We start from the raw sequence: 42261 nt of genomic DNA on the forward strand, positions 1-42261 counted from the left end.
TCGCTCGACGGGGCGATCCGTCCGATCGAGAAGTACAGCCCGGCCACGGTCGGCACCGCTCCCGGCGGTCCGGCAAGCCTCTCCGGCCACCTCCCGAGTGACGGAGCGGGTGGCACCCAGCCGCCGACCGGTGGCACCGGCTCGGGGCCAGGCGCCCAGCCCACCGCCGTGCCTACTCGCGCCGCCGGCACCCGGCCCGAGCGGCCGACGGCTCCGTTGACGACGATCCCGTCCGTGGACGTCGGACCCGTGGCCCCGAACGCGCCGGACGAGGGCCAGACAGCGCCCACCGCCCCGACCACTACCGGCCCGCCGGCCGCCGGCGGGGCGCCGACCGTGCGGATCGCGGTCTCCGCGCCGCAGGCTCGGGTCGGCACGGCACTGACCATGCAGGCGGTGCTTGTCGCCGCCGACGGGACGGTCACGGCCGGCAAGCTCGCGCAGGTGTCGTGGTCGTTCGGCGACGGCGGCTCGGCGACGGGCACCCAGGTCGCGCACGCCTGGTCGGCGAGCGGCGTCTACACGGTGTCGGCCGCCGTCCGACTCGCCGACGGCACCTCGGCCGCGCCGGTCACCAGCGTCACGGTGGTCGCGCCCGACGCGCCGCCCGCGACGACGCCGCCCGTGACAACTCCGCCGGTGACACTTCCGCCCGTCACGACGCCCCCGACTACGACGAAGCCCGAGTCCCCGTTGAGGGCCGTACTGTCGGCCGACAAGGGCAGCTGTACCCAGGAGAGCGCGAACGTCACGGTCGACGCCTCCGGATCGACGGGCGGCTCCGGGCCCCTCACCTATGCGTTCGACTTCGGTGACGGGACGACAACCGGCGCGGCCTCGGCGGCGACCGTGGAGCACGGGTACTCGGACACTGGACCGTTCACGGTGACCGTGACGATCGCCGACGCGACCGGTGCCTCAGCGAAGGCGACCGCCACGGCTACGTTGCTGCACCTCGCCGCGAGCGCGACGTCGGTGACCGTCGGGCAGTCCGTGACGCTCACGGGCACCGGCGTCTGTGCCGGCGCAGGCCTCGACCTGAATTTCGGTGCCCAGTACGCCGGACCCTCCACCAGCGGGAACATCGGGCACAACATCCATGAGCCCAACCCCTACACGTCCACCTGGGGCACGGGGACGACCTCGATCTCCGCGCACTGGTCGGAGATCGATCCCTATGCGGGCTCGAACCTCGTCACGATCACCGTCACTGACCCGTCGCCCCCGCCACCGCTACAGGTCACCGCAAGCTCGACATCGATCACTCTGGGCCAGTCCGTGACCCTTACGGCGACCGGTGGCGTCCACGGCAGCGACGGCATGTACTCGTGGTACATGGCCAATCCCAGCGGCGCCGGCACCAGTCTGTGCGGCGCGACGGCAACCTGCACCGCCACGCCCGACGCCGCCGGCACCTGGAAATACTCGGTCCAGGTTTACGACAACGCGGGCAACCGCGCGGACTCCGACCCGCTCGCGGTAACCGTCAGCCCATAGCGGGGCCCTGGCTATGGGCTGGCCTGGTCAGGTCCTCGCGAGGAGGGTCAGGACCTCGCGAGGACCTCGCCGTGCGGGATCGTGATCGCCGCCGCCGGGGTGGCCGCCCAGTCCCGCCACGCCCGGGAGATCCGCTCCAGGTCCTCCTGGCTGGCCAGGCCGCGTGCCAGCGCCTGGCCGGCCATGTCGGAGCGCAGGATTCGTTCGGCCCACATCTCGCCCCACCAGCGCCGGTCGGCGTCGGACTCGTAGAGCCAGTGACCTGTGGTCGCCGTGACGTCGGTGAAGCCCGCCTCCCGCGCCCAGCCGGCGAGGTGCCGTCCCGCGTCGGGTTCCCCGCCGTTGGCCCGGGCCGCGCGCAGGTACAGGTCCAGCCACTCGTCCAGCTCGGGCGGACGCGGCGTCCAGTCGAAATCGCTGTAGCTGCTGTCCCGGACGGCGACCACGCCGCCCGGCCGGCAGACCCGGCGCATCTCACGCAGCGCCAGCACCGGGTCGGCCACGTGCTGGAGGACCTGGTGGGCGTGCACGACGTCGAACGAGTCGTCCGGGAACCGCAGAGCGTGCACGTCCGCGACCGCGAAGGTGATGTTGCGCGCGCCGCGTCGGGCCGCCTCCGCCCTGGGGAGGTCGAGCACGGACTCGCTGACCTCGACCGCCGTCACCTGGCCCGGTGCCACGCGTTCGGCCAGGTCGGCGGTGATCGTGCCAGGCCCGGCGCCCACGTCGAGCACGGTCATCCCGGGCCGCAACGCCGGCAGCAGGTACGCGGCCGAGTTCTCGGCCGTCCGCCAGCGGTGCGAGCGCAGCACCGACTCGTGGTGGCCGTGCGTGTAGGTGTTGGACGGAGTCGTCATCTGGTCCGCCTTCCGGTGCCGATCGAGCTGTCCAGTGACGACTGTATCCCATATGTCAATACTGTCGTCTCAATATATGAGACGGAGTCGATTGTCGGGGCACTGCCGCGTCGCCGGTCCCGAGCTTGGGTCGTCGCCGCTTTAGGTCAGGATCCGGCCGGAATCGGCCCTACGGTTCTGGGCATGACGACGTTGCCCGACCTGCGGCCGTTTCGCATCGACGTCCCGCGGCGCGACCTTGACGATCTCCGCGTGCGCCTCTCCGCCGCCCGCTGGCCGTCCGAGGTGACCGGTGCCGGAACCGACTACGGCATGCCGCTCGGGGTGGTACAGAGGCTGGCCAACCGCTGGAGTTCCGGTTACGACTGGCGGGCGCATGAGGCCCGGCTCAACGAGATTCCACAGTTCACGACGACCATCGACGGGCAGAACATCCACTTCCTGCACGTGCGGTCCGGTGAACCGGCAGCGTTGCCCCTCCTGCTCCTGCACGGCTGGCCAAGCTCTGTGGCGGAGTTCCTCGGGATGATCGGGCCACTGACCGACCCGCGCGGCCACGGCGGCGGCTCCGCGCCGGCCTTCGACGTCGTGGTGCCCTCGCTGCCCGGCTACGGTTTTTCCGGCCCTGTCACCGAGCCGGGGTGGGACAGCGCCCGGATGGCCCGTGCGTTCGCCACGCTGATGGAACGGCTGGGCTATCGACGGTGGGGCGCGGTCGGCGGCGACGCGGGCGCGCTGGTCGGGCGGGAGCTCGGCATTCTCGGGCCGGAGGGCCTGGTCGGGGTGCACCTTCTACAGATCTTCGCGTTTCCGTCCGGTGATCCGGCGGAGCTGGCCGCGTTGTCGGAGGCGGACCGGGCGAGTCTGTCCGGCAGTACAGCGGACTTCCAGAGCAAGGCCGGCTACCAGAAGATCCAGCAGACCCGGCCGCAGACCCTGGGGTACGGACTCACCGACTCGCCGATCGGCCAGCTGGCGTGGAACGCCGAACTGTGGACCGGCTGGGGTGACTACGCCGACTACCTGGACGTCGACACCTACCTCACTCACGTGAGCATTTACTGGTTCACCCGGACCGGTGTGTCGAGCGCGCGGCACTACTACGAGGACGCGCACTCCGGAGCCGGCTACCGCGAGCTGCCGAACAAGGTGCCGACCGCGGTCGCGGTGTTCCCCGAGGACTACCGGACCGTGCGGGCCTTCGCGGAGCGGGCGAACAACGTCGTCCGCTACCGGGAGTTCGATCGAGGCGGCCACTTCGCCTACACCACCGACCCGGACCTGGTCGTAGACGACCTTCGCCAGTTCTTCGCCGACCTCGGCTGAACATCGAGCCGCTCATGTCGGTCCGACCAGGCGGCTCCGCCGATCGGTGCTGCCGCGCTACGTGACGCCGACCTTGATCGCCGATTTGGCCCTTCCGTGGTCGCGATCGAAGCCGGATCACAACCACCAGAGGGCCAAACTGGCGATCACCACCGTCGAGACAGCGGCCGACCCGGCAGCCGCGCGCCCGACCGGCGCCTGGGCGGGACGGCTGGGCGCCAGGTCGGGATTGTGAGCTAGCCAACGCCGTGCGGGAAATTCCGTCCGGCGACGCGGGAATGCCCGATGTCGACCTTTGGACGCGCGTCGGCGAAATCCCTGGAAATCGGGCAGATGCGAATCGCCGACATTTTCGTCCGCGCGCGAACAGTTAGATTGGGTCAATGTTCGGCCCATCCTGTCTTCAGATCATTCCTACGGTTGGATTAGCGCTGCCTGGTTTCTTCCCATCCGCCCCCTTTGGTCGCAGGACGCCCGATGTGGAGTGCGTGCGATGAGCGGGCCGCGCGGAGGGCGGTGGGTGAGCGACCTGGCACCGAAGGAGGCTCGGGAGCGGGACGCGGGCAGGTCACGGCGTCGGCTGACGGCCTGGGCGCTGGTGGGGGCCGTCGGGCTGGCCTCGGCCGGCGTGGCCGAGGTCGCGGGGCCGGCACTGGCGGCCAAGCCACCGCCGGCCGTAGCGGCTCCGGCCGCCGCTCCGGTTGCGGTTCCTGCCCGGCCGGCTGCTGCTCCGGCCCCGGCCGCTGCTCCGGCTCCGGCCGCCGCTCCCGCTAAGGCTCCGACTCCCGCTAAGGCTCCGACTCCGACTAAGGCTCCGGCTCCGGCTCCGGCTAAGGCTCCGGGGGGTGCTTCCGTGGCCGTCCGGCAGCGGCCCGCCTACACCGTGCATCAGGTTCTTCCGAACGCGCCGGCCAACGCGATCGCGCTGACCTTCGACGATGGGCCGGACCCGACCTGGACGCCGCAGGTGCTCGCGCTGCTGCGGCAGTACGGCGTGCGGGCGACCTTCTGCATCGTGGGGCGACAGGCACGCGCCCACCCGGACCTCGTTCGGCGGATCGTCGCCGAGGGGCACGCGATCTGCAACCACAGCATGACCCACCCCCTGCCGTTCTCGCACCGGTCCGCGGCCGCGATCGACGGGGAGATCGGTGGCGCCCAGGCCGCGATCACCGCGGCCGCCGGCACCGCACCGACGCTGTTCCGCGCGCCGGGTGGCGACTGGTCGCCGCCCGTGTTCAGTGCCGAGGCCAGCCGGGGCCTGAAGCCGATCGCGTGGGACATCGACCCCAGGGACTGGTCCCGCCCCGGAACGCAGAAGATCGTCGCCAGCCTGCTGGCGGCGAAGCCCGGGGACATCCTGCTCTGCCATGACGGCGACGGGGAACACCCGGCCGGCGTGGACCGATCGGAGACGGTCCAGGCGTTGCAGACAGTCCTGCCGCAGCTGAAGAGCAGGGGCCTGACCTTCGTGACCCTCTGACGCCAGCGACGTCTGCCCGTCGTCTTGATCGCCGTTTTGGCCCTCGGGTGGCTACGAAACAGGCTGGGTCACGACCATCAGAGGGCCGAAACGGCGATCACGGGGATGCCGGAGCCGGGCGAACCTCGTCGCAGGCCACTCCTACGTCAGCAAGGTCTCGGACTGGGGGTCGTAGCAGATCAGACCCATCGATCTCGCGAGTTCGGCCGCGTAGGCGGCCACCTCGCCGGCCATACTCCACACGACGCAGAGGTAGAGGAAAGGCCCGGCCGGCTCGGGTGTGACCGACCACGGGCCGGTGTCCTCATCCGGCCACCGGCGGGACAGCGCCTCGACGTAGGCGATGATGCGTTCAGTCGGGGGTGCCTCGGCTTCCTCCTCGTCGTAGCGCTGGATCATCTCGTCGAAGGCGAGCCCGGCGGCCGGATCGCCTGCCGGCCGCTCGCCTTCCCAGATCGCGAGGTCGAAGCTCATGGCCGCAGTCTGCCGGCTGGGTGCGACATTTCGGGCGCCTGTGGAGCGCCAGGACTGAGCCGCTCGCAATGACCTGGGGTTTCACGCTCACCTCGGTGGTTCGAGTACGAGCAGCGGGATCTCGCGAGTGGTGTTCGCGCGATACTCGGGAAAATGCGGCCACGCCGCGTCGGCGGTCTCCCACAGCCTGGCCTTCTCGGCTCCGGCTGCCTCCCGGGCGACCATCGACCTGATCGTGTCGCCGTCGCGGATCAGGACCAATGGGTTCGCGATCAGGTTGTGATGCCCTCCAGGGTCCCGGCCTCCCGGCCGCCGGTCGCCTCATAGCGCGTGACTTGCTCGCGGACCGTGGGAAACGGGCTGGGAACATAGTCGTCTGGCTGCGTCACGGCGGTGGTCCCTAGAACTTCGGGCCGAGGAGGAAGCCACCGGTCGCGTCGATGAACTGGCCCGTGATCCACCGTGCGTCAGGCGAGGCGAGAAACGCGACGACGTCGGCGATGTCGGCCGGCTGGCCGAGCCGGTTGAATGCCGACCACGACGCCGCCAGCTCGTTCATTCGAGGATCGGCCAGAAAGAACGCGATGTCGGTCTCCACGATGCCCGGCTCGACGGAGTTGACCGTGATGTCGCGCGGTCCCAGCTCCAGGGCGAGTGTGCGCGTCAGGGCGTTGAGCGCGCCCTTGGTCATCGCGTAGGCGATGAGCATCGGCGTCGCCAGCCGGGCGGCGCCCGACGAGATGTTGATGACGCGGCCGCCTTCGCGCAGCCGGTCGAGGCCGTGCTGGAGGATGAAGAACGGCGCCTTGGCGTTCACCGCGAAGACCTCGTCGAAGGTCTTGTCCTCGACATCGGTGACGGTGGCGTAGAGAGCGATGCCGGCGTTGTTGACGATGACGTCCACCGCTGGCGAGTCGGCGTGTTCCCGGATGCCGTCGTCGAAGGCCGACCACAGTGCTTCCGCGTCTCCCGCGTGGCCGAGGTGCGTCCGCAGCGCGAAGGCCCGGCCCCCGGCCGTGGTGATGGTGTCGACCGTGTCCTTGGCGGCGGCCTCGTTGCTCCCGTAGTGCACCGCGACCAGGGCGCCCTCGCGGGCCAGTCGCAGGGCGACGGCCCGGCCGATCCCGCGGCTCGCTCCGGTCACCAGAGCTGTCTTGGCTGTCAACGTACCCATGCTCGGCCCCTCTTCTCTAGCGTCCGCTACAAAACCAACGTAGCAGGTTCTGTAGCGCCCGCTATAGTCTGTTGGCATGGACAGATCGCGCGGAGGACGGCCTCGGGAGTTCGACCGGGCCGCCGCCCTCGAACGGGCGGTCGCGCTGTTCTGGGAGCGGGGCTACGAGACGACCTCGATCGCCGACCTCACCGGCGGGATGAACATCGGCCCGCCGAGCCTGTATGCGGCCTTCGGCAGCAAGCGCGCGTTGTTCGACGAGGTCGTCGAGGCGTACTGCCAGCAGTACAGGGCCTTCATGGTGCAGGCGTTCACCGAGGAGCCGACGTTTCGGCGTGGCCTGGAACGGCTGCTGCGGGAGGCCGCCGCGGCCTATACCCAGCCGGACCGGCCGCCCGGCTGCCTCGTCGTCAGCGCGGCGGTCAACTGCGCCTCGGCCGAGGTGGCCGAGGCGCTCCAAGGGCTGCGCAACTCGGGAGTCGACCAGCTTGAGCGCCTTGCCGCCGCCGCGGTCCGCGCTGGCGAGCTACCCGCGGGCGTCGACGCGCGGGCCCTGGCCGTGTTCACCGGGGTGGTGCTTCAGGGGATGGCGCTGCGGGCCCGCGACGGAGCCGACCGGCGAGAGCTCGAGTCCACCGCGCTGATCGCGTTCGAGGCCTGGCCGTGGCCGGCGGTCTGACCAGGACCGGACGATCACCGTGGTTTCCTCCGAGGGGATACCGGCAGAGCTTGTTGTGTGCCACGAAGTAGCCTCACCCAAAGCAGCCAAATGACTCCGGCGGCGGACCGCCGTCGATAGCGTTGGTTTGCCCCGTTGACCACCCGTCGGCCGCCAAACGGCGGCACTGGCCCCTGACTGGCGGAACGATGACTGGCTGGGACTTCTCGTCGGCTGCCCCTGACGACCCGCAGGGCAGTGCGCTCGCGGATCTGCGGACCGACCGGCCGACGCCGGCGCGTATGTACGACTACTTCCTCGGCGGCAAGGACAACTTCGACGTCGACCGGGAGGCCGCGGCGAAGGTCGACGCCGCGCTCGGTCGCACGGTGACCTACGACGTCGTCTGGGAGAACCGGCGATTCCTGCAGCGGGCGACCCGCTGGCTCGCCGGCGCCGGCATCGACCAGTTCCTCGACATCGGCACCGGGCTGCCCACCCAGGGCAACGTCCACGAGATCGCCAAGCAGGTCGTCGCGGCCCCGCGTGTGGTCTACGTCGACAACGACCCGATCGTGGCGGCGCATGGCCGTGCGCTCCTGGCCAGCGACCACACGACGACGATCATCACCGCGGACGCGCGGGAGCCGGCGGGAATCCTCACTCATCCCGACCTGCCGGCCCTGCTGGACCTTTCCAGGCCCGTCGCCGTTCTGCTGGTCGCCCTGTTCCACTTCATCCAGGACAAGGAGAACCCGGCCGGTCTGCTCGCCGAGTTCATGGCCGCGGTTCCCTCGGGCTCCTACCTGGTCCTGTCGCACCTGACGACGGACGGCCCGCCGGCCGAGGGCGTCGCCCGGACCGAGGCGGCCTACCAGAACGCCACCTCACCCATGACGTTCCGGCCGCGTGCCACGATCGCGAGCTACTTCGACGGCCTCGACCTCGTCGAGCCCGGCCTCGTGCGCCCCTGGCAATGGCACCCGGGCGACGACGACAGCCCGCGGACCGACTGGCTGTACGCGGGCGTCGCCCGCAAGCCCTGACCCAGCGCGTCAGCCAGCACGTCTGGCGCCCAGCGCGGCGGCACGACCGATGAGGTAGCGCCGTTCGGGGATGCTCGCGGTCAGCGCCGCGGCCTGCCGGTAGTCGGCTCGACATGCCTCCCGAATTCTCTCGCGACGGGTCACGGGATCCATGTCGAGAACGGCCTGGCCGCGTCGTCCTCGGGTGGAAGGCACCTTCCCCCGATCGGCCAGGAGAACCGCATGTCCACCTCGTCCATCTCCACCCGTCCCCCCGCCGACTTCCTGGCGCGCCGACCTGTCTGGCAGGTCAGCTACCTCGCCGGCCTCGCCGCGAGTGTCGTCGTCGAGCTCTGGGGACTGGCCGCGCGCGCCGCCGGCGTACCGATGAGGGCCGCCGGCCTGGGCTCCCACCACGCCACGCCGATCACGGTCGGCATGTTCGCCATGGGAACCATGGTCGTCACGTTCTGGTTCACGTTCGTCGTCGTCCTGATGGCCCGATTCGCCAAGAGCCCCGCGCGGACCTATCTCCGCACGACGGTGCCGCTGCTCGTCCTGTCGCTCGTCTTGCCGATCACGGCCGCGGACACGCCCCTGACGACCGGGCTCACACTCGCCGCCGCGCATCTGATCGCCGCGGCGATCATCATTCCGACGGTCCGGCACCGGCTCTCGCAGCCGCGGTAAAGGCCGAATCGTCCAGCCGGCCGTGGCCGCCGCCAACGGCCGACGCGCCGCCGGCGACCTCGCCGCTGCCGACAGCGACCAGCCGTTGAGGTAGTCGGCGATCTCCTCGTGAGTCCGGCCGCGGCCCGCCAGATCGCTCGGCGCGACCGCGGTCGGATGATCGCGATCTCGCGCACAGATTCGGCGAGCACAGCGACATGCCTTTGGACCGCGGCACCTCGTTGTTTCGGGCGCAATCACGATGAAGCGGGCAGCTCTTCAATTCCAGGGAGCTCCCGCTAGCATCCTCGCTGCCCGCTCCTGCCAACCACCGTTGGCGTTCCAAATAGCCCGCACGAAGTCCCGCGAAGGATCGCACCGCTCGATCTGTCGCGGCCCGAACTTCCGACGCTGTGCGAGAACTTCATTACCGTCGACCAGGGCGGGCATCACTTCGTGACGGTTCCGCCGCCTGCCGCGCTCAGTCGTGACGGCTACTGGTGCGGAGCCGAGCTTTAGGCGTGCTGGCCTGTACGCACGTGCGGCCGACGTTCACCGGGCGGGAGCTCAGCGCTGTCGCCGGGCGCTATGACGAGACGGCGCGGGACTGATAGCCCTGCAGGTGCGGCGGGCGCCCCGGTGCTGCCGGCACGAGCTCCCCGATGTTCCAGCTGATGATTCGGCGCGGACGAAGGCGGAGGATCTGCTGGCTGAAGCCGGGGACGAGCGGCGGGTCCTGGGTCGAGATCTCGATCCGTCCCCGGATCTCGATGCCGCGGCCGGTCTGGCCGATCGAGTTCGGGGTGTCGGACTGGTCGTCGACCACGAACGAGACTCTCGGGTCGGCCGTGACGTTACGGAATTTCTGGCTTTTGGGCAGCTCGGGGCCACCGATTTCCACGACGCCGCTGTCGGGGTGAACCCGGAAGGCGACGGGATGTGCCTGAGGGGCGCCATCTGGCCCGATGGACGCCAAACGCCCGAGGGGATGGTGAATCAGGTAATCAAGCTCGGCGTCCGTGAAGATCATGCAGGCAGCCTAAAACCTGAAGCAGGCTCGAGGTCAAAGCTTCAGGCCGTCGGCGAGGGGCGCAGGTGTCGGTAGGTGGTGGACACACCGCGATCACGAACAGAGCCCTGCCGCGCGGTGGTTCTCGCCCACAGGTTGGCTGGCATTCGGAATGGCCCGCGACTCGGTCACACCCACGCGTTGTGTGGGTGTGACCGAGTCCGGTCAGCGACCGCGGCGTGCGCTGAACGTCGCGGCGCTGTGGGTCGGTCGCGACCTGGCACGCTCGGTGGACGACGACGGGCCGGCCTCGTGATCGGGCGAGCTGGTGCGAGCCGTGGCCGCGGCCGGTCGAGACGCCGTGGCCCGGCCGGCGGTAGCGGTGGTCCGCCCGCCGCGCTGGCTGCTGGCGGGGCGGCGGCCGCGTCGCCTGCCCGTTCGCGGGGTCGGCTCGGTGCCGCGATTTCCGCCAACCGGCCTGCGTTGAGCCGGACTGGTCCTGGTCTCAGGTTCGGTCGTGACCACGGGGCTGGTGAGCGACCGAACGCCGGGGGCGAGCGTGGCGAGTACCGGGTGATCGGCGGACCCGACCCGGGTGGTCGCCGGCCTGATGCCGGCGGCGCGGGCCAGCTGCGTGACTTCACGGAGCTGATCCGTGGTCGCCAGGGTGATGACGGTGCCACTGTTGCCGGCGCGCGCGGTGCGCCCGGAACGGTGCAGATATGCCTTGTGGTCGGCCGGCGGATCGGCGTGGATCACGAGGGCCACGTCGTCGACATGGATGCCGCGGGCGGCGATGTCCGTCGCGACCAGCGCCGCGGCCCGGCCCGCCTGGAAGTCGTCGAGGTTGCGGGTACGCGCGTTCTGGCTCAGGTTGCCGTGCAGTTCGACGGTGGGCACGCCAGCGCGGTTGAGGTGGCGGGCCAGAGCCTTGGCTCCGTGCTTCGTGCGGGTGAACACGACCGTGCGGCCCGGCGCGCTGGACAGGTCAACAAGGACCGGGAGCCGGCTGTCCCGCTCGACGTGCAGCACATGGTGCTCCATGGTGCCCACCGGGGACTGGGCGGAGTCGGCCTCGTGTACAGCGGGCTTGCTGAGGTACTGGCGGACCAGCGTGTCGATGGCCTTGTCCAGGGTCGCGGAGAACAGCATGCGCTGCCCGCCGGACGGGGTCTGGCCGAGCAGCCGGCGCACGGCGGGCAGGAACCCCAGGTCGGCCATGTGGTCGGCCTCGTCCAGCACGGTGATCTTCACCTGGGCGAGCGAGCAGTGCCGCTGCTTGATGAGGTCCTCGAGCCGGCCGGGGCAGGCCACGACGATGTCGACGCCACGGCGGATCGCGGCGACCTGCGGGTTCTGGCCGACGCCACCGAACACGGTGCACGAGGTGAGGCCGGCCGCGGCGGCGAGCGGCTGCAACGCCGTGTCGATCTGCGCGGCGAGCTCGCGGGTCGGCGCCAGGATCAGCGCGCGCGGGGACCCGGCGCGGGCCCTAGGCCCACCGGACAGCCGGGCGACCACGGGCAGCAGGAACGCGAGCGTCTTGCCGGACCCGGTGCGGCCGCGGCCGAGGACGTCGCGTCCAGCGAGCGCGTCCGGCAGCGTCGCACGCTGGATGGGGGTGGGAGTCTCGATGGCGAGACGGGTGAGAACGGTGGTCAGGCGCGCGGGCACGCCAAGATCGGTGAACGAAGACAAGAAAGATCGCTATCTGTGCGGGTGTCCCGCCGACAACCGGGGATTCGAGGAACTCGACCGGTTACGCGCGGAGCGAAGGCCCGATGCTGGGCAGCGGGTGCTACGACGCGCGGACAACTCGCGGCAGGAGCTCGACGAGCTGATAGGGCCAGCATAGCTGGTCCGCGCGGCGCATCGGTGCTTGGCCAGTGCCGTTCAGGTCAGCGGGCCGGCGTGGAGGCGGCGGTGGTCGGCGGGGGATCGGGGGCCGGCCCGCCCAGAAGCAGGTAGAGGAGCCCGCCGACTATTCCTCGCTCGGGCGTCGCCGGGGGAGTGGTCTGGGCCTGGGTGAGACTCGGTATCGCGCTGGCGCTGAGCTCCGGCGCCGGCGTGGTGTGACTCACCGTCGTCGTCGTCGTCGGGCGAGGCGAGGGCGGGCGCTGCGGGTCTGTGATGGTCGCCGTCGGTGCCTCGGCGAGGTTGGTGAGTGTCGGTGCCAGGGACGTCGCCGCGGCGCCGGTGGCGGCGATCCCGTGCCGGTGGCCGAGGACGAGGAGCAAGGCGCCTACGAGGACCAGCAGTGTCGCCGCGCCGCCGGCGAGGATCCCGACCGTCATGCGAGTGGCGCGGCCGGCGGGAACCGTGCGACTGGTTGGGGCGCGGATCTCGTAGTCCTCGGTACTGGACTCACCGAAGCTGGCCAGCGGGGGCCCCGGCTCGCGACCGCGTCGCGCCAGGGTCGTCGCGGCGGCCCGCCGGTAACTACTGATCTCGGCGGCGATGGTGTCGGGGAGCCAGCCTTCGCCGAGCAGACCGCGGTTGGTCGTCGGAACGGTGGCGCTGTCCACCCGTACCGCGAGCTCCATGGACAGCCTGCGACAGAGGTCGATGATCTCCTCGCAGCTCGCGCGCTGCGCCGGCGCCTTCGCCAGGCAGCGAGTGAGGACCAGCGGCAGCGGCCACGGAGCCGGATCCCAGTCGGGCTCGTCGTACTCGATGCGGTGAAACACGGCGCCGTCGCCGCCGAAGGGATAGTCACCCGTCGCCGCGAAGTAGGCCGTAGAGCCGAGGGAGAAGATGTCTGACGCAGGGCCGACCCGGCTGTTCTCGACCTGCTCCGGCGACATGAACAACGGTGTGCCCACCGCCACGCCGGGTCGGCTGAGCTCCCGGCTCGTGCCTTCGATCGCCCGGGCAAGACCGAAGTCGATGACCAACGGACCTTCCGCCGCGACCATGACATTGCCCGGTTTGAGATCACGGTGGATCACGCCGGCCTGGTGAATGGACTCCAGTGCCTCCGCGACACCGGCGAGCAGCCCGAGCACGGCACGGACCGGCAACGGGCCAGCCTGCCGGACCGCTGCCGAGAGGTTCGGCGCGGGGATGTACGCCGTGGCGACCCATGGGCGGGCGGCATCGGGATTGGCATCGACTACCGGAACGGTGTACGCGCCCTGCACCCGCCGTGCGATGGCGACCTCCGCGGCGAACCGGCGCCGGAAATCGGCATGGTCGGCGAACTCGGGTCGTATCAGCTTCAACGCGATCGGTCGTCCAGCCCGGCTGGTCGCCAGGAACACCGTGCCCATGCCGCCCTCACCGATCCGGGCGCGCAGCTCATAGCCGCTCACGACGCGCGGGTCAGCATCCAACAGGGGCAGGAAAAGACGGTCGTTTGTCACATGCCGTCCCCGGCTGAAAGGAGAATGGCTACGCCTGTCCAGGCTTCCTGGCCTGGCGGGATCACTCCGCGTGGGCGGAATCGTTGGCTCCTCACGGCCGGCTGACGCCCAAGGCCACCGTGGGGTCAGCCCGCAGAACGGTCCGCTACCAGTCAACCGTGGCCTACAGCGCGGGCATGTCCCATCCAACCGGTCCAAGCGGGTATGTCACGGATTGCACTGTATCGAACCCGCCGAGACACCGCTGCGTCGGTCGAAGCCGGGCACGTCCCCGGGCCGCCAAGGCCTGCTCGTGGGAGTGCGGCGCGATCCACGCCGTGGCGTTGCCCTCTGCGCCGGGCCTCGGCTGCTCCTTGCGCCGCCTCCGGCAAGGTTTGCCCCGTCCCGAGACCGGCAAGATCGCCGTTTTGGCCCTCGCGTGGTTGTAACCGCCGCGGTTTTGTGACCACGCGAGGGCCAAAACGGCGATCAAGCCAGCGGGCCGACCTCGCCGGACCCGGCGCTGGCCACCGTCAGGGCTCCGGTCACGGCTCGCGAGTCTGGCTGACTGCCGCCCATACCCCGTCCATCCGCAGCTGGCGGCCCGCTCGAGATCCCGACGCGCCGTCTCAGGCCCAGCGCTGCTCCGGGAGCACGCCACCTCCGGCACCGTGGGAGGCGATGCCGGTGTGGCGCAATTGGTAGCGCACTCGACTTGTAGTCGAGCGGACTCGAGGCCGAGTTCTCTCGCTACCTTCATCAATAAGAGTGAGTCTAGGCGGCGGTGGCAACCAAAATTCAAGAAATTGCAGCTGCAGGACAATGCGGTAGCCGTGTCATGGACTGTCGACCGCCTTGGCCGCCGACCACTTGGACCGGCCGGTAAGAACTGGTCGCCCAGCTCTCGACGGGACGGGAGCGTCTCGAGGAACGCGATCAATTTGAGCCGGTGAGGGGGCGCTTCTCCGCGTTTACATATTCCGCGCACGACCCATTTATCCACATGATGGCCTCGTCGGAGGGCCGCGGACTGGCTCCTCGCGTTCGCGCTCAACCATCGGCGTCCGCATGATGTGGAGTGCACTGCCGCGACGCAGACCCGGAGGTGGCCGCGTGCGCGATCTCCACGTTGCTCCCCACGATGCCGGCGATGGGGGCGGCTTGCGGGTGCTGCGCTCTCCGGGAGCTGGGTCCGCTGGTGTTTCCCGGCGAACGCCGCCGGCTGCGACACGAGGGGCGACTGCTGATGGAGGACGACCGAGCCAGACGTATCCGGCATCTCATTATGCCGCTGCGCGTCAAGCCGGGTTCGAAGGTGAACATAGGCAAGGACTTCGACCCGCGCTACAAGCCGCATTCTCTGAAGAAGAAGGACGGCGTCGAACTGCTGCAGAACGGGATCGCTCTGCTGGCTGACTACCAGCGGCGCCTGGCTGCCCAGGACACATACGGGGTACTGGTCTGCCTCCAGGCGCTGGATGCCGGAGGAAAGGACGGAGTAATCCGGCACGTCATGAGCGGGGTGAACCCGCAGGGCGTGCAGGTCAGTAGCTTCAAGGTGCCTTCGGCGGAGGAGCTCAACCACGACTACCTGTGGCGTTACGCCCGCCGCCTGCCGACTCGCGGTGAGATCGGCATCTTCAATCGTTCACACTACGAAGAGGTTCTCGTCGTCCGGGTACACCCAGAGAACCTAGATCGCCAGAAACTCCCCGAAAAAGAGAAGGGAGAGGGGGTGTGGGACCGACGCTACCGCGAGATCAACAACTGGGAACGCTATCTTTCGGACAACGGGTTCAGGCTGGTGAAGCTTTTTCTTAACATATCAAAGGAGGAGCAGAGGACCCGTTTTCTCAGGCGGATCGAGGTGCCGGAACGCAACTGGAAGTTCTCCTCCGCCGATGTGCGGGAGCGGGAGCACTGGGACGACTATCAGCACGCCTTCTCGGAGATGCTGTCCGCGACCAGCACGCGCTGGGCGCCCTGGTACGTCATACCAGCGGACCGGAAGTGGTTTGCTCGGATCTGCGCGGGCGCGGTGCTCGCGCACACGCTTATCGACATCGATCCGCAGTATCCCGAAGTGAGCGAGAATATCCGTCGTGAGCTGGGAAAAGTGGCGGCAGAACTTGAGAGGGAGGCACCAGAAGGCGCGTCGGGGGACCTGTAGGCCGCGTCCACCGCGTCCCGCGACCAGATAGCCCAAGAGCCGGAATCGCCGAGGACGCACGGGCGGAACCCACCCGACCGGAGGCATCCAGATGACCATCCCGCCATCACTCGCTTCCCCGAGCGCGCCTGACGCCGTCCACTGGTACGCACGCTCAGCCGAAGAGACCGCCGCCTGCCTCGAGGTGGAACCGACTGTCGGGCTGAGCGTCGAAAAAGCGGCGAAACGACTGGCCGCGAACGGTCCGAACGCGCTTCCGGAGGAGAAACCGAAACCGGGCTGGCGGCGGTTCATCGACCAGTACCGCAACTATATGCAGATAATTCTGGTCGCCTCGGCCGCGGTGTCCCTGGGAATCCGGGAGTGGAGCACCGCGATACTGCTCGCGCTGCTGACGGTACTGAACGCGGTGGTCGGCCTGCGGCAGGACGGCAAGGCAGAAAGCGCCATCAACGCCCTCAAGTCCATGATGAAGGCCACGGCCAGGGTCCGGCGATCGGAAGGCGAGGCCGAGATTCCGGCCGAGAACGTCGTCGTGGGCGATGTGGTGCTCATCGCCGCGGGGGACAGCGTGCCAGCCGACGGTCGCATCATCGCGGCCAGCGCCCTGCAGATCGACGAGTCAGCGCTCACCGGGGAGAGCATGCCCGCCGCCAAGGACGCGGCGACACGGCCGGACGGCCCGCTCGGTCTGGGCGACCAGTCGAACATGGCCTTCATGAACACCCCCGTAACGCACGGCAGCGGAGCCCTGATTGTCACCGGCACAGGCGCGGGCACCGAGTTCGGGAAGATCTCCCGCATGCTGTCGGCGACGGCCAGGGAGCAGTCACCCCTCACGAGGGAGCTCAACCGGCTCACTCTGTGGATTGCCGCCGCGGCCGGTCTCACGATGATTGTGATGTTCATCCTGGGCCACCACCGCGGTGAGACCTGGGATGCGCTTTTCGTAAGCGCGGTCTCGCTGGCCGTCGCGGCCATCCCTGAGGCCCTGCCCACGGTGACGCAGACAATTCTCTCGCTCGGCGCTGTCGACCTGGCGAAACGCAACGCGATCGTCAAGGACCTCCCGTCGGTCGAGACCCTGGGATTCACCTCGGCTATAAACACGGACAAGACCGGCACACTCACGATGAACCAGATGACCGCGGTGGAAGTCGTCACGCCGTTCAACCGGTACACAGTCTCCGGCACCGGCTACGGCCTCGAAGGCCGCGTCCATCATGCCGCGGGCACGTCCCCCAACATCGACGACGCGATCCTGCCCTATCTCGTCGCCAACGACGCCAACCTCGTCGACGGCACGGTTGTCGGGGATCCCACCGAGCGCGCCCTGATGGTGCTCTGCCACAAGGCCGGGCTGGATGTCGACGCCGCGCGCGAGCAGCTACCCAGACTCGCCACCCTTCCGTTCGACCCCACATACAAGTTGATGGCCACCTTTGCGTCGACCGTGAACGCCGAGGGACGGCCGGTCGTCCGGTGTTTTGTGAAAGGCGCGGCGCCGGCCGTGATGGGACGCGCGGCCACCGTGTTGTCCGCCGGCAAGACGATTGCGTGGGACGCCGAGGTGAACGAACGCGCGCACGCGGAGATGGAGCGCATCGAACGGGCGGGCCACCGGGTGATGGCCGCCGCGACCCGCGATCTCGATCCCGCCGAATTCGACGCGGACAGCGACCTCCTCACCTACGTCACCGACCTTCAGGTGACGAGCCTGGTCGGGATGGTCGACCCGCCCCGCCCGGAGTCCAAAGCGGCGGTGGCCGACGCGCAGGCCGCTCACATCCGGGTCCGCATGGTGACCGGCGACGACGTCATCACCGGCGCGGCCATCGCCCGGCAGGTCGGCATCGGCGGCGAGGCCATCCTCGGCGCGGACTTCGCGGCCCTGCCCGAGTCAGAACGCCTGGCCCGCATCGACTCCATCGGCGTCGTCGGCCGGGTCGCCCCCGAACACAAGGTGCTCCTCGCGGACACGCTCAAACGGAACGGCGACGTGGTGGCGATGACCGGCGACGGCGTCAACGACGCCCCGGCCATCAAGGCCGCCGATATCGGGATCGCCATGGGGACCGGCACCGAGGTGGCGAAAAATGCCGGCCGGTTGATCCTGTCCGACGACAACTTCGCCACGATCATCTACGCGGTCGAGCAAGGTCGGAAGATCTACGACAACCTCGCCAAGTACATCCGGTTCGTCCTCATCCTCCTGGTCGTATTCGTCCTGACATTCCTCGGGGCAACCCTGCTCGACATCGCTGCTGGCGAGCCGTTCACCCCCGCGCAGGTCCTCTGGATCCACTTCGTCGTCAACGCCCCGTTCGGCTTCGCGCTGGGCTTCGACAAGGAAAGCCCCGGCCTCCTCACGCGCACGCCGCGCCCGCGTGGCGAGTCCCTGCTGACCGCGCGGCTGATCGTCACGGTCTTGGTCGCCGGCCTGACCATCACCGTCGGCCTGCTGGGGATGAGCAAACTCGGCCAATCGCACTTCGGGAGCACCCAGATCGGCAACTCGATCGCGTTCACGTCATTCGCGCTCTGCCTGATCGTGGCGGCCTTCGAATGCCGCAGCGAAACGCATACGACGCTGACACCGGCCACCTTCGACAGCAGACAGCTGAACTGGACGGCGGTCTGCGAGTTCGCGCTGGCCGTGCTCACGACCCAGATGGACGCGTTGCGGCGCATGCTCGGAACGACCCAACTCGACCTCCGCGAATTCGCCTGGGCGCTGGTCCCCGCCATCGGCCTCCTGCTGCTGTGGGAAGTCCGAAAACTCCGGGCCTAATCCACCTGTGCCATGGGTATCGGGTACGCGGTTGGGGTTGCGGCGGGTCGGGATGTCGCGTTCGCGGTGATGTTCTTCATGCAGGTCGTGGCGGCGGGCGTGCGGGAGTTGGTCGAGAGTGATGACGCCAACTTCAGCGGCGTCAGGGACGGATCTTCCGTGAGCCGGTCCGCCCGGGGTGCTCAGCTGTGCCACGCACAGGCCGGGCTCGGCGAAGGGCACGAGGCGGGTGTGGACGTCGGGTGACCGTGCTGAGAAGCGTTCATCGGCCCAGGCTCGGCCCGGCCCGCTCCGCCGGCGCGGCCTTCTCACCGGGGCTGTCCGCCAGGTTCGCCGCGAGCGCGGCGGCAAGCTGCCCGTAGCCGCCTCGGTCGTCGCCGGGGGTGGTGGGCGCGTAGGTGACCCGGGGGCGACCAGGGGTCGAACGCGGGCGCGGCCCGGACACGGCGAGACCGGCGGCGGCCAGCCGGTCGAGGTGGAAGCGGACCGTCAGCGGCCCGTTCTGGACGCCGCGGGCGCCCGCAGGCTTTGGCGGTGGGCTCGGGACATCGCAAGATCTGCGACAGAGCCGGTTTTCAAGAGTCGGCGACATCGGTAGCCAGACGGTTCCACGACGGGGTGACCAGGCATTGAGGGCGAAGGACCGCGGCTGGCCTTCACGCACATACGCCAGGGACGGCACCGACCCGCCACAACCGCTTGTCGGTGCGGCCAGGGGACGACCAGCCCTGTTGAACCAGTGCGCACACAGAACTCGCAACAGTCGCAAACGCGAGGTTGCCAGTCATCACACGGAGCCGGTGAGGGGACTCGAACCCCTAACCTTTCGATTACAAGTCGGCTATTGGGGTGTTTCTATGTGTTCGCGCGGACCGCCCGATGCGCATTTGTCCACGTCACGGCCAATTTTGCTGTCATCTAAGTTTCCGGAGTGCCGCATCGTGCCGCGACGTCCGTACACACAATGAGCACACATCGGCCGTGCCGGCGACGGCCGCCGAGCCGCAACGGTGATGTCGATATATCGGCACCGCCGTTGCTGTGTGTAGCGGTCCTGGGCTTACCGGCGACGTCCACGCGCCCCGACCGGCCACATCTCGGCGGGCCGTCCGGCCTCGACGTCTGGGCATTCTGGCGTCGCCATCGAGCTACCGATGGTTGTGACGTGACCGTCTTTGCCCTGCTTCCGTGTGACCTCACCGCGGGCGGTGGGGGTTGAGGAGAAAACGCCAGCCGCTCGTCAAGTCGCTCTGGATGCCCTCCAGCACCACGAGCACAGCGAGAGCTGCGAATCCAACCGAGACGGTCACGCTGATCCAGACTAGCGGGTCAGCGAACCCGAATGCATGCGGCCCGAAGGCGGGCCGCCATCGGACCGCGCAGGCCTCCGGACGCCGCGGAGACCGGACGGTGCCGCCCGAGCGGTCCGCCCGGTCCGAAGCCCCGTCGGGGCAGTGCGCTAGGAAGGCCCTGTTTCTGTCGGAGGTGTACGCCAGACTCGTCGCGTGGCTACGTGGTCGCCCTTACGGGAGCGTCTCGCCTGCGTTGATGGCTCCCTGACGTTGGCGTGGGCAGAGTTGGATGCCCTGGTCGGCGGTCTACCGCCGTCGGCGTACAACCATGTCGCGTTCTGGAGCGGCGAACGGACGGGTTGGCCCGGGTTCCGGACCGAACAGGTGCAGATCGGGCGGTCTGTGACTTTCGTACGGCACCGCGCTGCTCCGCTGCCGGCGTTCGCGGCGCCGGCAGCGGAGCCGACAGCTGATGACTGACGGGATGAGCAGCAGCGCGGGGACGGCAGCCGACCTGGTTTTGATCGGCTGTGTGAAGACCAAACAGTCCCGGGCGATGCCGGCGGCTGATCTGTTCGCCAGTCCGCTGTTCGCTAGCAGGCGCCGCCATGCTGAGCGCTCGGGCGTGCCCTGGTACATCCTGAGCGCGAAATTCGGCCTGCTCGCCCCCGCGGACGCGATCGGACCGTATGACGTCTACCTGGCCGATCAGCCGCGTGAATACCGCCGAGCCTGGGGCCATTTCGTCGCCGCGCAGCTGGCCGTGTCCTACGGAGACGTCCGCGGTCGGCTGATCGAGATCCACGCGGGCGCGGCCTATGTTGATCCGCTGCGTGAACCGCTGACCGCCCTGGGCGCACGGCTGGAGACTCCGGTCTGTCACCTGACGATGGGGGAACAGCTCTCCTGGTACAGCAATGCCCAACCGGCCGAGCAATCGGCGAACGCCGAGCGTCTGCCCGCGCTCGACGAACTGACGGAAGTAGCGGCCGCCCTGGCTGATCCCGGGCGGCCCCGGAGCCCCGCTCAGTTCCTCGCCGGTGATCGTCGGATGTTGAGCCAGCCAGGGCTTTACTGCTGGTGGGTCGACTACGCCGGGGCGCATGACCTGACGACATGCCTCGGTCAGCTCGTCGCTCCCGGGCTGATCTACGCCGGTCAGGCCGGCGCGACCCGATGGCCCAGCGGACGCAGATCTGCGAACACCCTGTGGACCAGGATCGCCGGTATGCACCTCGGGGGCCGAGCCGAGTTCTCCACCCTCCGAAGGACTCTGGCCGCAGCCTTGAGCGGTGCGCTCGACCTGGAACACAAGGATGCCGCGCCGCTCGACGCCTGGATCAGGCAACACCTGCGCGTCACCGCCGTCCCTTTTGAAGACCCGGACCGCCTCGCTCAGGTCGAGGCCACCGTCCTGGACGCCCTCGATCCGCCGCTCAACCTTCGCGGGCGTCCACAGACACCGCTACGCCTCCGACTCGAAGAACTTCGCCGCACGTGGAGGCCCTTTGATGAGCCAGGCGACAGCTAGCAACACCCGACGGCCAACCTTTCTGGACAAGGTGTCGGACAACCCTGGACATCAGCTCGTGGTCTTCGCGCTGGCACCGCTATGACCGAAACCGCGTCGTGCTTCCGATCGGCGCGACGACCCGACGGCAGACCCGAAGCACCACGAGAAGGCGCGGCGCCCGCGTCGACTGGGAACGTGAGAGCGGTGGATGACGACACCCGTTGATCCCATCCGCACCGGACTGCTGCTCGACGCGTTGACGACCTACCGGGCGGCCCGCCAGGCATTGCTCGCTGCCCTCGGGCCCACGGCGTCGAACCGTGATCCTTTGACGGAACTGGCTGAGCACCTCGTCCAGGCGCTGCTGGGCGGCGCTCTTGCTGCCTCCCGGGTTCAGGCCGACTACGACCTGGTCCTGGACGACGCGAGTCGAGTCCAGGTCCGCTGCCTGACGAATCCGGGCGGGACGTGGGTGAACGAGCACCTCGTGGACCGTGTCGACGGGGTCGACCTCTACGCGCTGGTGTTGTTCGAGTCGTTCACCGTCGTCGGGGTGCTCGTGTTCCCGACTCGCGGCCTGGCCGCGATCGGCGCAGCGCTCGGCAAACGCCACCTGCGCCAAGATGAGACCTTGCAGTTCACCCGACGCAACTTCCACGCCATCCGCGACGACCCGGACCGGTTTCGCGGCCTCGGCGTCCGCGTCTGGCTACCCGGGCAAACCGTCAGCTGAGCTGGACAGTCATCATCTGCGGTAGGCGGTGGTGAGTTCGTCGAACCGGTCGTGCTCGCTGTCGGTGAGCGCGTCGGGCCTGGTGAGCAGGAACCGGGTCAGCTTGCGCGGGGAGATCCTGGCCCGTGGCCGTCGAGGCGCCCTTGGTCGACGAGGCCGAACAGCTTGTAGCTGCCCGAACAGCCACGTTCTCTGATGTTGTGTCGTTCCGAGGGGTGAGAACCTTCCCAAACAGATCGACCGTCCGTCGCCTCGGCCAGCGCAACAGTGCCGCGCGGCACCACTCATGCACGCCGCAACCCGGCGTCTGCACCCAATCGGCGCCCCCTGAGCCTAACCAAGAGGCACCTGGTGGCCACCGTCCGTCGACAGGTGTGGGGCTGCCGGCGGCCGACCGTTGACTATCCGTCAGGATTGAACGGTGGGGCTTACGACCACGTCCTCGGGGGAAGACTGTGAGATCTGAAGAGACCGCCCTCCCGCTCTCGGTTCCTGTCGACGAGCTGGTCGAGCGCGTTCAGGCCTACGAACTGGAAATAGCCAGCCAGCGGGCGCTGCTGCGCGGTGCGGCACGGCGCACGACGGAGCGGTTGGGCGACGTGCGGGCGCAGGTCGACGCCATCCGCGTCGCGATCCAGCAACGCCAGCAAAGCCTCGGCGAGGTGACCCGGCAGTCCGGAGTCAAGCCGGATGGCACCCGCTCCTACCTCATACCGATCGCCGACCTCGCCTGGCTGCGGCGCAACGGTTCTGCCTGGGTGCTGCGGGACGACATCGGCCAAGCGTTCGACAACGATCTCGCCCTGGCGCGCCGGAAGTTTGAAGAAGCGCGCATCAAGACCTTCGGTGGCATCGCCCGCCGGGCCGGGGCCGAGGCGCTCGGGTCTTACGCCGCGCGGATCACCCGGTTGCGCGAGCTGATCACGATGTTGGACCGGCCGCTGCGTGCCGCCGAGGCTGAGGCCGCCGAGCTGCTGGCGCAGGATCGGGCCCGTGCCGTTGAGCTACTCGTGTCGGCAGGGGAGGCGGCGGAGCTGGCCCGCGACCTGCTGCCGGCGCCGTGGCGCCCCTGGACCAACCCGGCGTGGGAGCGATGGGCCGCCGGGCCGGCACACCGTGGCACCGACAGCGTCTACGCGGGCATTCTGACGACGCTCGACGACCCCGAGCTGGGCGACGACGCCAGCCTCGGATCCTCGGCTGAGATCCCCTTCTTCCTCTCCGGCCGGCAGAGCACCCAGATCATCTACACGCCAGCGAACCGGGACGAAGCACTTGGGTTCGCACGGTCATACCTGCTGCGGCTGCTCGCCGTGACCAAACCTGCGGATCTGCGGTTCTGCCTGTATGACCCGGTGGGCCTCGGCCAGTCGGTCGCCAGCCTGTTGGAGCTGGCTGAGTACGACGCCGACCTCATCGGCGGTAAGGTCTGGTCGACGCCGGACGACCTGACGGCACGGTTGACTGAGCTCACCGCGCACATAGAGCTCGTGATCCAGAAGTATCTCCGTACCGAGTTCGACTCGATCCAGGACTTCAACGCCGCGGCCGGAGAGGTCGCGGAGCCCTACCGGCTGCTGGTGTTGTTCGACGTTCCGACCGGACTAACGGAGCGGGCCGCGGGACTGCTGCGCTCGATCGTGGAGAACGGGCCGCGGTGCGGCGTCCAGACGCTGGTGCTGGTCAATGCAGCGGTCGCGGTGCCCCACGGGGTGGATCTGGACCTCGCCACGGCTGACGCCCTGCGCATCTACTTCGGCAACCCGTTCGTGCTTGAGCACGACGGCTACAAGCTCCGCATGCTCCTGAGCCCGGAGACGGACGCGGGCGCCGGGCCGGTCGCACGCCGGATCATCGACTCCGTCGGGCGGCAGGTCATCAACAGGACCGAGCAGGCCGTCACGTTCACCAAAAGTTTCGGACTGTTCAACGTTATGGCGAACCGCGGTTTACGCACCGAGCTATCACCAGCGGTCGGTAGTACCGAGGTCGACGATCTGAGCACCTGGTGGAGGGTCGACAGCACCCGAGGGATCTTCGCGCCGATCGGCCAGAAGGGCGCCCGCGAGGCGGCGATACTCGGGTTTGACTCGGAGGATCAGTATGGGGCGCTGCTGGTCGGCCGGCCCGGGTCGGGCAAGTCGACGCTGCTGCACACCTACCTCGCCGGCCTGACGACGCTGTACGGCCCGGACGAGCTGGAGCTCTACCTGGTCGACTTCAAAGAAGGCGTCGAGTTCAAGCACTACGCGGCGGAGAAGCTCCCGCATGCGCGGGTCATCGCGATCGAGTCCGACCGCGAGTTCGGTATCAGTGTGCTGGAGTCACTGCGGGGCGAACTGTCGCGTCGCGGTGAGCTGTTCCGGGCGACCGGCGGCCGTCATTCGGGGCTCCGTTCGCTACGCGAGACGACGGGCGAGGCGTTGCCGCGTGTCCTACTCGTCTTTGACGAGTTCCAGGTGCTTCTCGCCCGCAACGACAGGCTCGGGCTGAAGGCCGCGGACCTGCTGGAGCACGTCGTTCGACAAGGCCGCGGCTTCGGCGTGCATGTACTGCTCGGCTCGCAGAGCCTCGACGGTCTCGACGCGCTCGGTGCGCACGTACCCCAGCTGCTCCCGACGAGGATCCTGCTGGCGGCGACACAGGCGGACGCGCACCGTGTGCTGGGCGAGAAGAACGACGCGGGCCAGTATCTGTCTGGCCATGGCGAAGGAATCCTCAACTCGCGTGCCGGCGCTGTCGAAGCGAACGAGCGGTTCCGTGGCGCGCTCCTGAGCGACGAGGACCGGCTGGTCAGGCTGCAGCGCCTGCGGGCTAAGGCGGACGCCATGGGATTTACCCGCCTTCCCACGATCTTCGAGGGCAACGCCGCCGTCCCGCTCGACCGGATACCCGCCGGCCGTTTCCGCGAGGAGCTGGCGGCGACGGGCAGGGCGCCGATCCGGCTGCGTGTCGGAGTACCCATGGCGACCGCGGGGACGGCCGACCTGGAGCTGCGCAGGGAGGCTGGCGCGAACGTCCTCGCCGTCCTGCGTGATCCTGGTGGCGACGGGATGAGCCCGAGCGACGGGCCGGCCTACGGTCTGTTGACCGCCGCGGTCGCCTCGGCAGCGCAGAGCCAGGCGCAGATCGACGTCATCGACTTCCTGCCCGTCGACGACGGCCTCGACGACGTGCTGCAGGCGCTGCTGGGCAGTGGTCGAATCACCCTGCGTCGTCGGCGCGCGTTCGCCGCGCTGGTCACCGAGCTCGCCGCCGAGGTCGCCGACCGCGTGGACAGCGACGACGCGCTGCGCCAGGCACGGCTCGCCTTCCTGTTCGGCGTGCACCGGGCGCGCGATCTCGACGCCGAGATGAGCTCGCTCGACGCGGACCAAGAACTCGCCGACGCTCTGGAGAACGTCCTACGGGACGGCCCCGAGGTGGGCGTGCACGTCATCTTCTGGGCGGACACCGTCGGCGGCGCGTCACGGCGGCTGTCGCCGCGCATGATCCGCGAATGCGGCTGGCGGATCGCTGGGCACATGTCCGCCGACGACTCGCACTCCCTTCTCGGCTCCGACCGCGCCGCCGAGATCCGCGACCGACAGCTGGTGATCGGCAATGACGAGCGCGGGATCGAGACCCGTGCGCTGACCTTCGGACTTCCTTCGGCCGAGTGGCTCGCCGACATACTCGCCAGCCAGCCGCCATCGCCAAACAGGAAGGCCGCTGATGGCTGAGATCACCGCCGACCCCGATCGGCTGCGCCAGTTCGCCCGGGTACTGTCAGCCTCCGCGGCCGACTTTGACAAGCTCGCACGCCAGATGCAACGCGCGTTGGAGGCGACCGGCTGGAGCGGCAAGGAACGAGCGGAGTTCGAGCGGGACTTCGCGAACGTCGTCAAGATGGCCGTCCGGCTGGGCAACGAGCTCCGCCATAAGCACATCACGGACGTGCAGAAAATCGCAACGAACCTGGAACAGCTCCGCCGGTAGCGATTGCCGGCCGACGGAGTTCGGCTGCGGCCAAGCCACGCCCTGCGCCGCTACGGCCACTCCGGCTGTCCATCAAGGCAGATTTCGCCGGCGCGCTGGTCACCGATGGGCCACAGCGTGGCGATCACCCAAGTCTGCGGAGGCAGGAATGTGCACCAGCCGGCCTGTCGCTTGGCAATGCTGCGATTCTCGTGCGTCAGGGTCGGTGCTTCTTGTCCGTTTGACGGTCGCGATCACTCGGTGATGGCCGAGGGCAGGACAGAGCGCTGGGGTCCTGTGCTCACACGGCCCGGAGCGAACCTGCTAGCTGGCGCGGGCTGCGTCTTGTCGCTGAGGTCGAGCCTGCTGGGATCGGTTGTGGCGCTGGTGGATCTGGCTTTTGTCTGGCTACGGTGCGAGGGCGGTGAGTGAGGTGGTGGGTAGGGCGATCCAGCCTTCGGACGCGGCGGCGGGGTGGTGTTGAGAGCCCGGGCGGGTGGTGAGGCCTTGGGCGGCGGCGCGGGCGGTGAGGGCCGCGACGACGGCGTCGAGGACGTCGTCGGAGCGGCGGCAGAGCGTTTCGTGATCACCAAGCTGTAGCCACGGTGCTGTGGCTTGAAGATCGTCGACGACTCTTTGCAGGTTAGCGATGTTCTCGGGCCGTTTGTAGCCGCGGTGAGGCAGTCCCCAGCGGGCGAGCGACGCGGCGGGGTAGACCTCGACGACAGTGCCGGTCCCCGTTCGGTCGACTGGTTCCCCCTGGTCGGCGAGGGCCGCGAGTAGACCGGCGCAGCGCATCGCCGTGTGGCTGATCCGGTCTGCGGCGACGCTGAGCGGCCAGATTCCCGTGGCTGCCTGGACTTCCAGGTCGGTCGCCCGGTAGGCGAGGCGGCGGCGCCAGTCTCTGCCGGCGATGTCGGCGGGGACGGCGACGTTGCCCGACCGGTGGGCGTCGATGAAAGCGACGAACGGTTCCGGCCAGCCGAACGGGCAGTCGATCCCGCTCTTGTCCGCGGTGTGGACTGCCTCGATCACCGTGGCGTCGTTGGCGCCGAGCGTGACGGCCCGCACCACAGCGGCGTGAGCCGTCCAGTCGAGGTGGGCAACGGCCGTCCGCGCCGGCTCGGCCGCCAAGTCCACTCCCACCGTCCGCACGCGATCACCGTAGCTCTCAAGTCCGACGCCATAGACGATCAGGTCAGATCGGTTGTCTCCACCGAAGCCCGCCGATCACGCGCAACTCTTCTCGTGTCGGGCCGTGATCGTCAGACCCATTGCCGATCCCTCTGCCCTATGACGTCTAGAACCGCGGGACGAGATCGACACGGCGCAGCAGGTCTGCAGGCGGTCAGCGCGATACGGCCGACCCGCAGGCGGGTTCTAAGGGTAGCCGGCGACCACGGTGCGTGCCTCTACGGGAGGTTCCTATCCCTGATATCTTTCCCTGCCCCAGTACTGATTTCTGGACGAATTTCGCTTTCCGGACATATTTTCGGAGCCGAACAATCGGCGAGCCGCTTTCCAGAGGGTTTACAAAGGACCCTATCGAACCATCAGGCCATCAATATTTCGACAACAGAACCCTGGCCTTGGCGCTCTCTTCCGTGATTACGTATTCCGCCTCGCTACCCTCACGGAGCCGCGCAACAGGCGCGGCGTCTTTCTTGGGGGGGAGAAGAGGCGTGGGTCGACGTGTGTCATTCCTCAAACGCGGTACTCACCGACAAGGGTCTCGCCGGATGGTGGCGGTGGTGGCCGTCCTCGCGACGACGATGACAAGTCTCGTGACAGCGGCGTCAGCGGCGTCAGCAGCGACGCCGACGCGGGCGGTGGCGCTGGTGGTCGATGTTTCCGGTTCCATGGCGGGCGCCCCGCTCGGTCAGGCGCAGGCGGCGTTGACTTCTAGTGTCGATGGGCTGCGCTCGACAGATTCCGCCAGCCTTCGTAGCTTCGCTGGCGACTGCGGCGACGGTGGTCAACTCCTCGTGCCATCCGGCACCGACAACCGTGACGCCATGCGCGCGGCGATCGACGGGTTGGTCGCCAACGGGGGAACTCCGACACCAGACGCACTGCGGGCCGCAGTGACCGACTTCCCTGCAGGCATCGCCAACCGCGTGGTCATTCTCGTCAGCGACGGTGAAAGCACCTGCGGCGATCCCTGCCCGGTCGCCCAGCAACTAGCTGCCTCCGCGAACACCGCGTTCACCGCCTACACCGTCGGCTTCCGAGCCGATGGCAGCGCCGAGGACGAGCTTTCGTGCATCGCCCATGCCACCGGCGGCCAGTACTACTCGGCGAGCGACACCGCGGGCCTGCAGAAGGCGATTAACTCGGCCATCCAGGCTGCTGGGCCAGCCACATATGTTGCCCTCGGCGACTCGTACTCCTCCGGCGAAGGCAACGCGCCGTTCGACTCGGGCACCGACAAAAACGGCGGGCTAGGGAACAACGCACCCGGTTCGTGCCATCGCAGCCAGGTCGCATGGCCGCGCGCCGTGGCGGCCGCGACCGGTCTCGGTCTCGAGGCGTTCCTGGCCTGCTCGGGCGCGACAACAGACGCTCTGACCCGTTCCTTCAAGGGCGAAGCCGGCCAGATCACGGCGATGGTGGCAAAAGATCCTTCACCCGACCTCATCACGATCACCATGGGTGGCAACGACATCGGGTTCGCCGGGGTCGTCGCGGCCTGCCGTCTCAACGGCCACGGCGCGGGGTGCAGCACCGCGATCGGACTCGCCAGCCTGGCTGCCGCGTTCTACCTGCCCGCCAAGCTGAAGGCGGCCTACGCGGCCCTTCACGCCGCCGCACCGAACGCCCAGATCCTCGTGGTCGGCTACCCGAACATCATGGGCAACGGCGTGACGTCCGGCATCCGCTGCCCCTGGATCGATGGCACGCACCGCGTCGCGCTGCGGACGCTGGCCAGCGGCCTGGACTCCCAGATCAGGTCGGTGGTGCAGTCGATGCCCGCAGACGATCACGTCCAGTACGTCTCGACGCTGAACGCGCTGAGCGGCCACGAACTGTGCACGGGCGACAGCTGGGTCAACTCCATCCCGTACGTGTCGGACCCCAACCGCTCGGCCCACCCGACCAAGAACGGCCAGAATGCAATGGCGACGACTGTCGCCAGCTACATCAAGGCCCACTACGCAGGGCTCACCATCTCGATCCCGAACTTCTGAGGCCCGTCGACGGTGCGGCCCCACCGCGTCGCGGTCGGGCCGCTCCGTCTCAGGGCCGCAAGCGCAACGACGGACTGCTCCGCTCACGGGCATGCGGACGTCTGGAGTCCTGTCGGCAAATGGTCGTCTGTCGACACTGGGCGACAGCCACCCGTAGATCCCTCACAGGGTGTCGACAGCCCGCGTCGAAATTCAATGTCGACAAACATCGCGACCGGCTGCTGTCGACGCGGTGCTGATCGGCTACGCACGAGTCTCGACCGCGAACAGAACGACCACCAGGTCGACGCGCGGCTGCGCGTCGGCGTCGCCGAACGCGATATCCACCTCGACATCGCCGGCGGCGTGATGGCCTCGCGGCCGAAGTTCGACCATGTGATGCAACTGCCGGTTCGGGCGACCGGTCGACGGTATGCGCTGGTCAACGGCGCTGGCGCAGGGCGGTCAGGCGGTCGCGTAGCGCGGGCTCATCGGCCGGCGACGTGACAATCTCCACGAGCTTCGTGCGGCTCGTGGCGCCGTGTACGAGGGACACATCGGCACGGCGCAGGCCGAGCGCGTCGGCTAGTGCGCGCAGCGCCGCCTCGGTCGCCTTTCCGTCGACCGCCCGCGCTGAGACACGCACCACCAGGCTCGGCTCGCCGCCCGGGCCGCCCAGCTCACCGCCGACGGCGGTCCTGCTGGCCCCCGGTCGCACTCTGATCGTCACCCGCACACACCCCGTCATCGCGATGGTGCAGCCCCCGCCCGGGCACGCGCCGCGCCGGGCACCGGCCCGCGCGGCCCACTCACGGTCCAGGTGGTGCACGCGGTCGGCGGGCTGGAACTGGATGCGTTGGCCGTTGAGTTGGCGTTGCAGCACGGTGATCTGGTGGCGCAGGGTGAGGATCTCGGTGTCCTTGTCGCGGTCACCGCGGCTGCCATCCGCTTGCGCGGCAGCCCAAGCTGCCAGGCCAGCACAGGCGAACCGGTCGTAGCGTCCACGGCCGTCACTGTAACGGGCCCCCGCACGTCGCCCCGGAAGTCGGGGTGACCTGTCCGAACAGATCCACCATGTCCTGGTCGCCGGCACAATCGGCGCATGATGCGTCCGCGGCGGGCCTCCATCGCCCACCCCCGCCTCGACGGGCTGCGCTCGGTCGCTGGCTGAACACCTTCATCGCCAGTCACGACGAAGGTTCGGTTTGCTCCCGTATCCGGCGGAGCAGCCCGTCGCTGCGCCTGGTGTGGGGGTGGTCGTCGCCGAGTACCCGCCGCCGGCGGGTCAGGGTGTCCTCGGCCAGTGTCCGGGCGGCCCGCAGCTCCCCGAGGTCGACCAGCACGGCGGTGAGGTTGTTCGCCGAGGCCAGGGTGTCGGGGTGGTCGTCGCCGAGGACCCGCCGCCGGCGGGTCAGGGTGTCTTCGGCCAGTGTCCGGGCGGCTTGCAGGGCGCCGAGGACGATCAGCGCGCCGGTGAGGTTGTTCGCCGAGGCCAGGGTGTCGGGGTGGTCGTCGCCGAGGACCCGCCGCCGGCGGGTCAGGGTGTCCTGGGCCAGCGTTCGGGCGGCCCGTGACTTCCGGAGGCGGATCAGCACGCCGGTGAGGTTGCTCGCCGAGGTCAGCGTGTCGGGGTGGTCGTCGCCGAGAACCCGTCGCCGCCGGGTCAGGGTGTCTTCGGCCAGCGTCCGGGCGGCCCGCAGCTCGCCGAGGACGGCGAGCCGGATGGCGAGATTGTCCGCGCAGGTCAGAGTGGCGGGGTGGTCGTCGCCCAGCAGCCGGCGGCGGCGGGTCAGGGTGTCCTCGTTCAGTGCCCGCGCCGCGTGGAGGTCGCCGAGGGCGGCGAGGGCGGTCGCGAGGGCGGTCGTGATGTTCAGGCTGTCGGGGTGGTCGGGTTCGAGGGTGGCACTCCAGCGGGTCCGAGCGGCCTCGGCGAGAGCGCGGGCGGTGCGGTGGTGCCCGGTCTGGTTGAGGTACTGGCAGGTGTCGTACTGCAGCCTGCGGAACCTTTCAGGTTCGGCGAGGTCGGCCAGGTCTGTCAGGTGGCTGGCCGCGGCCAGGACGTGCGGGGTGAGGGCTGCGTAGGACGGCCACGCGACGGGGTCAGCCGGGACGCCACGGTGGGCGGTGGCCAGTAGCTCAACAGCGCCGGCGATCGCGGTGCGCTGCTGATCGGCGGTGAGCCGGGCGCGCAGCAGCGCGGCGACGAGACGGTGGAGTTGCAGGGCGGTGGCGATGCGTCGGGCGAGCGCGAGCTGGCTGATCGCGTCGATCATGCGGGCCAGGGCGTACGGGTCGGCGGCGGCGAGTCTGCCGGGTGGGGTTGGTGTCCCGGCCGGCGAGCTGGGGGTCAGCGGGATCGCTTCGGGGGCGAGGAACGCCAGCCGGTCCAACAGCTCGGCCGCCGCTGGGTGGCCGGCGGCGAGGCAGTCGCGGGCGGCGGTGACGGTGGCGGCGAGTCCGGGGTGGTGCAGCGTCTCGTCGGCCAGCACCAGCGCGGGTTGGGCGGCCAACAGGGCCAGATAGTCGACCGAGCTGATACCGGTCCGCAGGAACGCCCCGGCCTGGTCGACGGCCAACGGCAGATCCCCGACCGTGGCGGCGATCTGGTCGGCCTCCTCGTCGGGAAGGTTCGGGATGTGGCGGCGTAGCAGGGCCACCGACTCGCCGCGGCTGAACTCGTTGATCTCGACCAGCTCGACGCCGACCCGACCTATCCCTGGGTCGCGGCAGGTGACGAGAAGCTGCCCGCCGGGCGGGGGCAGCCTCCGCGCCAGGGTGGTCGGGGCGGGGATGTTGTCGTAGATCAGTAACCAGTCCTCGCGACGGCCGAGCTCGGCCAGCGCCGCGGCGGCCCGCTCTGGCACCTCGCCGGTGGCGAGGCCCAGGACGGTGGCGAGCGCGGCCAGGCCGGCTGTTAGGGCGAGCGGCGTTTCCGCATCGATCCACCAGACCAGCTGGTAGTCGGCGGCATACCGCCAGGCGAACTCCAACCCCAGCTGCGACTTCCCCACACCGCCCGCGCCCTGCAGCGCGGCGACCGCGACTCGCCCCGACCCGCGGGCCAACTGCCCACGCAGGCCGTCGAGCAGCACGTCACGGCCGGTGAACAGGAGGTTCCGCGGCGGGACGTTCCACACCGGCGGCAGCCGGCCCGGGAACGTCGCCGCCACCCCCGGCCCGACCGCCATAGGCGCGGTGGGGAAACCGGTCGAGACTCGCGCCGGGTGCTCCACGCCGGCGGCTTGCAACAGCCGCCGCCGAGCGGCCGGCTCGTCGAGGTCGAACAGGTCCCGGTAGCCGATCGTCCCCAGGACCGCTGGAATCGAACAGGCCTCGATCCTCAGCGGGGTCAGCTTCCGGTCGGCCAGCGCCCCGGTCCACTCCTGGGTACACCAGTGCGACGCGAAATACGCCGTCGAACACACCGCGACTGTCCGCCCCGCGGCCTGCATCTGGGCGCTGATCCAGGACACGAAGTTCTCCCCCGCCGGAGAGTCCCACGCCTGCACCACTACCGAGGCACCTTCGGCTTCCAACACCTCGGCGACCCAGGTCGCCCACGCCTCATCCGCGCCCGTATACGAGACGAAGAAATCCACCGACCCACCCCGAGCCCCCGTGCCCATAGCCACACAGGATGCCAGCCTGGGCGCACCTGGACGGCCAGTACCACCTGAGACCGCTGCCGCGAGCGCGACCGGCCACCAGCCACGCAGACCGCGCCGAGATGGCGTGGTCCCGGGCTGCGCGGCGCCCAGCCTGCCGTCGGGCCGACGAGATCACCGAGCCCGCTCGGCGATCAAGGCCGGACCGATCCGGCCGCCGCCGCTACTCGGCCCCGTGGCGATACCCCTTCGCCCGCACAGCCGCCCCCAACGTCATGCCGTCCGGATCCCCGACGTTTTCCAGGCAACTGCAGATCACAGCGGGTCCGGCAAGACCTTCGACGGTTGGACCGAGAGGGTCGGGCCGGCTCAGGCCGCCCTCAGCCTGTATTTCTTCGCTTCCGGTTGACAAGACTGCGCGGCCGAGCGGCACCACATCTGCGTGTCGCGGTCGGCACTCGCAACCACTGGCGATGTCATGGACCCCGCCGCGCGCCCGGCGGTTCCCGCCGGCGCGCGCAGTCGGGGTTGGCACCCGATCGGTCGTGGCAGAACCCCGACCCAGGCCGACTTTTCAGCCAATCGGCGAGGCTGTCGGCCTCGAGTAGGGGTCTCGGTGCCACGACCGTCACAGATAGAATCCGAAGTGATCGTCTGATTCATCGGTCCACGCGGGCGGGGGCGTCTCATGGGCGACGACGGGCCGACCGCCGCTACTGCCGCTGCGCGCACCCGACCTGCCCGAGACCCATGGCGACACCCGCTGTGCTACGTGCAGGCGCCGGAACCAGAGGGCTTGGCATCGCCTCCGGCCTTTATTCGGGGGAATGTCGGGCAGCCTGGCGGCCATGGATCAGCGGCCGACGCTCCGCCCTCTTTTGTACTGGCTCGTGGAGCGCCATTGGTTCTGAGCCTGAGGAGGCGGCTCATTGGTGACGCTCGCTCCGCTCGGCGCCAGCGGTGAGCCACACGCGGGCCTGGCGTGCTGCCCCTTCGTCGGCCGGCATGGCGCACCGCTGTCGCCACGGCTACTTATTCGGTGTCCACAGTCAGGACCTCCCAACAGAAACGGAGACTTTATCCATCCGCGGAACGGGTTCAGGCGAGATTCGATTGCGCCCAGATATAGGCTGTCGAATGTGCTCGGCGTGCGTCCAGGACATCTGTCCCGGGTCCGGCCATAGCAGCGATCGGCCAACCGGGAAAGGACATCTGTCCTGTCCTCTCGGATCTGCCCGCGCGACAATGACCGGGCCATGACGAAACCCGAGGCTCGGCCGCTGAACCGGCCCCCGACGCCGCTTGTGCTGACGGAGCGATTCGCTCGGCGGACGACGCAGGATCTAGCGCGGAACCTGGAGGCAGTCGGCCTGCTCGTCCAGGCCATCGTCGTGACGAACACCGCGCTGTTGGAAAAGACCCGACCCGGCGGGACCCGGATACTCCTCCTGCTCGCGCTCCTGCATCTCTTCCTGGCGGGCGCCGCCTACCGGAAAGGTGGAATCTTCCCGCTCGGCGGAATGTGGGCGACCATATATCTGGCCGGGATCGTGCTCATGTCGTTCGCCGTGGCCGACGTTCTTCCGCCCGGGGTGTACGGTTCGGAGTCGGCGTGCGCTCAGCTATGTGGATACTCTGGTCCACCCATCGCACTGTTCGCGTTCTATCCTTGGATCAGTATCAGACGCGATTTTCTGCGACCGGGTGTCCAGCTGATCGTTGTGGGCGTTGCGGTCCTGACGCCGCTCGCCGTCATGTTCGTGACGCACGGTTACCTCACGGGGACGAACGTGGCGAGCGCCGGCATCTCGGCGTCGCTGACTGCAACCTCATACGGGATCGGCAAGGCGCTCGGAGCCCTCTGCCGGTCGGCAGCGCGCGCGCAGCTGGACGCCCTTCGGGAAGAGTACGAACGGATCTTCCGGTACCTGCACGGACGTGTGGAGACGTCGCTGGCCGTCGTCCGCGCGCAGTTCAACGAGCCTGGCCGGGACGGCCCGGACCAAGCCCTTGACGACCTGGCTGAGGCCGTGAACCACGAGCGGGCCGCGCTCCTGCTCGCGCAGCCGAACGTGTCCGTCGCGCAGTTGCTGAACCTCCATGCCCGCCGGGTCACCCGGGCGATCAAGGTCGCCGCGCTCCCGCGGGTGGGCGGCGTGACTCTGTCCCGGGACATCGCGCTGGTGCTCGACGACGTTCTCGGTGACCTGCTCAAGAACACCGTGGTCCACGGCGCCGAAACCGTCTGGATCGAACTGGAGATCGGTCATAACCTGTGCACGCTCGTCGTCGTCGACGACGGACCGGGCTTCGCGGCCGAGCAGTTCGAGGATGCGGCCAACAGCATCCACTGGCTCCGCCACCGGGTCAGAGATCACCAGGGTGACCTTCGGCTCCTACCGAGGTCAGCGGACCGTACGACCGTACGTCTCACGCTTCCCCTGGAACTCGACCGTTCCCAGACACAACGGGGAGACCGACCGTGAGGATCTTGCTCGTCGAGGACCAGGCGCCGTTGGCCGCGCTCGTCCGGAACAACCTCCAAGCCGATTTCGGCTTCGAGGTGGACTTCAGCCCTGACCCGATCCACGCTCGCGCGCTCCTCGCCGCGAACCGGTATGACGTGGTGGTCGTCGATCTTCTTTACGACGGTCTGGCGTCCGACTACTCGCGTCGCCGGGCAGCCGGCGCCATCTCGCTACGGCACGATCGGCAGTTCCAGCTGTCCGGTCTCGCCGTTCTCCAAGCAATGGCGGCCAGCGACGGGCCGCGGGCCGTGGCATGGACGACCGGAGACGCCCGCCGCGAGCTGCATCTGCTGCTGGCCTACGAGGAGTTCCAGATACGTTCGTTTTGCTCGAAGGAAACCGGCAAGGACCTGACACCGCTGGTGTCAGCTATCAGGGCCGCGGCCAGCCACCAGGCCCACCGCGATCCGCTGCTGGACCCGTACCTGCCGCCTACCGGGCAGCGCCCGCTGCGCGAGCTGCTTTTCGGCAAGCAGCTGTGGCGCGGGGTCTGGCGTGCCCTCGCGATAGGCGCCCGCAGCCACCAAGAGATTGCCGACCTGGTCAACTACTCGGTGAAGTCGAATCGGAACGAGGTCCGGTACATGACGGACGCCCTGGTGGAGCTCAATCCGGGCATGGCAGGCCAGCGGGCCAGGAGCGATGCACTCGTGGGATACGCAGAGGCCCATTGGGAGTTCTTCCTCGACGACACCGTCATGCGGCTCTTCCCACCCCCGGGGATGCGTTTCCTGGGGCTTCCTGATAATGAGTGATGATACCCACCTGAGGTTTCCGCTGTGGCGGTCACGGTGGATGTGGCTCGGCCTCTCGACCGTTCTTCTCCTCGTCGGCGCAGCTGCCTTCTTTCGATGGTTTGAGAACGCAGGTCCGCGGATGGTCCAAGGGTCAGTCCACTGCTCGTCAGGTCGCGCGATAGAAGGCGTCTGGATCGTCGACCAGTCGACGACATACTCCGGCTGGGCCGTTTTGCACACAGTTCCGCACGACCCGTCGTCCGGCCGTTTCCGCCGGGAGGTGTACGGACGCCAGTTCGCCCTGCATGTGGGTTGCGGAGGCGACGGCCTCCAGTGGGCCACTAAGCTGAGATCACCTTTTCTCGCCGTTGACTCGGTGAACGTCGTCTGCTACGACCGCCCGTCGGACCGCTACTACGAGACGTGCGTCGCCACCCCCACGACTACCCCAACCAGCGGATCCCGTTGACGACGGCGCCCGCGCCCGGATGACGCAACCGTCGCTTTGTCATCCTTTTGTCAAGTGGCCATCTCGTGTGCCGACGACTCGGGACAACTGTCCTGGATGAGAATTCTCGGGACGTAGTAGCCTTCGCCCTGGAAGAAAGCGGAGATCCCGGGCTCGGAAAGGGGGAAGCGCATGACCGACGATCTGGAGTCATGCACTGCCGAGCTCCGGGAGATCCGCCGCGGTCGCGGAGTGCTGGCCGACGACCTCCATGCCCGCATCGGCCCGCACCTACGCCGCGCCTGCGGGATCACGGCGGCGGACGAGCCCGGGACCGTTCGGCGAAAGCTGACCCTCGAGCTGACCGGGCTGTGCGGCCGGCTGCCCGCGGACCTCAGACTCGCCGTCCTCGCCGCGCTGGCGATGCACGAGAGCACCGACCAGAAGTTCCTGCACGAACGCATGGCATGGGCAGCCGGCCAGTTCGACCGTGACCCGCGAACCGCGCGTCGCCGCATGGACGAGGGTTTCCGGGCGCTCGCTGTCCTCATCGGCGAGCGGGGCGCGGTCCCGGAGCCGGACAACGGGTTCGCTCCAGACGGCTGGTACGTCGAGTCTCTGCGCTCCAGCCTCCGGCTTGACCTCCCGGTGCCAAAGCTCCTCGAGGTGCGCCGGATCGTCGCCGCCGTCGACGAACTGGACGAGGTGGTCGCGGGTCTCGGCGCGCTGCGCGGCGAGCCCGACGACGACCTCGACGAGATCCAGGCCGAGGTCGTCCACGGCGGAGAGATCACCGAGGTACGCCGGCCTGGGCGGACCTACGCGAGCTTCGTCATCCGCCTCCCGCAGCCGCTGCAACTCGGCCAACGCCACGAGTACTCGGTGGAGTTCACCGCCTACCCGCGCAGCCGCTTCCAGCCGTACTACCTGCTATCGCCGGTCCGACGGGTCGACCGTTTCACGCTCAAGGTCCGTTTCGGCACCGACAGCCTGCCGGACACCGTGTGGCGACTGAATGGAATTCCCGGCCGGGTCGCCGACGAATTCATTCCCAATGACGACCGGCTCGCCGTCGATTCCGTCGGCGAAATCGCCACAGAATTCCACAGCCTCCGGCAAGGGCTCCGGTACGGAGTTCAGTGGGCCGAGCCGACGAGCTAATGCTCCGCTCGACCGACCGGGCTGTCACCTAAGTTCAGAGATCATCTCATCTCGCCTCGCCGAAGTGATTAGCCGATTGTCGGCCGCGAATTCCTCGTTCGCCTCCAGCGCACTTATTGACATCGACCCATCGACACGATCGGACGGCATTGAGATGAAAAACCACGGGCTGGCATCCCGCCTCGGCGGCCTGCTGAGCCTGCTCTTCGTCCTCCTCGGGCTCAGCGTCGTCGCGGCCCCAGCGAGCTCCGCCGACCCAGGATGCGTGAACGGCGGCGTCCTGTCGATCTTCGCGCGCGGATCACAGGGCTCGGTGAACTTCCAGAGCGCCGAGTCGAGTTCCTTCTACCATGCGGTGCAGAACAAGCTCGGCGGCCTTCCATTCCAGCAGGTCGACCTCGGGAACATCGACGGCGACAACACCCTCGAGCGGGGCGAGTACCCTGCGGTCGGCATGGCCGACTGGGGGATTCTCAGCGGCCTCAACGGCTACTACGCGAGCGTCGGCATCGGCGCGACTGAGCTCGCCACCTATCTCGAGAAGCGGTCGGCCACCTGCCCCAACGAGGTCTACCTGCTCGGCGGCTACTCCCAGGGAGCGGAGGTCGTCGGCTACGCGATCACCGCGGTCGACCAGCGCGTCCGAGACCAGATCGGCTACGTAGCCCTCTTCGGCGATCCTCGATTCAACCCGGGTTGCATCAACGGGCACCGCGCTTCCTCGGCACGCGGCAGCGCGGGTTGCACGGGTGGTGTACTCGGGGCCCGGCAGCCCTACCTACCCACCGACCTTGTCAACCGGACCGGCAGCTGGTGCGACGCAGACGACGGCATCTGCAGCAGGAACCCCGCGCGCCTCACCGGGCCGCTGTCAACGCACGCCAAGTACCCAGCGAAATGGATTCCGGAAGCCGGCGCACAGGCCGCTCCGATCCTTCGTTCCCGGCTCGGCTGGGCTCCGCTGCCGACCTTCTGACCCCTGGGCCGCCATAACCCGCGGCCCGCCGGACACGCTCGCCTTCTCAAGGTCGGCACGTTCGCGATCTGCAAACGACCACCTGACCCCTCCGATTCGGCTGAAGATTATTAGGAAAATCGCCGGGCTGTCGATGATCCGATCGGGATTCGGCGAGCGGCAAGGAGAAGTAATGCACTACTCACTACCGGAGCCGCAAATGCGCGGCCGAAACCGACGGACCCGGCATCAGGGGAGGCGATTGTCAATAATGCCTCGGGCATCAATGGCGCGAGCCACGATGCGACGGCTTGCGGTTGCGCTCCTCGGCGTCCTCGTCGTCGCCGCTTCGATACTGGTAGGGACCGCGGCGTCTGCAAGTGCGTCCGACACATTGAGCGTCGGCGCGAGCCTGAATTCTGGGCAGTCTCTGTGGTCGGGGAACGGCCAGTATCACGCTGACGAGCAGGCAGACGGCAACTTCGTCGTGTACGGGCCGAATGGGTACACATGGGCCACGTTCGCCGGAGGCACGGGCAACTACGTGACCGTGCAGTCCGACGGCAACCTGGTGCAATACCCGGCTGGCAAGAACAGCAGCACGAGCGGCGCGGTGTGGAACGCGGGAACCGATGGCACCGGTAGCGCTAATCGGCTGGTCATGCAGGACGACGGCAACCTAGTGCTCTACACGCGAGGCGGCGTCGCCCTCTGGTCAAGCGTGACCGGCCGGATCCCAGGAAACTCGACGGACACTCTCGGGGCTGGTTGGTCGTTGAATTCTGGGCAGTCTCTGTGGTCGGGGAACGGCCAGTATCACGCTGACGAGCAGGCAGACGGCAACTTCGTCGTGTACGGGCCGAATGGGTACACATGGGCCACGTTCGCCGGAGGCACGGGCAACTACGTGACCGTGCAGTCCGACGGCAACCTGGTGCAATACCCGGCTGGCAAGAACAGCAGCACGGGCGGCGCGGTGTGGAACGCGGGAACCGATGGCACTGGTAGCGCTAATCGGCTGGTCATGCAGGACGACGGCAACCTAGTGCTCTACAGCAACAGCGGCGTTGCTCTTTGGTCCATCGTGACTGGCCGCATTACGGGTGCGAACGGTGGAGGCGCCTCAAATTCGGCGCTTGACAATTTTGTCGCTGCGCATCCGGCCGGCTCAGAGATCAATTCACCATGGGGCCCACAGTGTGTCACCTTGGTTGTGCACTACTTGAGCGAGGTCTACGGAATCAGTCTCACGCAATGGAACGCGTCGACATATCAGCAGGGTCAGAAGTCGGGGGCTGTTCTAGCGAATAACGGCTGGACGTGGCACCAGGGCGCTGGGGCCTACCAGCAAGGCGACATCCTTGTGTGGTCTTGGACCAAAGTCGCCGGGGATGCCGGTCACGTGGCCATCTGGTACAACGGAAAGCTATACGAACAAAACGCTCATACGACGCCAGGGATCAGCCTCGACCCGTCGAACTGGGTCAATGGAACTTTTGCCGGCTACTGGCACCATGGCTGACACCTTTATCGACCGCGTGCTGGATCCGGTCAAGGTACTCGCGGAGCGCCGAGGGGCCCTTCAAGTTCGCGAGGGAGCCGGCACGGATCGAGCGGGCCAACTGTAGGAGGCCCCGGAACGGAAGTTGACGCTAAGCGCGGGTCGCATCGATTCAACCGTGGGTCATTCCACGGCGTCCCGGCCTGACCCGCCCCTGGCGTCCCCACAACACCAGCGATAGCCGGCGGCGCGCCCGAGCCGCCGGCGATAGCCGCCGGCCCCGCGTGAGTCGATGCACCCCCACGCAGGCTGCGGCTGGGCACCACGGCGACTTCTCTACCGAGGCCGGACGCACCCTCCACCGCCGGCGGCGTTAACCGAGCATGGGGGCTCGCCAGCCCGTCGACCTTCTCCGCGAACGTCACCACCGCGCAGTCCGCCCCACCGCACCGAAACCGCCGGACCAGCAGATCGCTCAAGACACCCGCACCACCGAGAGCCATGTCCACCAATTGCCGCCGATAACGCCCGTGGACCCGGGCCGATACCGCCGCGCACCGCGGGCAGGTCGCCTGCCCGGCCCGTGCCCGAACACGCAGCGGCAAGCCACTCGCCACGCGTTCAACACCGTCAAGAATCACGAGCGCGAGGTGCGGCAGCACGACCCCAAGGTCAAGGAGGTCACACCAGCACGATGATCGCACCCAGTCAGCAACAGTTGATCAAACCGGTGCCGCTTCGATCACCAGATCGGCGCCAGATCCAGAGGAAACGCTCACGGGCCACGACGACAGTGGTCACACGGGAACATCACATGACAGCCGGCCAAACGCACAGCCCGCTCAGCCGACTCATCCGTCACCGCCGGTCTCACCCTGCCCCACGGCCCCGGCCCCGTCGAAGGCCACGTCACCGCATCAAAATGATCAAAAGACAGATGTACGGCCGTGCCAACCTCGACCTGCTCCGCAAACGCGTCCTCCTCGCCACGTGACCAGGGGAACAGATCGCATGCGGGGCGGGAGGCCGTCCGGCTGCCGGTCCGAGCTCGAACGGGCGTCGACGAAGGTGGCCAGTAGCGCTCAGCGGTCCAGCCGGTGTCGGACGTAGTCCGGATGGGCCACACCGACCTCGATGCGGTTCTCATCGAGACCATTGAAGATCTCCAGACGACCCCCCGCGAAGGGGAACTCCACCGCCACAGTTCCAGCTGCCAGGGCGTGCTCGGCTGGCCGCCATTCAAGCAGCGCGACCTCACGCAGTTCCTGACCGACGAACGGTTTGAGGTCCTCATGCCTGCCCGACCACTGCGGCGTGGACTCGGACGACTCCCACCCGGTGATGGTCGCCGCCGTGTCGATCGTGTCCCAGCCGACCGAGAGCTCGTCGAACTTGTCGTGGCACACCTCCACCTGGACACCGTCGAAGTCCAGCACCACCGGGCAGTCAGTGAACCACTCCCAGTCCTCGACAAAGCGCACCACCGCGAACCCCGTCAACGGACGGCCAGCGAGCCTCGCCAGACGTGGCCCGTGCGCCTGCCGAACCGACTCGATGCCGACCAGGAAGAACCGCCCGAAGCCAAAGATCCCCAGGTCCACGGCAGCTGAGTGTCCCGGCCCGAGGCCAAACGCGCCAACGCACATCCGAGGAGCCGGATCTCTGCCGCACCTTACAGCTCGGCGCACACGGAGAAACCGAGACCATCAAAAAGGCGGATGTGCAGGCGTTTCGGCGTCGACCTGCTCCGCAAGCACGCCCTCCTGCCCACCTGATCGGCAATGGAGCCGGAAGCTCCACAAGATCGGCGCCAGATCCAGAACTTGCTACCAGAGCCAATGACCAGGTCTGCGGGTTGCGGGAGCGGCCTGCTGTTGAAGTAGACCCAGTAGTTCATCACGCCCACAGCCTGGGCCTGGTGATAGTCATCGAGCTTGCCGCCGCGCCGTAGTCCCTCGCGGCGAACCGGACGACCTCCAGCCCTCGCTCCGCGGCCTCGTCCTTAACCCGCTCCGCCAGCTGGCGGGTGCCAGCCAGGTAAGCCACAGACCGCCCCTGGTCTAGGGCATAGTCGGCGAGCAACAGAGCCAGGAGGGTCTTGCCTTCACCCGTGCCCTCTGTGTCAGTCTCGGGTGAGACACCTGCCCGAGGCGGGTTGGCTAGCGGGGGCGTGATCGGAGATCCTTGTGC

General features: G+C 68.5%; 34 protein-coding genes (1 of these 34 cut by a window edge). 19 read left to right on the plus strand and 15 right to left on the minus strand.

Annotated features, from left to right (window positions below; genetic code table 11):
* Nucleotides 1-1497 carry the 3' portion of a PKD domain-containing protein gene (locus tag I6A60_RS11290; protein WP_203018902.1) on the plus strand. Its footprint begins 1056 nt before the window's first position, so only the last 1497 of its 2553 coding nucleotides appear in the window; its start codon lies off the left edge, out of view; it ends in the stop codon at nucleotides 1495-1497.
* Between the two features lie 47 nt (nucleotides 1498-1544).
* Here I6A60_RS11290 and I6A60_RS11295 read toward each other — a convergent pair whose 3' ends face one another.
* The gene (locus tag I6A60_RS11295) at nucleotides 1545-2354 is read right to left on the minus strand and encodes a class I SAM-dependent methyltransferase (RefSeq protein ID WP_203018898.1); all 810 of its coding nucleotides are present in this window, start codon (nucleotides 2352-2354) and stop codon (nucleotides 1545-1547) included.
* Between the two features lie 183 nt (nucleotides 2355-2537).
* Between I6A60_RS11295 and I6A60_RS11300 the strand changes: the two genes are divergently transcribed.
* Together I6A60_RS11300 and I6A60_RS43455 are read left to right on the plus strand one after the other, a co-directional pair.
* The gene (locus I6A60_RS11300) at nucleotides 2538-3680 is read left to right on the plus strand and encodes an epoxide hydrolase family protein (protein WP_203018888.1); all 1143 of its coding nucleotides are present in this window, start codon (nucleotides 2538-2540) and stop codon (nucleotides 3678-3680) included.
* Between the two features lie 853 nt (nucleotides 3681-4533).
* Nucleotides 4534-5163, plus strand: coding sequence for a polysaccharide deacetylase family protein (locus tag I6A60_RS43455; RefSeq protein WP_307873637.1), 630 nt, complete (start codon nucleotides 4534-4536; stop codon nucleotides 5161-5163).
* 141 nt (nucleotides 5164-5304) lie between these two features.
* Here I6A60_RS43455 and I6A60_RS11310 read toward each other — a convergent pair whose 3' ends face one another.
* The 3 genes from I6A60_RS11310 to I6A60_RS11320 form a co-directional block, all read right to left on the minus strand.
* On the minus strand, nucleotides 5305-5637 hold the full coding sequence (locus I6A60_RS11310; RefSeq protein WP_203018884.1) for a hypothetical protein: 333 nt from the start codon (nucleotides 5635-5637) through the stop codon (nucleotides 5305-5307).
* An 87-nt stretch (nucleotides 5638-5724) separates the two neighbouring features.
* A complete protein-coding gene (locus I6A60_RS41500) occupies nucleotides 5725-5898 on the minus strand; it encodes a nitroreductase/quinone reductase family protein (RefSeq protein WP_238435232.1) in 174 nt (57 codons plus the stop codon).
* Nucleotides 5899-6037: 139 nt separating this feature from the next.
* Nucleotides 6038-6811, minus strand: a complete 774-nt coding sequence (locus I6A60_RS11320) for an SDR family oxidoreductase (protein ID WP_203018882.1) — start codon at nucleotides 6809-6811, stop codon at nucleotides 6038-6040.
* 76 nt (nucleotides 6812-6887) lie between these two features.
* Here I6A60_RS11320 and I6A60_RS11325 point away from each other — a divergent pair, with 76 nt between their 5' ends.
* Together I6A60_RS11325 and I6A60_RS11330 are read left to right on the plus strand one after the other, a co-directional pair.
* The gene (locus I6A60_RS11325) at nucleotides 6888-7490 is read left to right on the plus strand and encodes a TetR/AcrR family transcriptional regulator (RefSeq protein ID WP_203018879.1); all 603 of its coding nucleotides are present in this window, start codon (nucleotides 6888-6890) and stop codon (nucleotides 7488-7490) included.
* Between the two features lie 188 nt (nucleotides 7491-7678).
* Entirely contained in the window at nucleotides 7679-8515 is an 837-nt protein-coding gene (locus tag I6A60_RS11330; RefSeq protein WP_203018877.1) for an SAM-dependent methyltransferase, read from the plus strand.
* Between the two features lie 9 nt (nucleotides 8516-8524).
* Here the strand turns inward: I6A60_RS11330 and I6A60_RS11335 are convergent, their stop codons facing one another.
* Nucleotides 8525-8668 (minus strand): hypothetical protein, encoded by a 144-nt coding sequence (locus I6A60_RS11335; protein WP_203042423.1) that lies wholly within the window; start codon nucleotides 8666-8668, stop codon nucleotides 8525-8527.
* Between the two features lie 69 nt (nucleotides 8669-8737).
* On the opposite strand from I6A60_RS11335, the gene I6A60_RS11340 reads away from it, so the two are divergent.
* Nucleotides 8738-9184, plus strand: coding sequence for a DUF6069 family protein (locus I6A60_RS11340; protein WP_203018868.1), 447 nt, complete (start codon nucleotides 8738-8740; stop codon nucleotides 9182-9184).
* A 565-nt stretch (nucleotides 9185-9749) separates the two neighbouring features.
* Here I6A60_RS11340 and I6A60_RS11345 read toward each other — a convergent pair.
* From I6A60_RS11345 to I6A60_RS11355, 3 genes are all read right to left on the minus strand, one after another.
* A complete protein-coding gene (locus I6A60_RS11345; RefSeq protein WP_203018866.1) occupies nucleotides 9750-10193 on the minus strand; it encodes a PPOX class F420-dependent oxidoreductase in 444 nt (147 codons plus the stop codon).
* Nucleotides 10194-10397: 204 nt separating this feature from the next.
* Complete coding sequence (locus tag I6A60_RS11350) at nucleotides 10398-11846, minus strand: DEAD/DEAH box helicase (protein ID WP_203018859.1); 1449 nt, start codon at nucleotides 11844-11846, stop codon at nucleotides 10398-10400.
* A 224-nt stretch (nucleotides 11847-12070) separates the two neighbouring features.
* The gene (locus I6A60_RS11355; protein ID WP_307873638.1) at nucleotides 12071-13483 is read right to left on the minus strand and encodes a serine/threonine-protein kinase; all 1413 of its coding nucleotides are present in this window, start codon (nucleotides 13481-13483) and stop codon (nucleotides 12071-12073) included.
* Between the two features lie 1276 nt (nucleotides 13484-14759).
* Here I6A60_RS11355 and I6A60_RS11360 point away from each other — a divergent pair.
* The 3 genes from I6A60_RS11360 to I6A60_RS11370 all read left to right on the plus strand — a co-directional run bounded on the left by I6A60_RS11360 (nucleotide 14760) and on the right by I6A60_RS11370 (nucleotide 18720).
* Entirely contained in the window at nucleotides 14760-15683 is a 924-nt protein-coding gene (locus tag I6A60_RS11360; protein WP_203020623.1) for a polyphosphate kinase 2 family protein, read from the plus strand.
* A gap of 91 nt (nucleotides 15684-15774) precedes the next feature.
* On the plus strand, nucleotides 15775-18474 hold the full coding sequence (locus I6A60_RS11365; RefSeq protein ID WP_203020587.1) for an HAD-IC family P-type ATPase: 2700 nt from the start codon (nucleotides 15775-15777) through the stop codon (nucleotides 18472-18474).
* Nucleotides 18475-18486: 12 nt separating this feature from the next.
* The gene (locus tag I6A60_RS11370) at nucleotides 18487-18720 is read left to right on the plus strand and encodes a hypothetical protein (RefSeq protein ID WP_203020590.1); all 234 of its coding nucleotides are present in this window, start codon (nucleotides 18487-18489) and stop codon (nucleotides 18718-18720) included.
* Nucleotides 18721-18736: 16 nt separating this feature from the next.
* Here I6A60_RS11370 and I6A60_RS11375 read toward each other — a convergent pair whose 3' ends face one another.
* Nucleotides 18737-18919, minus strand: a complete 183-nt coding sequence (locus tag I6A60_RS11375) for a hypothetical protein (protein WP_203042424.1) — start codon at nucleotides 18917-18919, stop codon at nucleotides 18737-18739.
* Between the two features lie 1331 nt (nucleotides 18920-20250).
* Here I6A60_RS11375 and I6A60_RS11380 point away from each other — a divergent pair.
* From I6A60_RS11380 to I6A60_RS11395, 4 genes are all read left to right on the plus strand, one after another.
* Nucleotides 20251-21297, plus strand: coding sequence for a DUF6884 domain-containing protein (locus I6A60_RS11380; RefSeq protein WP_203020594.1), 1047 nt, complete (start codon nucleotides 20251-20253; stop codon nucleotides 21295-21297).
* A gap of 190 nt (nucleotides 21298-21487) precedes the next feature.
* A complete protein-coding gene (locus tag I6A60_RS11385) occupies nucleotides 21488-22012 on the plus strand; it encodes a hypothetical protein (protein ID WP_203020596.1) in 525 nt (174 codons plus the stop codon).
* 455 nt (nucleotides 22013-22467) lie between these two features.
* Nucleotides 22468-25734, plus strand: coding sequence for an FtsK/SpoIIIE domain-containing protein (locus tag I6A60_RS43460; protein ID WP_203020598.1), 3267 nt, complete (start codon nucleotides 22468-22470; stop codon nucleotides 25732-25734).
* Nucleotides 25727-25990, plus strand: a complete 264-nt coding sequence (locus I6A60_RS11395; protein WP_203020600.1) for a hypothetical protein — start codon at nucleotides 25727-25729, stop codon at nucleotides 25988-25990. The genes I6A60_RS43460 and I6A60_RS11395 overlap by 8 nt, the downstream gene beginning before the upstream one ends.
* A 387-nt stretch (nucleotides 25991-26377) precedes the next feature.
* Here I6A60_RS11395 and I6A60_RS11400 read toward each other — a convergent pair whose 3' ends face one another.
* Nucleotides 26378-27124 (minus strand): DUF429 domain-containing protein, encoded by a 747-nt coding sequence (locus I6A60_RS11400; RefSeq protein ID WP_203020602.1) that lies wholly within the window; start codon nucleotides 27122-27124, stop codon nucleotides 26378-26380.
* A gap of 584 nt (nucleotides 27125-27708) precedes the next feature.
* Here I6A60_RS11400 and I6A60_RS11405 point away from each other — a divergent pair.
* Nucleotides 27709-29157: a GDSL-type esterase/lipase family protein gene (locus tag I6A60_RS11405; protein ID WP_203020604.1), complete on the plus strand. Its 1449-nt coding sequence runs from the start codon at nucleotides 27709-27711 to the stop codon at nucleotides 29155-29157.
* Nucleotides 29158-29400: 243 nt separating this feature from the next.
* Here I6A60_RS11405 and I6A60_RS42790 read toward each other — a convergent pair whose 3' ends face one another.
* From I6A60_RS42790 to fxsT, 3 genes are all read right to left on the minus strand, one after another.
* A complete protein-coding gene (locus I6A60_RS42790; protein WP_255545208.1) occupies nucleotides 29401-29532 on the minus strand; it encodes a hypothetical protein in 132 nt (43 codons plus the stop codon).
* 46 nt (nucleotides 29533-29578) lie between these two features.
* Nucleotides 29579-29872, minus strand: coding sequence for a DUF167 domain-containing protein (locus tag I6A60_RS11410; RefSeq protein WP_203020625.1), 294 nt, complete (start codon nucleotides 29870-29872; stop codon nucleotides 29579-29581).
* Between the two features lie 451 nt (nucleotides 29873-30323).
* Nucleotides 30324-32735 (minus strand): FxSxx-COOH system tetratricopeptide repeat protein, encoded by a 2412-nt coding sequence (gene fxsT, locus I6A60_RS11415; protein ID WP_203020605.1) that lies wholly within the window; start codon nucleotides 32733-32735, stop codon nucleotides 30324-30326.
* A gap of 1262 nt (nucleotides 32736-33997) precedes the next feature.
* Between fxsT and I6A60_RS11420 the strand changes: the two genes are divergently transcribed.
* The 5 genes from I6A60_RS11420 to I6A60_RS11440 all read left to right on the plus strand — a co-directional run bounded on the left by I6A60_RS11420 (nucleotide 33998) and on the right by I6A60_RS11440 (nucleotide 40092).
* Nucleotides 33998-35227 carry a hypothetical protein gene (locus I6A60_RS11420; RefSeq protein WP_203020607.1) on the plus strand — a complete coding sequence of 410 codons (1230 nt, stop codon included), beginning with the start codon at nucleotides 33998-34000 and terminating at the stop codon, nucleotides 35225-35227.
* Nucleotides 35224-36024, plus strand: a complete 801-nt coding sequence (locus I6A60_RS11425; RefSeq protein WP_203020609.1) for a hypothetical protein — start codon at nucleotides 35224-35226, stop codon at nucleotides 36022-36024. The genes I6A60_RS11420 and I6A60_RS11425 overlap by 4 nt, the downstream gene beginning before the upstream one ends.
* 622 nt (nucleotides 36025-36646) lie before the next feature.
* Nucleotides 36647-37615, plus strand: coding sequence for a hypothetical protein (locus tag I6A60_RS11430; RefSeq protein ID WP_203020611.1), 969 nt, complete (start codon nucleotides 36647-36649; stop codon nucleotides 37613-37615).
* Nucleotides 37616-37769: 154 nt separating this feature from the next.
* A complete protein-coding gene (locus I6A60_RS11435; protein ID WP_203020614.1) occupies nucleotides 37770-38591 on the plus strand; it encodes a cutinase family protein in 822 nt (273 codons plus the stop codon).
* Nucleotides 38592-38871: 280 nt separating this feature from the next.
* The gene (locus I6A60_RS11440; protein ID WP_203020616.1) at nucleotides 38872-40092 is read left to right on the plus strand and encodes a CHAP domain-containing protein; all 1221 of its coding nucleotides are present in this window, start codon (nucleotides 38872-38874) and stop codon (nucleotides 40090-40092) included.
* Nucleotides 40093-41153: 1061 nt separating this feature from the next.
* Here the strand turns inward: I6A60_RS11440 and I6A60_RS11445 are convergent.
* Together I6A60_RS11445 and I6A60_RS11450 are read right to left on the minus strand one after the other, a co-directional pair.
* Nucleotides 41154-41672, minus strand: coding sequence for a hypothetical protein (locus I6A60_RS11445; RefSeq protein WP_203020619.1), 519 nt, complete (start codon nucleotides 41670-41672; stop codon nucleotides 41154-41156).
* 295 nt (nucleotides 41673-41967) lie between these two features.
* A complete protein-coding gene (locus tag I6A60_RS11450) occupies nucleotides 41968-42117 on the minus strand; it encodes a hypothetical protein (protein ID WP_203020621.1) in 150 nt (49 codons plus the stop codon).
* Nucleotides 42118-42261 lie beyond the last annotated feature (144 nt).

The sequence above is a fragment of the Frankia sp. AgB1.9 genome, assembly GCF_016786355.1.
GTDB lineage: Bacteria > Actinomycetota > Actinomycetes > Frankiales > Frankiaceae > Pseudofrankia.

What these genes read in the sequence shown, in the direction of transcription:
- I6A60_RS11310 (WP_203018884.1), bottom strand. Translation starts at nt 5,637, where the DNA reads ATGAGCTTCGACCTCGCGATCTGGGAAGGCGAGCGGCCGGCAGGCGAT.
- I6A60_RS11320 (WP_203018882.1), bottom strand. Translation starts at nt 6,811, where the DNA reads ATGGGTACGTTGACAGCCAAGACAGCTCTGGTGACCGGAGCGAGCCGC.
- I6A60_RS11370 (WP_203020590.1), top strand. Translation starts at nt 18,487, where the DNA reads ATGGGTATCGGGTACGCGGTTGGGGTTGCGGCGGGTCGGGATGTCGCG.
- I6A60_RS11295 (WP_203018898.1), bottom strand. Translation starts at nt 2,354, where the DNA reads ATGACGACTCCGTCCAACACCTACACGCACGGCCACCACGAGTCGGTG.
- I6A60_RS11430 (WP_203020611.1), top strand. Translation starts at nt 36,647, where the DNA reads ATGACCGACGATCTGGAGTCATGCACTGCCGAGCTCCGGGAGATCCGC.
- I6A60_RS11345 (WP_203018866.1), bottom strand. Translation starts at nt 10,193, where the DNA reads ATGATCTTCACGGACGCCGAGCTTGATTACCTGATTCACCATCCCCTC.
- I6A60_RS11300 (WP_203018888.1), top strand. Translation starts at nt 2,538, where the DNA reads ATGACGACGTTGCCCGACCTGCGGCCGTTTCGCATCGACGTCCCGCGG.
- I6A60_RS11335 (WP_203042423.1), bottom strand. Translation starts at nt 8,668, where the DNA reads ATGGATCCCGTGACCCGTCGCGAGAGAATTCGGGAGGCATGTCGAGCC.
- I6A60_RS11440 (WP_203020616.1), top strand. Translation starts at nt 38,872, where the DNA reads ATGCGACGGCTTGCGGTTGCGCTCCTCGGCGTCCTCGTCGTCGCCGCT.
- I6A60_RS42790 (WP_255545208.1), bottom strand. Translation starts at nt 29,532, where the DNA reads ATGGTCGAACTTCGGCCGCGAGGCCATCACGCCGCCGGCGATGTCGAG.
- I6A60_RS11365 (WP_203020587.1), top strand. Translation starts at nt 15,775, where the DNA reads ATGACCATCCCGCCATCACTCGCTTCCCCGAGCGCGCCTGACGCCGTC.
- I6A60_RS11360 (WP_203020623.1), top strand. Translation starts at nt 14,760, where the DNA reads ATGGAGGACGACCGAGCCAGACGTATCCGGCATCTCATTATGCCGCTG.
- I6A60_RS11330 (WP_203018877.1), top strand. Translation starts at nt 7,679, where the DNA reads ATGACTGGCTGGGACTTCTCGTCGGCTGCCCCTGACGACCCGCAGGGC.
- I6A60_RS11340 (WP_203018868.1), top strand. Translation starts at nt 8,738, where the DNA reads ATGTCCACCTCGTCCATCTCCACCCGTCCCCCCGCCGACTTCCTGGCG.
- I6A60_RS11405 (WP_203020604.1), top strand. Translation starts at nt 27,709, where the DNA reads ATGGTGGCGGTGGTGGCCGTCCTCGCGACGACGATGACAAGTCTCGTG.
- I6A60_RS11325 (WP_203018879.1), top strand. Translation starts at nt 6,888, where the DNA reads ATGGACAGATCGCGCGGAGGACGGCCTCGGGAGTTCGACCGGGCCGCC.
- I6A60_RS11435 (WP_203020614.1), top strand. Translation starts at nt 37,770, where the DNA reads ATGAAAAACCACGGGCTGGCATCCCGCCTCGGCGGCCTGCTGAGCCTG.
- I6A60_RS11380 (WP_203020594.1), top strand. Translation starts at nt 20,251, where the DNA reads ATGAGCAGCAGCGCGGGGACGGCAGCCGACCTGGTTTTGATCGGCTGT.
- I6A60_RS11420 (WP_203020607.1), top strand. Translation starts at nt 33,998, where the DNA reads ATGACGAAACCCGAGGCTCGGCCGCTGAACCGGCCCCCGACGCCGCTT.
- I6A60_RS11395 (WP_203020600.1), top strand. Translation starts at nt 25,727, where the DNA reads ATGGCTGAGATCACCGCCGACCCCGATCGGCTGCGCCAGTTCGCCCGG.
- I6A60_RS11385 (WP_203020596.1), top strand. Translation starts at nt 21,488, where the DNA reads ATGACGACACCCGTTGATCCCATCCGCACCGGACTGCTGCTCGACGCG.